This window comes from Alistipes putredinis DSM 17216, assembly GCF_000154465.1.
GTDB lineage: Bacteria > Bacteroidota > Bacteroidia > Bacteroidales > Rikenellaceae > Alistipes > Alistipes putredinis.
The window spans coordinates 641055-697912 of sequence record NZ_DS499577.1 but is presented as its reverse complement, the minus strand read 5'-3'; the positions used below and the strand labels follow the sequence as shown (position 1 = coordinate 697912).

General features: G+C 55.7%; 57 protein-coding genes (2 of these 57 cut by a window edge). 38 read left to right on the top strand and 19 right to left on the bottom strand.

Annotated elements, in window-relative coordinates; genetic code table 11:
- The 13 genes from ALIPUT_RS03305 to ALIPUT_RS03250 form a co-directional block, all read left to right on the top strand.
- Window positions 1-265: the 3' portion of a hypothetical protein gene (locus tag ALIPUT_RS03305; RefSeq protein ID WP_040293155.1), read on the top strand. Its footprint begins 212 nt before the window's first position; only the last 265 of its 477 coding nucleotides appear in the window; its start codon lies beyond the left edge, outside the window; its stop codon occupies window positions 263-265.
- Entirely contained in the window at window positions 252-1934 is a 1683-nt protein-coding gene (locus ALIPUT_RS03300; protein WP_004328270.1) for a S41 family peptidase, read from the top strand. Before ALIPUT_RS03305 ends, ALIPUT_RS03300 begins: the two co-directional genes overlap by 14 nt.
- 6 nt (window positions 1935-1940) lie before the next feature.
- Window positions 1941-3107 carry a sensor histidine kinase gene (locus ALIPUT_RS03295; RefSeq protein ID WP_004328269.1) on the top strand — a complete coding sequence of 389 codons (1167 nt, stop codon included), beginning with the start codon at window positions 1941-1943 and terminating at the stop codon, window positions 3105-3107.
- A complete protein-coding gene (locus tag ALIPUT_RS03290; RefSeq protein WP_004328268.1) occupies window positions 3107-3991 on the top strand; it encodes a DUF4271 domain-containing protein in 885 nt (294 codons plus the stop codon). Before ALIPUT_RS03295 ends, ALIPUT_RS03290 begins: the two co-directional genes overlap by 1 nt.
- Before the next feature lie 24 nt (window positions 3992-4015).
- Window positions 4016-4879, top strand: a complete 864-nt coding sequence (locus tag ALIPUT_RS03285; RefSeq protein ID WP_040293154.1) for a uroporphyrinogen-III synthase — start codon at window positions 4016-4018, stop codon at window positions 4877-4879.
- 153 nt (window positions 4880-5032) lie between these two features.
- Window positions 5033-5404 (top strand): ribonuclease P protein component, encoded by a 372-nt coding sequence (locus tag ALIPUT_RS03280; protein WP_004328263.1) that lies wholly within the window; start codon window positions 5033-5035, stop codon window positions 5402-5404.
- A complete protein-coding gene (yidD, locus tag ALIPUT_RS12340) occupies window positions 5361-5621 on the top strand; it encodes a membrane protein insertion efficiency factor YidD (RefSeq protein ID WP_022460152.1) in 261 nt (86 codons plus the stop codon). Before ALIPUT_RS03280 ends, yidD begins: the two co-directional genes overlap by 44 nt.
- A 177-nt stretch (window positions 5622-5798) precedes the next feature.
- Window positions 5799-7121, top strand: coding sequence for a TolC family protein (locus ALIPUT_RS03275; RefSeq protein WP_004328259.1), 1323 nt, complete (start codon window positions 5799-5801; stop codon window positions 7119-7121).
- Between the two features lie 58 nt (window positions 7122-7179).
- Window positions 7180-8370, top strand: coding sequence for an efflux RND transporter periplasmic adaptor subunit (locus tag ALIPUT_RS03270; RefSeq protein WP_004328258.1), 1191 nt, complete (start codon window positions 7180-7182; stop codon window positions 8368-8370).
- 9 nt (window positions 8371-8379) lie between these two features.
- On the top strand, window positions 8380-9120 hold the full coding sequence (locus tag ALIPUT_RS03265; protein ID WP_004328257.1) for an ABC transporter ATP-binding protein: 741 nt from the start codon (window positions 8380-8382) through the stop codon (window positions 9118-9120).
- Between the two features lie 45 nt (window positions 9121-9165).
- Window positions 9166-10386 carry an ABC transporter permease gene (locus ALIPUT_RS03260; protein ID WP_004328256.1) on the top strand — a complete coding sequence of 407 codons (1221 nt, stop codon included), beginning with the start codon at window positions 9166-9168 and terminating at the stop codon, window positions 10384-10386.
- A gap of 121 nt (window positions 10387-10507) precedes the next feature.
- The gene (locus ALIPUT_RS03255) at window positions 10508-11554 is read left to right on the top strand and encodes a sensor histidine kinase (protein WP_050751471.1); all 1047 of its coding nucleotides are present in this window, start codon (window positions 10508-10510) and stop codon (window positions 11552-11554) included.
- Window positions 11551-12294, top strand: coding sequence for a LytR/AlgR family response regulator transcription factor (locus ALIPUT_RS03250; RefSeq protein ID WP_004328254.1), 744 nt, complete (start codon window positions 11551-11553; stop codon window positions 12292-12294). The genes ALIPUT_RS03255 and ALIPUT_RS03250 overlap by 4 nt, the downstream gene beginning before the upstream one ends.
- A gap of 68 nt (window positions 12295-12362) precedes the next feature.
- Here ALIPUT_RS03250 and ALIPUT_RS03245 read toward each other — a convergent pair whose 3' ends face one another.
- The 4 genes from ALIPUT_RS03245 to ALIPUT_RS03230 all read right to left on the bottom strand — a co-directional run bounded on the left by ALIPUT_RS03245 (window position 12363) and on the right by ALIPUT_RS03230 (window position 16923).
- Window positions 12363-14225, bottom strand: coding sequence for an LTA synthase family protein (locus tag ALIPUT_RS03245; protein ID WP_147554513.1), 1863 nt, complete (start codon window positions 14223-14225; stop codon window positions 12363-12365).
- Window positions 14209-14862, bottom strand: a complete 654-nt coding sequence (gene upp, locus ALIPUT_RS03240) for a uracil phosphoribosyltransferase (RefSeq protein WP_004328252.1) — start codon at window positions 14860-14862, stop codon at window positions 14209-14211. The genes ALIPUT_RS03245 and upp overlap by 17 nt, the downstream gene beginning before the upstream one ends.
- 31 nt (window positions 14863-14893) lie before the next feature.
- A complete protein-coding gene (hflX, locus tag ALIPUT_RS03235; RefSeq protein WP_040293151.1) occupies window positions 14894-16123 on the bottom strand; it encodes a GTPase HflX in 1230 nt (409 codons plus the stop codon).
- Between the two features lie 119 nt (window positions 16124-16242).
- Window positions 16243-16923: an energy transducer TonB gene (locus tag ALIPUT_RS03230; RefSeq protein WP_004328250.1), complete on the bottom strand. Its 681-nt coding sequence runs from the start codon at window positions 16921-16923 to the stop codon at window positions 16243-16245.
- Window positions 16924-17079: 156 nt separating this feature from the next.
- On the opposite strand from ALIPUT_RS03230, the gene rlmN reads away from it, so the two are divergent.
- Together rlmN and ALIPUT_RS03220 are read left to right on the top strand one after the other, a co-directional pair.
- Window positions 17080-18114 carry a dual-specificity RNA methyltransferase RlmN gene (gene rlmN, locus ALIPUT_RS03225; RefSeq protein WP_004328249.1) on the top strand — a complete coding sequence of 345 codons (1035 nt, stop codon included), beginning with the start codon at window positions 17080-17082 and terminating at the stop codon, window positions 18112-18114.
- Window positions 18115-18150: 36 nt separating this feature from the next.
- Window positions 18151-18570 carry a thioredoxin family protein gene (locus tag ALIPUT_RS03220; protein ID WP_004328248.1) on the top strand — a complete coding sequence of 140 codons (420 nt, stop codon included), beginning with the start codon at window positions 18151-18153 and terminating at the stop codon, window positions 18568-18570.
- Window positions 18571-18852: 282 nt separating this feature from the next.
- On the opposite strand, the gene ALIPUT_RS03215 is transcribed toward ALIPUT_RS03220, so the two are convergent.
- From ALIPUT_RS03215 to ALIPUT_RS03195, 6 genes are all read right to left on the bottom strand, one after another.
- The gene (locus tag ALIPUT_RS03215) at window positions 18853-19587 is read right to left on the bottom strand and encodes a hypothetical protein (protein ID WP_004328247.1); all 735 of its coding nucleotides are present in this window, start codon (window positions 19585-19587) and stop codon (window positions 18853-18855) included.
- A 41-nt stretch (window positions 19588-19628) separates the two neighbouring features.
- The gene (locus ALIPUT_RS03210; RefSeq protein WP_147554512.1) at window positions 19629-20303 is read right to left on the bottom strand and encodes a hypothetical protein; all 675 of its coding nucleotides are present in this window, start codon (window positions 20301-20303) and stop codon (window positions 19629-19631) included.
- Between the two features lie 13 nt (window positions 20304-20316).
- The gene (locus ALIPUT_RS12695; protein WP_004328245.1) at window positions 20317-20487 is read right to left on the bottom strand and encodes a hypothetical protein; all 171 of its coding nucleotides are present in this window, start codon (window positions 20485-20487) and stop codon (window positions 20317-20319) included.
- Window positions 20488-20589: 102 nt separating this feature from the next.
- Window positions 20590-21345, bottom strand: coding sequence for a hypothetical protein (locus tag ALIPUT_RS03205; protein WP_147554510.1), 756 nt, complete (start codon window positions 21343-21345; stop codon window positions 20590-20592).
- The gene (locus ALIPUT_RS03200) at window positions 21342-22625 is read right to left on the bottom strand and encodes a C10 family peptidase (protein WP_004328243.1); all 1284 of its coding nucleotides are present in this window, start codon (window positions 22623-22625) and stop codon (window positions 21342-21344) included. The genes ALIPUT_RS03205 and ALIPUT_RS03200 overlap by 4 nt, the downstream gene beginning before the upstream one ends.
- Window positions 22626-22903: 278 nt before the next feature.
- The gene (locus ALIPUT_RS03195; RefSeq protein WP_004328241.1) at window positions 22904-23317 is read right to left on the bottom strand and encodes an OsmC family protein; all 414 of its coding nucleotides are present in this window, start codon (window positions 23315-23317) and stop codon (window positions 22904-22906) included.
- A 497-nt stretch (window positions 23318-23814) separates the two neighbouring features.
- On the opposite strand from ALIPUT_RS03195, the gene ALIPUT_RS03185 reads away from it, so the two are divergent.
- The 11 genes from ALIPUT_RS03185 (at window position 23815) to ALIPUT_RS03140 (ending at window position 34290) form a co-directional block, all read left to right on the top strand.
- On the top strand, window positions 23815-25290 hold the full coding sequence (locus ALIPUT_RS03185; RefSeq protein ID WP_004328239.1) for a lipopolysaccharide biosynthesis protein: 1476 nt from the start codon (window positions 23815-23817) through the stop codon (window positions 25288-25290).
- Window positions 25291-25299: 9 nt separating this feature from the next.
- A complete protein-coding gene (locus tag ALIPUT_RS12690) occupies window positions 25300-25476 on the top strand; it encodes a hypothetical protein (protein WP_004328238.1) in 177 nt (58 codons plus the stop codon).
- A gap of 1 nt (window position 25477) precedes the next feature.
- Window positions 25478-26623 carry a DNA polymerase III subunit gene (locus tag ALIPUT_RS03180; RefSeq protein WP_004328237.1) on the top strand — a complete coding sequence of 382 codons (1146 nt, stop codon included), beginning with the start codon at window positions 25478-25480 and terminating at the stop codon, window positions 26621-26623.
- Between the two features lie 2 nt (window positions 26624-26625).
- Window positions 26626-27138, top strand: coding sequence for a 2-amino-4-hydroxy-6-hydroxymethyldihydropteridine diphosphokinase (gene folK / locus ALIPUT_RS03175; RefSeq protein ID WP_004328236.1), 513 nt, complete (start codon window positions 26626-26628; stop codon window positions 27136-27138).
- Window positions 27116-27907: a hypothetical protein gene (locus ALIPUT_RS12965; RefSeq protein ID WP_231290533.1), complete on the top strand. Its 792-nt coding sequence runs from the start codon at window positions 27116-27118 to the stop codon at window positions 27905-27907. Before folK ends, ALIPUT_RS12965 begins: the two co-directional genes overlap by 23 nt.
- Window positions 27908-27919: 12 nt before the next feature.
- The gene (locus ALIPUT_RS03165) at window positions 27920-29956 is read left to right on the top strand and encodes an Ig-like domain-containing domain (RefSeq protein WP_004328234.1); all 2037 of its coding nucleotides are present in this window, start codon (window positions 27920-27922) and stop codon (window positions 29954-29956) included.
- Complete coding sequence (locus ALIPUT_RS03160; protein WP_004328233.1) at window positions 29953-30777, top strand: porin family protein; 825 nt, start codon at window positions 29953-29955, stop codon at window positions 30775-30777. Before ALIPUT_RS03165 ends, ALIPUT_RS03160 begins: the two co-directional genes overlap by 4 nt.
- Window positions 30778-30784: 7 nt before the next feature.
- A complete protein-coding gene (gene rbfA / locus ALIPUT_RS03155) occupies window positions 30785-31129 on the top strand; it encodes a 30S ribosome-binding factor RbfA (RefSeq protein ID WP_004328232.1) in 345 nt (114 codons plus the stop codon).
- Between the two features lie 75 nt (window positions 31130-31204).
- Complete coding sequence (locus ALIPUT_RS03150; RefSeq protein ID WP_227088933.1) at window positions 31205-32359, top strand: ABC transporter permease; 1155 nt, start codon at window positions 31205-31207, stop codon at window positions 32357-32359.
- Window position 32360: 1 nt separating this feature from the next.
- Complete coding sequence (locus ALIPUT_RS03145) at window positions 32361-33215, top strand: DUF4296 domain-containing protein (protein WP_004328230.1); 855 nt, start codon at window positions 32361-32363, stop codon at window positions 33213-33215.
- Window positions 33148-34290 carry an amidohydrolase family protein gene (locus ALIPUT_RS03140; RefSeq protein ID WP_040293141.1) on the top strand — a complete coding sequence of 381 codons (1143 nt, stop codon included), beginning with the start codon at window positions 33148-33150 and terminating at the stop codon, window positions 34288-34290. Before ALIPUT_RS03145 ends, ALIPUT_RS03140 begins: the two co-directional genes overlap by 68 nt.
- Window positions 34291-34424: 134 nt before the next feature.
- Here the strand turns inward: ALIPUT_RS03140 and xerA are convergent, their stop codons facing one another.
- Window positions 34425-35321, bottom strand: a complete 897-nt coding sequence (gene xerA / locus ALIPUT_RS03135) for a site-specific tyrosine recombinase/integron integrase (protein WP_004328228.1) — start codon at window positions 35319-35321, stop codon at window positions 34425-34427.
- A 368-nt stretch (window positions 35322-35689) separates the two neighbouring features.
- Here xerA and prmA point away from each other — a divergent pair, with 368 nt between their 5' ends.
- The 5 genes from prmA to ALIPUT_RS03115 all read left to right on the top strand — a co-directional run bounded on the left by prmA (window position 35690) and on the right by ALIPUT_RS03115 (window position 39256).
- Window positions 35690-36520: a 50S ribosomal protein L11 methyltransferase gene (gene prmA / locus ALIPUT_RS03130; RefSeq protein ID WP_040293397.1), complete on the top strand. Its 831-nt coding sequence runs from the start codon at window positions 35690-35692 to the stop codon at window positions 36518-36520.
- A 1-nt stretch (window position 36521) separates the two neighbouring features.
- Window positions 36522-37259, top strand: coding sequence for a DNA repair protein RecO (recO, locus tag ALIPUT_RS03125; RefSeq protein ID WP_004328225.1), 738 nt, complete (start codon window positions 36522-36524; stop codon window positions 37257-37259).
- A 142-nt stretch (window positions 37260-37401) separates the two neighbouring features.
- Entirely contained in the window at window positions 37402-37551 is a 150-nt protein-coding gene (locus ALIPUT_RS12680) for a hypothetical protein (RefSeq protein ID WP_004328224.1), read from the top strand.
- Window positions 37552-37602: 51 nt separating this feature from the next.
- Window positions 37603-37794 carry a hypothetical protein gene (locus tag ALIPUT_RS03120; protein WP_004328223.1) on the top strand — a complete coding sequence of 64 codons (192 nt, stop codon included), beginning with the start codon at window positions 37603-37605 and terminating at the stop codon, window positions 37792-37794.
- A 196-nt stretch (window positions 37795-37990) separates the two neighbouring features.
- A complete protein-coding gene (locus ALIPUT_RS03115) occupies window positions 37991-39256 on the top strand; it encodes a YeiH family protein (RefSeq protein WP_004328221.1) in 1266 nt (421 codons plus the stop codon).
- Between the two features lie 64 nt (window positions 39257-39320).
- Here ALIPUT_RS03115 and ALIPUT_RS03110 read toward each other — a convergent pair whose 3' ends face one another.
- The 6 genes from ALIPUT_RS03110 to tgt form a co-directional block, all read right to left on the bottom strand.
- The gene (locus ALIPUT_RS03110; protein ID WP_004328220.1) at window positions 39321-41027 is read right to left on the bottom strand and encodes a YgiQ family radical SAM protein; all 1707 of its coding nucleotides are present in this window, start codon (window positions 41025-41027) and stop codon (window positions 39321-39323) included.
- Between the two features lie 14 nt (window positions 41028-41041).
- Window positions 41042-42112 carry an RluA family pseudouridine synthase gene (locus tag ALIPUT_RS03105; RefSeq protein WP_004328219.1) on the bottom strand — a complete coding sequence of 357 codons (1071 nt, stop codon included), beginning with the start codon at window positions 42110-42112 and terminating at the stop codon, window positions 41042-41044.
- 12 nt (window positions 42113-42124) lie between these two features.
- Complete coding sequence (locus ALIPUT_RS03100; protein ID WP_004328218.1) at window positions 42125-43111, bottom strand: PASTA domain-containing protein; 987 nt, start codon at window positions 43109-43111, stop codon at window positions 42125-42127.
- Between the two features lie 87 nt (window positions 43112-43198).
- Window positions 43199-44278 carry a radical SAM protein gene (locus ALIPUT_RS03095; RefSeq protein WP_004328216.1) on the bottom strand — a complete coding sequence of 360 codons (1080 nt, stop codon included), beginning with the start codon at window positions 44276-44278 and terminating at the stop codon, window positions 43199-43201.
- On the bottom strand, window positions 44278-45396 hold the full coding sequence (locus ALIPUT_RS03090) for an LptF/LptG family permease (protein WP_004328215.1): 1119 nt from the start codon (window positions 45394-45396) through the stop codon (window positions 44278-44280). Before ALIPUT_RS03090 ends, ALIPUT_RS03095 begins: the two co-directional genes overlap by 1 nt.
- A gap of 13 nt (window positions 45397-45409) precedes the next feature.
- Window positions 45410-46540, bottom strand: a complete 1131-nt coding sequence (gene tgt, locus ALIPUT_RS03085; protein WP_004328212.1) for a tRNA guanosine(34) transglycosylase Tgt — start codon at window positions 46538-46540, stop codon at window positions 45410-45412.
- Window positions 46541-46913: 373 nt separating this feature from the next.
- On the opposite strand from tgt, the gene ALIPUT_RS03075 reads away from it, so the two are divergent.
- The 4 genes from ALIPUT_RS03075 (at window position 46914) to ALIPUT_RS03060 (ending at window position 51636) form a co-directional block, all read left to right on the top strand.
- On the top strand, window positions 46914-48329 hold the full coding sequence (locus ALIPUT_RS03075) for a C10 family peptidase (protein WP_004328210.1): 1416 nt from the start codon (window positions 46914-46916) through the stop codon (window positions 48327-48329).
- Window positions 48330-48340: 11 nt separating this feature from the next.
- Window positions 48341-49093, top strand: coding sequence for a hypothetical protein (locus tag ALIPUT_RS12675; RefSeq protein WP_004328209.1), 753 nt, complete (start codon window positions 48341-48343; stop codon window positions 49091-49093).
- Window positions 49094-49513: 420 nt separating this feature from the next.
- Window positions 49514-50917, top strand: coding sequence for a C10 family peptidase (locus ALIPUT_RS03065; protein WP_004328208.1), 1404 nt, complete (start codon window positions 49514-49516; stop codon window positions 50915-50917).
- Entirely contained in the window at window positions 50914-51636 is a 723-nt protein-coding gene (locus ALIPUT_RS03060; RefSeq protein WP_004328207.1) for a hypothetical protein, read from the top strand. Before ALIPUT_RS03065 ends, ALIPUT_RS03060 begins: the two co-directional genes overlap by 4 nt.
- A gap of 168 nt (window positions 51637-51804) precedes the next feature.
- Here the strand turns inward: ALIPUT_RS03060 and corA are convergent, their stop codons facing one another.
- Together corA and ALIPUT_RS03050 are read right to left on the bottom strand one after the other, a co-directional pair.
- On the bottom strand, window positions 51805-52758 hold the full coding sequence (gene corA / locus ALIPUT_RS03055; RefSeq protein ID WP_004328206.1) for a magnesium/cobalt transporter CorA: 954 nt from the start codon (window positions 52756-52758) through the stop codon (window positions 51805-51807).
- Between the two features lie 96 nt (window positions 52759-52854).
- On the bottom strand, window positions 52855-53628 hold the full coding sequence (locus ALIPUT_RS03050; RefSeq protein WP_004328205.1) for a menaquinone biosynthetic enzyme MqnA/MqnD family protein: 774 nt from the start codon (window positions 53626-53628) through the stop codon (window positions 52855-52857).
- Window positions 53629-54049: 421 nt separating this feature from the next.
- Between ALIPUT_RS03050 and ALIPUT_RS03045 the strand changes: the two genes are divergently transcribed.
- From ALIPUT_RS03045 to ALIPUT_RS03035, 3 genes are all read left to right on the top strand, one after another.
- Complete coding sequence (locus ALIPUT_RS03045) at window positions 54050-54454, top strand: hypothetical protein (RefSeq protein WP_004328204.1); 405 nt, start codon at window positions 54050-54052, stop codon at window positions 54452-54454.
- A gap of 159 nt (window positions 54455-54613) precedes the next feature.
- Window positions 54614-55573 (top strand): hypothetical protein, encoded by a 960-nt coding sequence (locus ALIPUT_RS03040; RefSeq protein WP_004328203.1) that lies wholly within the window; start codon window positions 54614-54616, stop codon window positions 55571-55573.
- Window positions 55570-56858, top strand: partial view of a hypothetical protein gene (locus tag ALIPUT_RS03035; RefSeq protein ID WP_004328202.1) — the 5' portion only. It continues 1087 nt past the right edge of the window; the window shows 1289 of its 2376 coding nt (coding positions 1-1289); the start codon lies at window positions 55570-55572; its stop codon lies off the right edge, out of view. The genes ALIPUT_RS03040 and ALIPUT_RS03035 overlap by 4 nt, the downstream gene beginning before the upstream one ends.

The window sequence follows — 56858 nt, the reverse complement described above, 5'->3', positions numbered from 1 at the left end:
GGAGATCGGCAGCCTGCGCAAGAACCGCGAACAGATCCTCAATGCCTTCGTTTCGGAGGGCTTCAAGCCGGTCCGGGAATCCGAACACGAAATGGTGTTCCGGGCAGACTCCCTCTTCAAGCGGCTCACGCTCCTTTTCGAAGATGAAATCCGAGTCACCCAGACCGGGGAATGGATCACGATCGAAGGTATTCGCCGGGGTGTAGCCCGGGTTTATTACCGCCTGCAGTCCTATCTCGAAAGAACACGCAATGAAAATGAATAAGAAACGTCCCATACTTCGCCGCGCGGCGATTCCTGCGGTCCTCGCCCTGCTTTGCACGCTCTTCTGGTTCGGCAAGCCCAACGATTTCGGGCTGGGCCGAAACATGGAGCTACTGGTCAATATGATGCGGGAGCTTTCGCTCTTCTACGTCGATGAAGTCGATCCCGACCAACTAATGCAGGATGCCGCCGAAGGCATGACCCGCAACCTCGACCCCTACACCGAATTTCTGCCCGAAGAGCAGATGTCGAACTTCGACCTGCTCACCACGGGCAAGTACGGAGGCATCGGTTCGATGATCCGCAAGAAAGGCGATTACGTAATTTTCGCACAGCCCTACGAAGGCTCCCCGGCCGACCGGGCCGGCATCCGCATCGGCGACAAGATCCTCTCGATCGAAGGCGAGGACACCAAGGGTTGGGACCCCGCACAGATAAGTTCCGCCCTGAAAGGCACGCCCAACACCACCGTCCGAATCGTCATCGAACGGCTGATCGGCGGCGAGCACGACACTCTCACTCTGACGCGCGAACGGGTAGCCATTCCCAGCGTCCCCTACGCCGGGTTCGTCGCAAAAGGGATCGGATATATCCAGCACAGCGACTTCACCGAAGGATCGTACGAAGAGATGCGCACCGCGATCGAGAAACTCCGCACACAGGATACCCTGCGGGGATTGATCCTCGACTACCGGGGCAACGGAGGCGGCATTCTGCAGGAAGCCGTCAAGATCGTTTCTATGTTCGTTCCCAAAGGTACGGAGGTGGTCCGCACCAAGGGACGGGCCGCTACGCAGGAGAATGTCTTCCGCACCGCGAACGATCCGATCCTGCCCGATCTGCCGTTGGCCGTGCTGATCAACGGCAATTCGGCTTCGGCGGCCGAGATCGTCGCCGGCTCGCTCCAGGATCTCGACCGGGCCGTACTGATCGGACAGAAGAGCTTCGGAAAGGGCCTCGTGCAGACGACCCGTCCGCTGGGATACAATACCCTGCTGAAACTCACGACCGCCAAATACTACATTCCCTCGGGGCGCTGCATCCAGGCTATCGATTACTCCTCGCGCAAGCAGGACGGCACGGTCGGCAAGGTAGCCGATTCGCTCGTACGGGAATTTACGACCCGCGGCGGCCGCAAAGTCTATGACGGCGGCGGCATTTCGCCCGACATAGCCACCGAGCCTCAGTACATCAGCCGTTTCGCCGTTACTCTGCTGGCTATGGGATTCATCGAGGATTTCGTGGACGAATACATGCAGGAACACCACACCGACACGATCGACAACCGCACGTTCTCGATCACCGATGCGGACTACGACGCCTTCGTCAAATTTATGGAAGGCAAGGAAGTCCCCTACGAATCGGAAACCCGCCGGGTGCTCAAGGTCCTGAAGGAAGCGGCCGAAAACGACCTTTACAGCGACCTGGCCCAGGAAATCACAGCGATCGAGGGCGACCTGAAAGACGACACGCAGACCAATCTGCATACCTATCGGAAAGAGATCGCCGAAACGATCAACAACGACATCGTTCTGCGTCACAGCTATCAGGCCGGCGTGATCGAACATAACCTGGGTGACGACACCGAGGTTCTCCGGGCTACCGAAGTGTTGGAAAATCCGACGGAATACCAAGAAATCACGACCATGCAGACGTCCGAAAAGAAATAACCGGCTATGCTCAAACTGGGGCGCAAAATACTCTCGTTCCGCAAGCGGATCGTAGCCATCGTCGTCGGAGTGACGATGGTGACGCTGTCCCTGCTGTTCACCAACGACATGGCCCGCCGCCTGCGGGAGAAGGAACAGCACGAAGTGGCCCTCTGGGTACACGCCATGGAGCGCGTGATGAGCGACTCGAGTAACGACCCCTTCGTCCAAGACATCCTGAGTCAGCGCAACAACATCCCCTTCATCATCACCAATCAGAACCTGAAGGTATTGCACTCGCATCTCATTCCCGAAGAGATCATCAACCATCCCGACCGCCTGCGCAAGAAGATCAACCAGCTCACCGAAGAGAACACCCCGATCACGATCCAATACTACTGGGGCAAAGACCACAAACACATCATATTCTTCGGCCAGTCCCGGCTGCTCAAGACCCTCTACTGGTTCCCCTACATCCAGCTCTCCGTCATTGCGATCTTCATCCTGCTGGGTTTCATCGCTTTCCGCTCGACCAAGCAGGACGAGCAGAACCGCGTATGGATCGGACTGGCCAAAGAAACGGCGCACCAACTGGGCACCCCCACCTCCTCGCTGCTGGGATGGATCGAATACCTGCGCACGCAGCCCGTCGATCAGGGTGCCGTCGAAGAGATGAACAAGGACTTGAGCCACCTGATGAAGATCGTGGACCGCTTCTCGAAAATCGGTTCCGAAACTCCGCTCACCCCCGAGAATATCAACGAAATAGTAAGCGGATCGGTGATGTATTTCCGCACGCGGGCACCCCGCAACGTAGTGATCGACTATAACGGGCTGGCTATCGCGCCGGTCAAAGCCCAGATCAACACCGCGTTGTTCGAATGGGTCGTGGAGAACCTCATCAAAAACTCGCTCGACGCCTTGCAGGGTCACGGCCGGATCGACGTAGAGATCTCCTCCGACGACAAACACGTGATGATCGACATCAAAGATACGGGCAAAGGAATCCCCAAAAGCAACTGGAAACGGATCTTCGAACCGGGCTTCACGACCAAAACCCGGGGATGGGGCCTCGGACTCTCCCTTTCCCGCCGCGTGATCGAAGAGTATCACCAGGGCCGGATCGGCGTCGTTTACTCCGAACTGGGCAAAGGCACCGATATCCGCATTACCCTTAAACGCTACTTCGACTGATGGCCCTGCAACCCGAAATACGCACGGATTCGCTGGCAGGGCAACTGTCCGACAGCCTGCCGACAACCGAAACGGCCCTTCGGGAATCCATCTTCCGGCTGCGGGATTCGCTGGCGACGATTCCCCCCGACACCCTGCAGGCGACACCCCCCGTCACGGCCGAAGAGCTGTTCGGAGCCGGTTCGACACTCGCGATCGAACCGTTTCCGACGCAATCCGTCCGTCCCATATACGAATCGGCCCCTTTCCAAGGGATCGTACTGGCCCTGGTTTTCGCTTATCTGGTCATCATCTACCATAACCTGCGGGAAGTTTATATCCTCTGTCGGAAATTGAGTCTCGACCGGTCGAAGCCGGGACGCATGACCGACACGCAGGGCAGCACCTACACCCGGTTCCTGTGGGCGGCCATCGGAATAGGACTTCCCATGCTGGCTCTACTGACCTTGAGACTGACGGACCGTTGGTTCCCCATCCCCGAGGTCGTCCCCGAAGCCTGGATCCCGGTACTGGGACTGCTCGCTACGGTCGGCCTGGCCGTTCTCCTGCTTTTCCAGGTAGGACTGCTCCGGATCACGGGTTACGTCACCCTCTCCCGACCGATCACAGATCAGCTTGTAGCGCTAAAATTCAACTATTTAGCACTTTCTGTCGTCTTTCTGTGCCCGTTGATCCTACTCTTCCTGCTGGCTTCGCCCGACACCGGGCATATCCTCTCTTTCGGCATCCTCATCCTCGGCGGAGCACTGCTGTTGCTCTACCTGAAAGAGTCGCTCATGCTCTTTCTCTCGAAAAAAATTTCGATTTTGCATTGGTTTTTGTACCTTTGTGCCGTCGAAATTTTTCCCGTGAGCTTCGTGTGGCTCTCGCTGACAAGAATTTGATAACCCGATAAAACCGTTCTGAATTTGAAAGCCCATAGAGTATTGGTTTCACAGCCCCGTCCGGCCGTGGTCGAAAAATCTCCTTTCTACGAATTATCCCAGAAACACAAGGCTGAAATCGAATATATGCCGTTCATCCGCGTAGTAGGGGTATCGCTCAAGGAATTCCGAAGCCAGCGTGTTGAAATACTGGCTCATACGGCCGTCATCTTCACTTCGCGCACGACAGTCGATAGTTTTTTCCACATTTGCGAAGAGGCCCGGATTACGGTTCCCGAAACCATGAAATACATCTGCCAGACGGAAGCCGTAGCGCTCTACCTGCAAAAATACATCGTATATCGCAAACGCAAAATTTCTTTCGCCGACGGCAGTTTCACCAACTTCATCGAGCTGATAATAAAGCACAAGGAAGAAAAATTCATGCTGGCATTGAGCGAACCCCATAAACCCGAACTGCCGGAAACGCTCGCCAAGTTGAAATTACAGTTCTCTCCGGTGATTCTGGCCCGCACAGTCGCCGCCGACCTGAACGATTTGGACATCAAGAAATTCGATCTGCTGGCCCTCTATTCGCCATCGGACGTCAAGGCCATTCTCGAACGCTTCCCCGCCGAGGAGCTGCCCGCAGTCGCCACTTTCGGCGAAGGCACGCTGCGTGCTGCGGTCGATGTCGGCATCAAGGTCAAAGCCATGGCTCCGACCCCTACGGTCCCTTCGATGGCCAAAGCCGTCGATATTTACCTCACGAAACTGGCGAAAGGCGAACAGATCGAAGATGTCGCCGTCACGCACGACGCCGACAAAGAGGAGTTCATCCGAACCCAACAGCATAAGTTAGCCAAGAAAAGCCGTACCCGGCGCACGACTCCGGCGGAGAAGAAATAACGGAACGGCTCCGTGCGACCATCACCGGTTCAAAGTGCGATTCCGAAGGATTCCATCCGGCAAACAAGAAGCGGACGACGCTATTTCCGTCGCGATTTCGCCGACACCGACCGAAAACGGCATTAAAACCGCATACAGTTACCTGTTTCAGCTATGACAGACCGTTCGCTTCCCCGTCAGGAAAGGCTTCGTTCGTTCGGGGCCATCCGCCGCCTGTTCGAAAGCGGGGAGAGCGGATTCGTCTATCCGCTGCGCTACGTCTGGATCGCCGAAGCGGACGAAATTCCTTCGGTCGAAGTACTCTTTTCGGTTCCCAAGAAGTTTCAGAAACGGGCCAACAAGCGCAATCTGCAGCGTCGTCGTATGAAGGAGGCTTACCGGCTCAACAAAGAGATCTTCGACCGGGAGGGAAATCCCGTCGCACTGGATCTCGCCCTGATCTATTCATCCAAAGAGCTCACCCCCTACCGGGTCATAGAACATGCCGTACAGAAAATCATGGAACAAATTATGGCGAGGCTTTAGGCGGGTCTGCACGCTGCCGCTGATCGTGCTGGTAAAGTTCTATCAACGCTGCATATCGCCCTTCACTCCCGCTTCGTGCCGCTACACGCCGACCTGTTCCCAATACGCGCTCGAAGCGCTGCGCAAGTACGGTCCCCTGAAAGGAACGTGGCTTACGCTCAAAAGACTCTCGCGCTGTCATCCCTGGGGCGGCAGCGGATACGACCCCGTACCCTAATAAAGGTCGGCGGACTTTTTCGTATCCGACCCTGCATCCCGAAATCCGAGCGGATCGCAGGGTTCGTTATTCCGGTTATTTCCCGAAACCGGCCGTTCGTCGATAAAATTCCCCTCTTCGTCTATTTCAATTGCACGCACGGAAAGCCGTCGTTAGTTTTGCGTCAAAACCAAAACCATGAAACGACTCCTGCCGATACTGCTTTGCTCCCTTCTTCTGTCGGGGCTACGGAATGCAACCGCACAGGAAGCGTCCAAAACATGGACCTTGCAGGAGTGTCTGGACTACGCTTACCAGAACAACATCCAGGTACGGCAAAGCCGCAACAACCAACTTTCGGGCATCGAGGATACCAAACAGGCGAAAGCCGCCCTCTTTCCGTCGCTGGTGGCATCGACCACGCAAAGTTACACGAACTACCCTTCGTCCGAAGTCACGGACAACAACAGTTATACGGGGACCTACGGCATAACGGCGGGAATGACGATCTTCGAAGGTGGCAAGCTCCGTACGGAAGTCAAGAGGCAGAAAGTCCAGAATCAAATGGATGCTCTCTCGGTCGAGGAATCCGTGAACGACATCCGCATCGCCATCGTACAGGCTTACATGCAGTGCCTTTACGCCGCCGACGCCGTGCGAATCAACCGCAGCACGGCCGAAGCCTCGAAGGCCCAGCGCGACCGGGCCGAAGAGATGCTGCGCACGGGCTCGATCAGCCGCGTGGATTTCGCCCAGCTCCAAAGCCAATATTCGAGCGACGAATACCAGATAGTCGTAGCCGGCTCGACACTGGACAACTATAAACTGCAACTCAAGCAACTGCTTGAATTAGATATTATGGAAGAGATGAATCCGGCCGTGCCGGGGGTTAAAGAAGAGAACGTGCTGAAGGCTTTGCCGCCCAAAAACGAAGTGTATGAAACGGCTCTGAAAGTCATGCCTCAGATCCGTAGGGGAGAGTTGGGCATCGAGGCGGCGAAGCTGGAAGAAAAAAGCGCACGTGCCGGATTCTTCCCTTCCATATCCCTATCCGCCAGCGTGGGAACGGGACATATGTCGAACAACGACTTCGAAAGCGGCAGCCAGATATGGAACCGCTTCAACGAAAACGTAGGGCTCACGCTCAACATCCCGATTTTCTCGAACCGTAAGAACCGCACGGCCGTCAATAAGGCGAAAATCGCCCTCAACGACAGCTATCTGGAGTGGACATCGCTGCAAAAAGAGCTGTTACGGAACGTGGAATCGGCCTACCTGGACGCCGTATCGGCCCAGGCCCAGTATCTCTCGGCCCGCGAAAAGGAGAAATACGCCCGGGAGAGTTACGAGCTGACCAGCGAACAGTTCCGCGTCGGAGTGAAAAACACCGTCGAGCTGATCACGGCCCAAAACGAATATTCGGCAGCACAGCAACAGGTCCTGCAAGCCAAATATCTCACCCTGCTGAGTATCGAACTGCTCAACATCTATCAGGGGCTTCCTGCGAGCGACATTTACTAATCCGCACAAGCGGGTTCCGCCAAGCGGGGCCGCACCGGATAAATCGATAATCGAAGATATGAAAAAACGGAATCTGCTCATAGCGGCGGGCGTAGTAGCCGCAGGCGTCTGCATCTGGCTGATCGCACGCCCCTCGAAAGGGCCGAAAGTCCTGCTCGAAACCGCCCCCATAAGCCATATCACCATCCGCAACTCGGTGACGGCGACCGGAACGGTCGAGCCGGTTACGCAGGTCGAGGTCGGCACGCAGGTATCGGGCATCATCGACAAGCTCTATGCCGACTACAACGACCAGGTGAAAGCCGGACAACTGATCGCCGAAATGGACAAGGTGACCCTACAGGCCGAACTCGAATCGGCTCAGGCACAACTCGCCAGCAGCAAAACCGAATACGAATACCAGACCAAGAACTACGCCCGCACCAAGACCCTGCATGAAAAACAACTGGTGAGCGATGCAGAGTACGACCAGGCTTTTTACCTCTACGAAACGGCCCGCAACGCCTACGAGCAGAGCCAGGCGGCAATGGTCAAGGTAAAGCGCAACCTGGGTTATGCGACCATCACCTCGCCGATCGACGGCGTGGTCATCAGCCGTGCCGTCGAAGAGGGCCAGACGGTGGCTGCCGGATTCGAAACCCCGACGCTCTTCACCATCGCCAACGACTTGACACAGATGCAGGTCGTGGCCGATGTGGACGAAGCCGACATCGGCCAGGTCGCCGACGGCCAGCGGGTACAGTTCTCCGTAGATGCCTATCCGGACGACACGTTCGAGGGGACGGTCCTCCAGGTACGGCTCGAAGCCACGACCGAATCGAACGTGGTCACCTACGAAGTGGTCATCGACGCTCCGAATCCCGACCTGAAACTCAAACCGGGACTTACGGCCAACGTGACGATCTTCACGCTCGAAAAAGACGACGCAACAGCCGTCCCGACCAAAGCCCTGCGCTTCGTTCCCAATGCGGAACTGTTGGGAGAGATCGGATTGACCGCAGTCGAAACGGACAGTCAGGCGGCTCCGGGAAGCAGGGAACTGTGGGTGAAGGAGGGAACGACGCTCCGCCCCCGCCGGGTATATGCAGGCGCTGCCAGCGGCGACATGACCGAAATCACCGAAGGGCTCACGGGCAGCGAGGAGATCGTTACCGGACTGGTAACGGCCAAGCCCCGCGAGGAGACTGCCGCCATCGAGCGCAGCCCCTTCATGCCGGGACCTCCGGGAAGCAACGACAAGAAAAAATAGCGAACGACGATGAAAGAGGTCATCCGATTGGACAACATACGACGGGATTTCGTCGTCGGCGACGAGGTGGTGCACGCACTGCGCGGAATTTCGCTGACGATCACCGAAGGAGAGTTCGTGACGATCATGGGCACCTCGGGATCGGGAAAATCGACGCTGCTGAACACGCTCGGCTGCCTCGACACGCCTACCTCGGGCGAATACTACCTGGACGGAATCGCCGTGCGCTCGATGGACAAGAACGCCCGTGCCACACTGCGCAACCGCAAGATCGGTTTCGTCTTCCAGAACTACAATCTGCTGGCCAAAACTACGGCGCTGGAGAACGTCGAACTGCCGCTCATGTACAACTCGACCTACTCGGCCGCGCAGCGACGGGAACGAGCCGAACAGGCGCTTCGCAACGTCGGTCTGGGCGACCGCATGCTGCATAAGAGCAACCAGATGTCGGGCGGCCAGATGCAACGCGTGGCGATCGCGCGGGCACTGGTCAACGACCCCGCCGTCATCCTCGCGGACGAAGCGACGGGCAACCTCGACACCCGCACCAGCTTCGAAGTGCTGGTGCTCTTCCAGCAGCTCCACGCCCAGGGCCGCACGATCATCTTCGTAACGCACAACCCCGAAATCGCCCGTTACAGCAGCCGCAACGTAACCCTGCGCGACGGACACATCATAAGCGACGTCCGCAACGAAGAGATCCTGAGCGCTGCCGAAGCTCTGGCGAAACTGCCCGCAACCGACGACTAAAACAAACCATCCATCCGAACCCGAGCACGGAAACACGAGCAGACCATGAACCTCACGAATCTTTTCAAAATAGCCTTCAAAGCACTCAGCAACAACAAACTGCGCGGATTCCTCACCATGCTGGGCATCATCATCGGCGTGGGGTCGGTAATCACGATGCTGGCGATCGGACAGGGATCCAAACGGAGCATTCAGGCCCAGATCAGCGAAATGGGATCGAACATGATCATGATCCATCCCGGCGGCGACCGGCGGGGCGGTGTGCGGCTCGACGCGGCGGACATGGAGTCGCTCAAGCTCAAGGACTTGGAAGACATTCAGGCGCAGGCGCGCTATATCAGCTACATTTCGCCTTCGGTCAACAGTTCCGGGCAGGCCATCTTCGGTGCCAACAACACGCCGACGACCGTTTACGGTATCAGCCCCGAATACCTGGACATTCGGCGCTACAAAGTCGAGGACGGGGACATCTTCTCGGAACAGGACGTCAAGACCGCCGCCAAGGTATGTCTGGTGGGCAAATCGGTCGTGGACGAGCTTTTTCCGGACGGAGAAAGTCCTGTGGGCAAAGTGATCCGTTTCGGAAAGATTCCGCTACGCATCGTCGGCGTACTCGAGAGCAAGGGTTATAACAGTATGGGTATGGACCAGGACGACCTGATTCTGGCCCCCTACACCACAGTTCAGAAGCGAATCCTCGCCATCACCCACCTGCAATCGATCACCTGCTCGGCATTGAGCGAAGAATATACCGACCAGGCCATCGAGGAGATCACGCAAATCCTGCGGACCAACCACAAGCTCAAGGCGACCGACGAAGACGACTTCACGATCCGCTCCCAGCAGGAGCTTTCGTCGATGCTCACTTCGACGACCGACATGATGACCCTGCTGCTGGCGGCCGTGGCGGGCATTTCGCTGCTCGTGGGCGGCATCGGCATCATGAACATCATGTATGTCTCGGTGACCGAACGCACCCGGGAAATCGGCCTGCGCATGAGTATCGGAGCCAAAGGGCGCGATATTCTGGCGCAGTTCCTGATCGAATCGATCCTGATCAGCGTCACGGGCGGCGTGATCGGCATCCTCGTCGGCGTGGGCGCCGCCGTACTCGTCAATATCTTCGCGGCATTCCCGATCTATATCCAGCCCTGGAGCGTTTTCCTTTCGTTCGCCGTCTGCACCCTTACAGGCATCTTCTTCGGATGGTACCCGGCCCAGAAAGCCGCGATGCTCAACCCCATCGACGCACTGCGCTACGAATAACCGCTTTTCAGGATAAGATACCGACCCTATTTTTTCGGAAAACCGGCCGAATCCGAAACAGCCGTCGCCATACAGAAAAAGAAGCATGAAATACCCGGATAATTCCTATATTTGCAACAGGATGACATCCCTGCAATCCAGACATACGGGCTTCTGGCTCCACCTGGCGGCCTGGAGCGTGGTTTTCGGCCTTCCCCTCTTCGTACCGGGCGGCCGCGAACCCGTTATGAACATGCAGGAATACGTGCGGTTTCTGGTGGTTCCCCTCTCCTTCATGGCAGTATTTTACGTGAACTACCTCCTGCTGATCGACCGCTACCTTTTCACGCGGCATGTGGGGCGATTCCTGCTCGCTAATGCGCTGCTCGTGGCCGGAGTCATGCTACTCGTACACCTTTTCTTCCGCTTCGGAATACCGCCGCGCCCCCACCATCCGCCGATGGAGCGTCCGTGGCAGGATACGATGTTCTTCTTCCTGCGCAATGCCATGCTCTACCTGCTGGTAGTCGGAGTGAGCGTCGCCATCCGGATGACGGGACAGTGGTACCGGGCCGAAAACATCCGCAAGGACTTGGAGCGCAGCCGCTCCGAAGCGGAGCTGCAAAACCTCAAGAGCCAGCTCAACCCCCATTTCCTATTCAACACGCTCAACAACATCTATTCGCTCATCCAGCTCGATCCCGACCGGGCCCAGCAAACGGTGCACGACCTGAGCCGCCTGCTGCGGTACGTACTCTACGACAGCAGCCGGCCGACGGTACCTCTCAAGGCCGAAATGGACTTCCTGGGCAATTACATCGAGCTGATGCGCATCCGCCTGCCGCGCCATGTGCGGCTCGATGTTTCGCTGCCCGAAAATCCGTCGCATACCCTCGTGGCGCCGCTGCTCTTCATCTCGCTGGTCGAAAACGCTTTCAAGCACGGCGTAAGCAACGACCGCCCTTCGTTCATCGACATCGACATCCGGGAAGAGGAAGGAGTACTCGCCTGCCGGATCGAGAACAGCTTCTTCCCCAAATCGGAGGCCGACCGCAGCGGCTCGGGCATCGGGCTTGCGAACCTTTGCCGGCGGCTCGAAATGATCTATCCCGGGCGTTACGAAATGAAATACGGACAACACGGCGACACGTACGAAACCCTGCTCCGCATTAACCTGACCGACCGATGAAACTGACCTGCGCCATTATCGACGACGAGCCGCTGGCGGTCGAACTGCTCGAAAGCTACGTGCGGAAAACCCCCTTTCTGGAATTGAAGGGAGCTTACAACGGAGGCATCACGGCACTCGAGGCCCTGAAAACCGAACCGGTGGACCTGCTTTTCTGCGATATCCAGATGCCGGAACTCAGCGGCATGGAGCTCTCGCGGATGCTCCCGACCCGGACCCGGGTCGTCTTCACGACGGCTTTCGACCGATACGCCGTCGAAGGATTCCGCGTGGGTGCGGTGGACTACCTGCTCAAGCCGATCAGCTATGCCGACTTCCTGACGGCCGCCAACAAAGCCTTCGAATGGTTCGAACTCAAGCGCCGCAGCGTCGGCAAACCATCGCCTGCAGAAGCTGGGCCCGGAAGCATCTTCGTCAAGACCGAATACCGGCTTCGGCAGATCGAATTAGATAAAATCCTCTACATCGAAGGACTCAAGGACTACGTAAAGATTTACGTCGAAGACGAACCCCGCCCCGTGCTGTCGCTCATAAGCCTCAAGACGTTGGAAGAACAACTACCCGCCGAACGTTTCGTCCGGGTACACCGCTCCTACATCGTCCAACCCTCCAAAATCCGAATCATCGAGCGGGGCCGGATCGTCTTCGGCAAAACGTACATCCCCGTTTCAGACGGCTACAAGGAGGCTTTTTACGCATTTCTGGAAGCCCGCTCCCTAATGCCCAAAAGCGATAAATAAGCCTACCTCCACCCACGAAAAAAGGTCATCGTTTCCGCGATGACCTTTTCCGTACCGATCCCTTCGGATCAGCGCCGCCCGATATCTTCGTAAGTGGTCTGCAACATCGCCTTGCCCCACTCCAACCTTTCGGACTGCGGGCCGGTTTGAGAAAGCACCGTTTCGCCCGTATTGTCATAGACCGTTTCGCCGTCGGCGTCGATCACGCCGAACCCGTCGCTGAAACAGTAGTAACCAAACTTATGGGGCGGAGTCGCTCCGAAAATATTCTTGCTGTAATCGAATTCGTCGTGCGGAAGGCCCATCTGCGCCAGAAGCGTAGCGCAAATGTCGATTTGCGAGGCATACGTATCTACTGTTCGGGAGGCGGTCGCAAGTGCGCCTCCGAGCCAAATCATCGGAATCCGGTGTCGCAGCGGAGCGTTGTAGGCCAGATCGTACGGATAGGGGTAGCCGTGATCGGCGACCAGCACCACTAATAAATTGTCCCACACGGGCGACTCCCGCAGCCGGTCGATCAGACGTCCGATCTGTGCATCGGAGAAGGCCATGGCATTCAACAGCTTGTCATCGAATTTTGCGAACGGCACCTCGAACGGCTCATGGCTCGAAAGGGTCAGCAGACCCGCCAGAAACGGTTGTTCCTCTCTGCCCAGCGCTTCCACCTCGTCCCCGAAAAGATCGACCACCACGTCGTCGGCATAGCCCCATTTCGAAGTCGGGGCGTCGAGCTGCATATCCTTCTGCCAGATCAGCTCCTCCCAGCCGGTCGAATACATGAACGAAGCCTGGTTGGTGAAGTTCAGGTCGCCGCCGTACATGAATACCGAACGATAACCTTCCCGGCCGAGAGAACGGGCCAGCGAAGGCAGCGTGGCGCTTTTTCGCGGCAGCTTCATGATCGACATGGTCGTTTGGGCCGGAAATCCGCACAGGACGGCCACCTGTCCCCGGTCGGTACGGAACGAATTGGCGAAGAAGTTTTCGAACCAGACACCCTCCCGCTTGAAACGCTGCATGTTGGGCATCACAGGCTCGCCGTTCACCGTTTCGTCCATGATCGTTCGGCCGAAGCTCTCCAGCAGGATCAGTACGACGTTCGGCCGGTCGCTGCGCAGCAGTCGGGGCGTACCGGCATCGGCCCCGGGACGGTTGCCCCGCAACTCTTCGAAAAGAGTCTTCCGCCGCTCCTCTTCGAAGAACGGATAAGCCTCGGCATAGTTCTCATTGTCCCCGACCGAGGAGAGAAACGAAAAAACGGGGTTCGTCGCAGCGTGGTTCAGGAACATGTTCGAGCTGAAATAGACCTTGCTGACATTCGCCGTGGCGACCGTCACGCCACCCCGGATCGCCAGAAAAGTCAAGCCGCCGATCAGCAGCGCCGCAACCGTCGGGACGACCCGGCCCCGCAGGGGAACGGGTTCGACCCGGAAAAGCCGTAAAATCCACCGGTAACTCCAGATCATCGCCCCGGCATAGACCAGCATGATTAAAATCTGCCGCAGAACTTCGCCCCAACTGGCACTCGCAAGCGCCTCCCCAGGATCGGAAAGGTAGATCAGCACCGAACCGTCGAGCCGAAAGCCCCAATAGCCGTACAGGTTGAGATCGACGGCGAAGATCGCGGCCGTCACCAGTGCGATCAGCGAAAAATAGACCGTCAGAACGATCCGCCACACCCGCTGCGAAAGGGGAATCCAGAACGATGCCAGCACGACAAGTACCGGAAAAGCGGTGACGTAACCCGCCACCGTGCAATCGAGCGAGAGTCCGTGCCAAAGAACTCCGAGCCACTCCCCGAAAGAGGCCTCTGCTGCCCGGGCATGGTAGAAAAGCAGGAAAGCCGGCTTCTGCAACAGCATCCAACCTACTGTCGTACAGAAAACGGCCCCCAGAAACAACAGGCGTCGCACGTCAGATCTTCTCACCATAAGCCAGATCGCCCGCATCGCCGATACCCGGCACGATATAAGCCCGCGAAGTCAATTCCTCGTCCACCGCAGCACACCAGATCGTGGTCGTGCGCTTGGGCATATTCTTCTCCACATATTCGACCCCCTGTTCGCTGGCGATAACCGCCGCGACATGGGTATGCGCGGGCTGCCCGCCCCGTTCGCACAGCGCATTGTAGGCCAGCACGAGGGAAGAACCGGTAGCCAGCATGGGATCGACCAGCAGCAAAGTCTTGCCCTCCAGCTCGCCACACGAGATGTATTCGACCTTGACGGTAAACTTGCCGTCCTTGGTACTCTTGCGATAAGCCGAAACGAAAGCGTTCTGCGCGTCGTCGAAGTAGTTCAGGAATCCCTGATGGAAAGGAAGTCCCGCACGAAGGATCGTAGCGATCACGACCTGGTCGGAGATCATCGCTACCGAAGCCTCGCCCAGCGGAGTTTCGACCACTTTCACCGCATACTCGAACGTTTTCGATATTTCATAGGCCATGACCTCTCCGATACGCTCCAGATTACGGCGGAAACGCATCGAATCCTTCTGAATCGACTTGTCGCGGATTTCGGCGACAAACTTGTTGAGAATGGTGTTCTGACTGTTGAGAATGTGCAACATAAGGTTGTATTTATTTAACTTTTGTTTCAGGTCAATAGAGGAAGTTGTTGAATGGATAGCGGCCCGAATGGATTTCACGGACCATGCCGTACAGATCCGAACGCAGCTTCTCGATATTGATCTTCTCGACTGCCGAAATAAAGATGCAGGGCGTATTGGCCCGGGCGATCCAGCTCTGTTTCAGGTCTTCGAGCGAACGATTTTCACGTGTGGAAGGCGTCAGGTCGTCAGGCTCCTTCTCCACATAAGTATAAGCGTCCACCTTGTTGAAAACCAGATAAACCGGTTTATCCCCGGCACCGATATCCTGTAACGTCTGCTTCACCACGGCGATCTGGTCCTCGAACTGCGGATGCGAAATATCGACCACGTGCAGCAACAGGTCGGCTTCACGCACCTCGTCGAGGGTCGATTTGAACGACTCGATCAGTTCGGTCGGCAATTTGCGGATGAAACCCACGGTATCCGACAGCAGGAAAGGCAGGTTGTCGAAAACCACCTTTCGCACCGTCGTATCGAGCGTGGCGAAGAGTTTGTTTTCGGCGAACACCTCGCTTTTCGAAATCAGGTTCATCAGGGTCGATTTGCCGACGTTGGTATAACCCACCAACGCCACACGCACCATCGAACCCCGGTTCGATCGCTGGACAGCCATCTGACGGTCGATCTTTTGCAGATCCTCCTTGAGTTTGCTGATCCGGTTGCGGATGATTCGACGGTCCGTTTCGATCTCGCGCTCGCCGGCACCGCCGCGCGTTCCCGTGCCGCCCCGCTGCCGCTCCAGGTGCGTCCACATACCCGACAGACGCGGGAGCATATACTGGTAATTGGCCAACTGCACCTGGGTCTTGGCATAGGCCGTCTGCGCCCGCGACATGAAAATATCGAGAATCAGACGCGTGCGGTCGAGAATCCGGCAGGGCATGGCCGCCTCGATGTTGCGCGTCTGCGACGGAGAGAGTTCGTCGTCGAAAATCGCCACGTCGATCTCCTCCTCCTTGCAATAGGCAGCGATCTCCTCCAGTTTCCCCGGACCGACATAAATACGGGCCGACGGCTGCGGAAGGCGCTGCGTAAAACGACGGACACCTACGATACCGGCCGTTTCAGCCAAAAATTCCAATTCGGCGAGGTACTCTTCCGCCTGACGCGGATCCTGTTGATCCCGGATGACCGCGACCAGTACGGCCCGTTCGAACCCGGCCCCGGAAGCGGGTCGATCGTTCTTCGTTACAATCTCTTTATTCTTATTCTGTTCCAATCTGCCATACGATTTCTGCACGACTATGCGCCTTCGGAAAGACACATCTTCCTGCACGGTGAAAATAAGGGTATCCCGGCTTCACGCAGGATACCCTTATCAAATGTTTCAAACAAACCTTAATCCGAAATACGGAAATCGATCGGAATGACGAACTTCTGACGAACCGACTTGTTACGCTGCTTGGCGGCGGTCCATTTCGGAGAAGATTTGATAATACGTACCGCCTCGTCCGACAAGGTCCTGTCGGGGGTTCTCAACACCTCGATATTGGATACGGAACCGTCCGTATTCACCACGAACGAGATGGTTACCTTACCCTGGATGCCGTTTTCCTGAGCGATCGCGGGGTATTTCACACGCTGCTGCACCCAGTTGCGGAAAGTACCTTCGTCGCCGCCCATGAAAGACGCTTTCTCCTCCACGACGATGAAAATCTCCTCTTCGAAGACCTCCTCGGTCTGAACGGGAGCCACCTCGATCGCCTGGTTCACATCAAACTCCGCAAAATCGATCTCCGTTTCGATCTTGGTATCGTTGGTTACGACTTCCAGCATGTCGCTCACGACGGCCATATCGACTTTCTTGGGAGCTTCGGGCGGCTTCTGGTCCTCGCGGGTAACCTCGACAATTTCCACTTCGACGGGAGCATAGCCAAGATCGACTTTCTCGATACGATGTTCCTTCGGAGTCACGGCGAATGCACCAATAACAAGTACCAACGCCACGACCAAACCGATTTCAAGGAAAAGACCCCGTTTGTTCTCCAGGTCGGCTTTCGGTGATTTCTTAATTTCCATTATTGTTCCTGTTTATTGTTATCCTTTCAAGTGACCCGAAGGCACACTAACTACCGACAAATATAGGGATAAAAAATCAAAAACAGCGCTTTCGGTCTGAAAAATCTTTATTTTTGACTAATTTTGTTCCCGAAAACTCCCTCACGACCGCTTTCCATGCCCCGACACGAATATCTTTACGGACAAACCCTGCCCCAATTGGAAGCTCTCTGCAACCGGTTGGAGATGCCCCGTTTCGCGGCGAAACAGATCGCACGCTGGCTTTACGACAAGCACGCGACAACGATCGAGGCGATGAGCGATCTATCCGCCCGGCACCGGGCCCTGCTCGCCGAAACGTACGAAGTCGGACTCACCGCTCCCGAAAAAGTCAGCATTTCGACCGACGGCACGAAAAAATACCTCTATCGTACCTCGCAGAACCATTTCATCGAATCGGCCTACATCCCCGACGGTGACCGGGCGACGCTCTGCATCTCGTCGCAGGCGGGCTGCCGTATGGGCTGCCGTTTCTGCGCAACTGGACGACAGGGGCTCCAGCACTCCCTTTCGACGAACGAAATCCTCAACCAGATCGAGTCGCTGCCCGAACGGGAACGGCTCACCAACGTCGTTTTCATGGGCATGGGCGAACCGCTCGACAACCTGGACAGTCTGCTGCCGGCGCTCGAAGTCCTCACTTCGGCGTGGGGATTCGGCTGGTCGCCCACACGAATCACGGTTTCGACCGCCGGTGTAGCCTCCCGGCTCGAACGATTTCTGGAGGCGACCCAGGTGCATCTGGCCGTGAGCCTGCACAACCCCTTTCCGCACGAACGGGCCGAAATCATGCCCATAGAGAAGGCATGGCCGATCCGCGAAGTCGTGGAAATCCTGCGCCGATACGATTTCACGCACCAGCGGCGGGTATCGTTCGAATACATCGTCATGAGCGGCCTGAACGACTCTCCGCGTCACATCCGCGAGCTATGCCGCCTGCTGGACGGCATCAAGTGCCGGATCAACCTGATCCGTTTCCATAAAATTCCCGGATCGCCTTATTTCTCCCCCGACGACCGGGCCATGATCGCGTTCCGTGATGCTCTGACCGCCAAAGGCATACACACGACCATCCGCACCTCTCGCGGCGAAGATATCCAAGCGGCCTGCGGCCTGTTGAGTACGGCGCAGAACGAGGCGGCACAATTTTAGCAGCACCCGTTTCGTTATTCTTAATAAAATACGAAAATGAAAAAAATTCTTTTTACCCTTTTACTCGTGCTGGGCATCAGCGCCGCAGCCGACGCGCAGGTACGGTTCCTGGACTCTTCGACCGATGCGGTCCGCAAAGAGGCCATCGCTCAAGACAAATTGGTTTTCATCGATTTATACGCCACCTGGTGCGGCCCCTGCAAGGCGATGGAGCGCGACGTCTTCTCGAAAAAGGAGGTGGGCGACTTTATGGACGAATATTTCGTCGCGGCCAAGTACGACATCGACAAACCGACCGGGAAAGCCCTGGCAGGCAAACACGGCATACGGTCGATCCCGACCTACCTCGTATTCAATACCGAGGGCGACCTGCTGGGCAAGATAACAGGATCCATGCCGGCCGAAGAGTTTACCGCCGCCCTTCGGAAGATCATCGCCGAAACCGGGAAGAAATAGCGACCGGCGGATGTAATAAAGAACGGAAACGATTCCTGTATGAGGATCGTTTCCGTTCTCCTTTTCCTTCGTGCTCTGAATACGACTTGACATCAGATTATTCTGTTTCATGTCCCGAAATTTTGCTTGCAACGGACGTTGCGCCGCTGTTCCCGGCGACAGGTACAGTCAAGTTTCCTCGGAGATAATTTCCCCATACAGACAACCCCCGGCAGCAATTAATATTACCTGAAGTTACCTGTTCCCGCCGGTCCGATTGATCGGGCTACAGTATAAGGTCGGCTATAGTCCCGTTTTCGGCGGATAGTCGATCGAAGTCGATTTTGTACGTCCGTCGGTGGTGGTCATCGTGAGCGTCAATCGGTGATGTTGCTCCGACGCAGGCTCGGCAAGCGGTTCGATTTCGATCGGCCGCAAATTCTTCCGGCCGTCCCACGGATTCTTCGGATTGAAAGGGATCATCTGCAAATGTTCCGGCCCGATCCGATCCATCCTCTCGCGGCAAAGAAGCGGGGCCCCGTATTCATCCCTCTGTTTCCAACTCCGCACCGATACCCGGAACAGGTCGTCGAGCGGTTTGCCGGCCGGATGCTCCTCATCCCAGTCGGCATCGCTCGTGATATGCATCGAAGTGAAATTATCGGCAAGGGCAATCTGATCGCCGAAATACAGACCGGGAGGCGTGCCGCCCTCGTACGCACCGATTTCATCCCCGTTTCTTTTTGCGATTTCGAGATATTTCGCCTTGTTTTCGGGAGTCCAGAACTCTTGCCGGCCAAGATTGTATTTCTCCATATCCGGATTATAATACTCTTCGGTGTCGGCCCAGTCTATGTAAAGCGTATTCGATTTGCCGTCCGTCGCAGCGGTCCGGGGAATATAGTCCAGCTTCATATCTCCTTCCACGTAACGGGCTATCAAATAAGTAGGTCCGATGACAGGTCCTCCGATCGGCTCTTCCTTTTCCGAACATCCGCATAAAAACGGCAGCAACAATAGCAATAAACTCTTTTTCATGGCTCTTCTATCTTGTTAAATCGTACGTGACTGCACGCAGGTTATTCTTTCGCATTGACCTGCGGCCGGCAAGTGAGCGAGGCGGTCTTGACCTCCCCCTCGACGGTGGTCCATTCGACAGTGAGCGTGTGAATGGGATCAATGGTCGGGGTCTTTGTGAAATAGATAATCACATAGTCACGTATCATCTGCATATCGTCGGCTTTCAAATCCTCGACGAGCATCTGTACATTGTTGCCGCCCCCTGTTTCGTATCCGCTACGGATATAATCGGCGTAGGACCAAAATTCGGCCCACAGGATATCGTCCAGCAATGTCCCCGCCGGATGCTCTTCATCCCAGTCGGCATTGCTGGTAATATGCATTGTCTGAAAATTATCGGCAAAAGCAGAGGGGTACTCCCAAAACTCGAGCCAGCGGTTATAACCGACGTCCCCGTTGCGAATCGCCAGGCGTTCGAACTCCTGAGGGTCGCTTTCGGGGGAAATCCACTCGCAATCGGTCAATTCTATCCAAAAATTGCGTATGGGGGTTTGCGGGTCTGCCGGGATTTGCGGGGGGGGGCGGTCCGGACTTCGGGACAGCAATACCAAATCCCCCTGACAATAGTTTTGGATGTAGTTCTCGCAAAACCTCAACTCCGGACCTTCATGTTTGTTGCAGGAGTTCAGTGTCAGGAGTGAGAACAACAATAATATCAAGTTTTTTCGTGTCATAATCATACGTTTTTTAAGGACAATTGGTGTAAGTGACTATCAATTCCATATCGTAATACTTGTCGCTGGACGAACTCGTGTCCTCACCGTCATAACCGGCCTCCGGTCCGTTGCGCAGATCGAAAGCTCCGTAGTAATAATACCCGTTGGCTGTCCCTCCCCATCCGAAATTGCAATGGATCAAACGTTTGTCTAGAGCGTCTTTCTTGCGAAACAGGACTGGAGCGGCAAGAATTTTAGCCCGTATTGAAGTTCGACCTTATATTATGCTGTTCCTGTCGGCTATTTATTGCAACGCAGGATCGACCTCCGGCGTGCAGGTGACCGAGGCAGTCTTGACATCGCCCTCGACGGTCGTCCAGCGAAGTGTCAATGTATGCTCTTTTTCGAGCGTCGGGGCGCTGGTGAAAACAATCACGGGATATAATGTATCAGTGGAAAAATCGTTGACTTCACAACAGTAAATCATTTCCATATCCGCAGGCGTCAGCTCCGACATTAACTTTTTAATTACAGACAAATACTTCCTTTTGGATAGAAACGTATTGTCGTTTTTCCCGGGATATCCTTCGTGAATAAAATTGGCATAGGAATAAAGTCGCACAAGTAGAATATCATCCAGCAGACTACCGGCAGGATGCTCTTCGTCCCAATCGGCATTACTCACAACATGCAGCTCTCGGAAGTTATTAGCAAAAGCAGGGGTGCGAAGACAGAGATGGTCCGGAACCCATTGATTGAATGACGTATCATCGTTGCGTGTTGCTAATCGCAGAAACTCTTCCGGATCGGAGAACGAATCACACATGTTATTGTGTGAGTAATTCGGAGTTATGACAAATCCTGTTTGTAAATTTTGTGGCGGAACGGTAGGTTGTGTTCCAAAATACCCGGTTTGGAGCATTGGTAATTCTAAACCTCCGCTGTAATAAACTTCGATAAAGCATTGTCGAAATGAAGGGGCAGAAGATGTTTCGTGTTCGTTACATCCGCAGCACAACGGGATTATCAATAACAGGCAGATTATTTTTCCAATATTCATAATACTAACGTATAAGTAAATATACTTAAATCTTTGTAATATCTAGAAGCTGGAGTACCGGCATCCGAATCTTCCGGCATAACCGGACCTTTGCTCAAATCGAATATTCCATCGTAATAATATCCGTCTGCAACTCCTTCCCACCCGAAATTGCAATGGACAAGAGTTTGTCCGAAAGGTCCTCTTTGAGAAACAGTACCATTACGGTAATATGTTTTTATGTATCTTGTACGATAGAGCCATCCATCCAAATTCCAAAAATGTGCCTTTTTTTCGCCATTCTCTATATGAACTCCCCTCATAATGGTTGCTTTTTGTTGGTCATGTAACATATTTCGCACACAACTGTTCTTATATGTTTCGTAAGTGACATTTTTGGAGGGCATACGGATTAAAAAACCTTGTAAATCATAAGCATATGCCATGCTCTCTTCCAAGCCATATTCAGTGTCAATATCTATTCCCACAGCAGCGATTAGCATAGCCACTGCGTAACCTTCAGGACTTGGCATTCCATTTATTCCTGAAGATACAAGTTTTGGACTCAATATGGTTCGTCTTATCAAAGTCCAATCGATCGCAGTTTTTCCTATTGATTTCGGAGCGTATCCATAATTCCAATAATTCGATACCATTACTTGTGCGGCAGCAATGGCTCCGCAACCAGCAACAGGAGATTGTCCATGGACCAAAGGACAACAAACATTATACGGTGCCCCCTGCCCCCATTTTACCGGAATCAGCGGTCCTATCCTTTCTTGAACAACGAACGGAGTGTATTCCTCTCTTAAAACATTGCCTCCTAAATCCCCCGTGTGACGCCCGTCGTCGCTCATAGGTGCGACTCCTCCATCAGCATCTATATCGGCATTTTCGATTCCAATGATCGCGGCCTGTGCAACCATTTGCAGGGGGAATACCAATTCACCGTCCGCTTCGGCCTGCTCGGGAGTAACCGTTACGGCATACCGGAAATCTTCGGTCGTGAGGCTTCCTTCATCGACAACCGCATAGACCGGCTCCAACCGGTCGTCGGCCCCCAGAATGGCATAGCCCGCCTCGTTCTCGAAATTGACGATGTAGAGCAGATCCTCCACGTCGGCCGTGGCTTCGCTGCGGGTGACAGCGCCATCTTCCGCGGGAGTATCGATCTCTTCGAGGACGGATTGCAACTCTTCGAGAGCCTGTTCGACAGGGACTGCATGCGGATTTTCAGCAGTCGGAGGGTTTTCACCGAAAGGCCCCGGCTCCGCGCCCGGATCGGCCGTACAGCCAGCCACAGTCAGAACCCGAAAAATAGCGAAAAAAGTCCGAAATGTTTCATAACGGATTAATTTCAGGGTTTTCGGTCGAACCCTGTTCCGAGAGTTCTGAAAATTCCCGGAACAGGGCCGGAAGAAGTTTTCCTCCTGATCCGAAATTAAACATTTCTTTGTTGATTACCAAATAAAATACAATTTTATTTGCAATCAAATAAAACAAACCGCATTCGGGCTTCGTCGCGCACGTCGCGGTGGAAGATGCCCTTGACAGTCGCCGCCGTATCTTCCCGGCCCCGTTATTTCGCACTGCCGTAATGCCAGGTGACCGCCTGCCGGATGTCGGGATGGAGCGATTTGCCGACGGGACAGGTTTCGGCCGCGCCTTGCAGGATTTTCTTGTCTTTGTCGCTGTAATCGCCCGGCAGGTAGAAATCGAGCCGGATCTCGGCGATGCGGCGCGGTTCGGCGGCCATGACTTTCTGGATCTCCACACGCGTTCCCTTCAGGTCGATTTCGAGCCGACGAGCGGCTATCCCCATCAGGGTCAGCATACAACTTCCCAGAGCTGCAGCAACCATGTCCGTCGGAGAGATGTATTCGCCTTTGCCGTTGTTGTCGGTCGGAGCGTCAGTGATAACCCGGTTACCGGACTGGACGTGCGTGATTTCGGTCCGCAGATCGCCCAGATACAAAGTTTGAATCGTAGCCATTTCCTAAAATTTTTAAGTGAATGTTTCCTGATAAAGATAGTGAAATGTGAGGGCAATCGTGCGGACTTGCACCCAAAAGATTGCCAAACCGAATCCTATCTTCTGCAAAGATAGGGAAAGCCGAGAGAAAAATGGAAACTTGGGCCCAGTTTTCCGAGGCGCATCCTATCTAAGACTATGTCAAAGATGGGGAAAAGTGAGTGACAAGCCAAACTTGATCAGCATTTCTCCTCCTTGCGCGGCGAAATCCACGAGAGCCTTCTGCATCCGCTCCGATCGTCGGTCGGTCGAGCCAGCCCGAGCCGCATCTTGTAAAACCATCGTTTTTCGGAAAGTCCGGAAGACAGGTCCGCCATACCTGAAATTCCGTTCCGCCCGTTCCGCGTCCTCTCCGATCCGGGCAGCGACGGACAGCGGCACGCCCGGACCGGATATTTGCCCGGACCGGGAGACCGAAAGCGAAATAAATTTCGTACATTTGTCCTCCATAAGGACTTATGCTCGAAAAACTCGCAAAACAGACCGCCATATACGGCATCAGTACGATCGTCGTACGATTCCTGAACTACCTGCTGACACCCTATTTCACCCGGGTGTTCGACCCGGGCATTTACGGGATCACCGTGGACGTATATGCCCTGATTCCATTCGCTCTCGTGATCCTGACGATGGGAATGGAGTCGGGATACTTCCGTTTTGCAGCCAAAGCCGACGAAGCGGGCGGCGACGTGACGGCCGCCAAACGGCGATTGTTCGCTACCACATGGGGCATCACTTCCCTGGCAGCCCTGCTTTTTTTCGGGCTGGTAACCCTCTTCCGCACGACGGTTTCCGAGTGGATGGGAGCGGATTACGCCGCAAACCCCGACTTCGTAGTATGGGTCGCGGCGATCATTTTCCTCGACGTTTGCACGGCGATTCCCTTTGCACGCCTGCGGGAACAGGGACGGGCCCTGACCTATGTCGGGTTCAAGGCCTTCAGCGTCGTAATTACGGTAGTTTTGGCAGTGGCCTTCGGTCTTGCCGGCTTTTACGAAACATCGTTCGGCGTAGGCTGGGTCTTCGTGGGCAACCTGATCGCCAGCCTGCTCACCCTATTGGCAATTCTCACCACGACGAACCGCACTCTGCCCCGTATCGACGGCAAGTTGCTGCGGCGGGTGCTCGTCTATTCACTGCCGCTGATGGTCAGCGGCATCGCAGGCACGGCCAACGAATTCATATACCCCCAGATGATCAAGTACCTCGTACCGGAAGGTGCGATGGGCGAAGTGGGTATTTACGGAGCGATCGTCAAAATCGGTATGGTGCTCATGCTTTTCGTGCAGATGTACCGGTTGGCCGCCGAACCCTTCTTCCTGGCCGATTATAAAAAATCGGACTTTTTGCAGATGAATGCCGCAGCACTTAAATACTACGTACTGGTGTCGATGTTCATATTCCTGGGAATCGCTTTTTTCCGGGATCTTTTCGGACTCATCGTCGGCAAGGATTTCCGCGAAGGAATCGGCATTTTACCGGTGGTGTTGGGTGCGAACGTCCTCAACGGCGTATGGCTCAATCTGTCGTTCTGGTACAAACGGGAGGAGCGAACCTCGCTGGCTATCGTGGTTACCTTTGTGGGCCTGATATTTACGATCGGATGCAGCCTTTCATTTATTCCCCGCTGGGGATACTACGGAGCAGCCTGGGCCCGTTTAGTCAGCGAAGCGGCGATGGTTGCGGTAAGTTTTTGGCTCAACCGCCGTTTTTATCCCATGCCTTACCAGACCGGACGGATTTTGGGATATGTGGCGTTGGCGCTGGTTCTATACGGCGTGAGTGTCGTCGTGGATGACCAAGTCGCTCCGGCTGTACCCAGATATGCTTGCTACGCGGCCTTGTTGCTGCTCTACTTTTACTATGCCGTGCGGCGGGAGAAGATCGACCTTCGGGCACTGGTCCGTTCCGCAATGCACCGGGGGCACAAATAGCAACGAAAGATGAGTGAAAAATTGATTATATTGCTGCTCAGCGGCACGCTGCTCATGACCGGAGTCATGGCCCTTTCGTGGGAACCCGGCCGCGATCGCACGCTGACGCTGGGACTGGTTCTGGTGGCGATGCTATGCATCGCGGTCCGGCAGCGGCTCCGGCGGATGCAGCGGAACAGGGAGTAAAATGCGGTTTTCGGAGGTCATCGGTCAGCGGGAGCTGAAACGTCATCTGGTGCGCGGGGTCGATGCCGGACGGGTGAGCCATGCCCAGCTCTTCACGGGACGTCCCGGAGCCGGGGCTCTTCCGCTGGCATTGGCTTATGTACAGTACCTCAACTGTACGAACCGCCGCGACGGTGATTCGTGCGGCGAATGTCCCAACTGCCGGCAGATCGCCGGTCTGGCGCACCCCGACCTGCACTTCGTCTTCCCGGTCAATAAACAGGGCAAAAAATCGGGAGAAGCGGTTTTGAGCGATGACTTCATGCCGCTCTGGCGGCAGGTCGTCAGCGAGCGAAACGGTTATTTCTCGCCGCAGGAGTGGTACGACCGCCTCGACCTGGGCCGGACTCTCAAAGGGGCGATTTCGGCCCGCGAAGCCGACGGTATCATCCGCAAGCTCTCGTTCAAGAGCTTTGCCGCCAAGTACAAGTGCGTGATCGTATGGCTTCCGGAAACGATGAACGAGGAGGCGGCCAACAAGATTCTGAAAATTCTCGAAGAGCCGTGGGAAAAGACGCTCTTCGTGCTGGTGAGCGAGCGTCCCGACTTGTTGCTGCCCACGATTCTGTCACGAACGCAGGAGGTGGTCGTACCCCGGCTGACCGATGAAGAGGTTCGTGCGGAGCTCGAACGCCGTGGGGAGCGCGATCCGGAGAAAATTCGTACCTTTACCCGGCTGGCTGCGGGCGACCTGATCGAACTGGAGCATCTGCTGCGCGGCGAAGGGGACGAACTCCGCAAAGACGATTTCGAATTTTTCTGTTCGCTCATGCGGTTGAGCTACAACGACAAGCACCTCGAATTGATGGCCTGGGCCGAAGAGGTCGCCCAACTTTCGCGGGAGCAGCAGCGGGCTTTCCTGACCAATGCGGTGCGTCTTTTGCGGGAGAGCTACCTGCTGCATGCGGGACTGGGCGAAATCTCCTGCCTGTGGGGTGAGGAGGCGAAGTTCTGCCGCAATTTCGCGCCGTTCATCGGAAACCAGAACATCGAATCGCTGGTCGCGGAGGCCGAATCGGCGATGGCCCAGATCCGGCAAAACGGGAACCCGACCATCGTGTTCACCCATTTCGCATTGAGCGTGAGTAAGATGATTAAAAAATTGTAGTTATGGCAAGAGCGATCATACTGACCGGAGGAAACGTGGGCGACGTAAAGACCCGCCTGCAAAACGCACAGCGGCTGATCAACCAGCACGCCGGACCCGTCATGCGCTGTTCGCACCGTTACAAGAGCCGAGCATGGGGTTTCGATGCCGAAGAGGAGTTTTCCAACCAGGTCCTCGAGGTGGATACCGACCTGATGCCCGAACAGTTGCTCGACGCTTTACAGGCGATCGAGCGGGAACTGGGGCGCGACCGCGAGGCAGAACAGTCGCTCAAACAAAGGACCGGAGCCCGATATACGTCGCGCCCGATCGACATCGACATACTCTTCTACGACGACCGCGTGATTCGCACCGAGCGGCTGACCGTTCCCCATCCGTTGATCCAGGAGCGCGAATTCGTGCTCGTCCCCCTGTGCGAATGGATGCGCGACTACCGCCATCCGGTGTTGGGGAAAACGGTCGGAGAGCTGCTCGAAGAGCTGAAAAATCGGAATGAAACCCATGAAAAAGCATAAGTTCAAGATACTGACTTTCGTCGCGGTGGCCGCAGCCCTGGCGGGGACGGGATGTTTCAAGTCGATCGGTTACGAAACATTCTACGTGCTCCGGCCCTGGGCGCAGGAAGGTACCGTCAAGACCCCCATCCCCCGGGAAGATATGCTGGCCTATGCCTTCGACGCGGACACAACCGAATGGAGCGTGCTCTCTTACGAGGACGCCGTGGCCGGAATAATCACCTCCCGGAGAACCGGCGAGAAGTTGCGGCCGATCGCCCAGGGCGAGCCATACGAGATCGACGGCAACGAAAACTGGCTGGCGATGCAGCTCAACGGCCCCCGGTTTCTCATCCTGGCCGTGGACCAGTCGAATCGGCTTTACGGATTCACCGAGCAGGCCATCGGGGAGAATCTTCCGCAGATGCACGTGAGCGTAACCTTTTACCCGAAAGAAAAAGGCAGACGTTTCCTGAAGGGCAAGTGGATCATGTGCAACGACTTTTATACGGAACCCGAGCCGGAACCGGATCCTGATCCTGAAAATCCCGACACGCCCGATAACCCGGACAATCCGGGAACGGAAGACCCGAATCCCGACGATCCCGGTACGCCTGACGACCCGGATACCCCTGAAAATCCGGATACCCCGGACACACCAGCTCCGGACGATCCCGATACGCCCGAAAATCCCGACACCCCGGAAAACCCGGATGTGCCCGATAATCCGAATCCGGACACTCCCGACGAACCGGCAGTTTCCGGCGCCCGCTCGTCCTTGTTTCGATAACAGAAAAACGATATGAAACGACAAAACCATAAAGTGATCGTCTGGCTTCGGGTCTGCGTCCTTGCGATGTTCTGCCCGGCGTTCCTGTGGCGCTGCGCGACCGTCATGAACCTCGAAGGCGGTCCGATCGACACCCTTCCCCCGGTGATCGTGTCGATGTTGCCGGACAACTTCACGACCAACTTCACCGCCAGCAAGATTTACGTTACTTTCGACGAATTCGTACAGCTCAAGGACCAGCAAAAAGAGTTTTTCACGTCGCCCCAAATGAAGAAAAAACCCCAGCTTTCGATCCGGGGCCGGGGCATCCTGATCCAGATCAAGGATACGCTCAAGGAGAACACGACCTACGCGCTGAATTTCGGCAGTGCCGTGCGCGACAACAACGAGGGTAATCCGCTCTACTCGATGCGTTACGTCTTCTCGACCGGCCCGGAGGTGGATTCAATGGTCGTTTCGGGATATACGGCCGACAGCTACACGGCCGACAGCGTAGCCAAGAGCTTCATTTATTTCTTTCCGGCCGATTCGGTGGAGGATATTCCCGAATACGACTCGACGATGTTCAAATACCAGCCTGCGGTGATCGCCCGTGCGGAAACCAACGGTATTTTCATCGCCCAGAACCTCAAGCCGATTCCCTACCGGGTCTATGCCTTCGAAGATAAGAACAACAACCAGATTTACGAACCTTCGGTCGATCAGGTAGGCTTTCTCACGGGAACGTATAACCCCGCCGAGCTGCCCGACTTCGGCATCTGGTACGACTCGATCCGCCGCTACGTGACGGCCGACCCGCAGCTTTACTTCCGAATGTTTACCGACGAGGCTTTCGGTCGGCAATACCTGCGTGAATCGGAACGTCCGGTGCAGCACAAGGCGCTCCTCTATTTCAATGCGGGCCATCCCCGGATCGACAGCATCGTGTTCGACAGCATCCCTGCCGACCGCGTAATCATTGAGCCTCAATCACGCAACCGCGATACGATCGCGTTGTGGTTCGACGTTCCTTCGGCCAGTCTGCCCGATACCATCCGGGGAGAAATTACCTACATGAAGCACGACTCCCTCGACCGGCTGCTTCCCTCGACCGAGAAGTTGAAACTGGCCTGGCGGTATATCGAATCGAAAGAGGAGGCTAAAGAGCGCGAGCAGCTCGAAAAGGAGAAAGAGAAGACACTGGCTGCCGGCGAAGAGTGGGTCGAACCGGAGAAGCCGAGTACGTTTACCTACAAGTTTTCCACGACCGGTTCCGTTACCCCCGAAACCAAGCTGTACGTCGAATTCGACTACCCGCTGGTCCGGTTCGACTCGGCTGCCGTCGTGCTGACAGAACAGATGGAGAAGGAGGAACCGCGTCCGATCCGGATCCGATGGCAGCAGGATACGGCCAACATGCGGCGCTGGTGGCTGGATGTTCCCTGGCAATTGAAAAACAATTATGCCCTGACCATCCCCAAAGGAGCGTTGGCAGATGTGGCGGAGCAGCAAAACGATTCGATCGCAGTCAATTACACGGGTGTCGATCCCGAGAAATTCGCTACGTTCATCGTCAATGTGGTCGGTAAAAGCGACGAGGCGAGCTACATCGTGCAGTTGCTGAACGAATCGGGAAAACTCCTTCAGGAAAAAACCGGCGTGCACAGCGGAGTATGCCGTTTCAATTACGTACCGGCCGGCAACGTGAAGTTCCGCATCATCGAGGACATGAACGATAACGGTCGCTGGGACACGGGCAATCTGGTGGAACGGCGGCAGCCCGAGCGGGCCGAATACTATATGGACGATAAAAACATCGATACCTTCGCGGCGAAGGAGAACTGGGAAGTGGAGCTTACTATCGATATGAACAAGGTATTCGCGCCGGTAACGATGCAATCCCTCGCCGAGCTGCTCGAAAAACGCGAAGCCCTGCGCTTGCAAAAGGTGCTGGAAGAGCGGGCCAAGAATCCCAGGCGGAACACCAACAGCAATACCTCGAACACGACGAGCACCATGGGCGGAGGATTCAACAGCGGTATGAACACGATGATGAACGGATTGAGATGATGAGGCGTTTAGGAATGATATGCCTGTTCCTCGGAGCGGTGCTGTGCGGCGGCACAGCGGCGGCACAGCATACGCTGGGCGTAACGGGCGGTTACGGCTACGGCAATGCCCGGTTTTATCCCGACCAGGAAACCCGGGCGGTCTGGGGATGCTACACGGCGGGCGTAACGTGGCGCTATTACGGACCCCAGCGTTTCGTAGGCGGTTTCGGCATCGATTTCGAATATCTGCAACGGGGATTCTCGTTTCTTCAGAATCCGACCGAAGAGGACCCGGCCAAATACCAATGGTACACGCGCCGCGTCAAGTCGCTGATGCTGCCGATCGTCTGGCAGCCGCACATCTACCTGTTCAAAAACCGGATGCGCGTCTATCTCGATGCGGCGGTCTTTTTCTCCTACAACATCTCCTCGACATTCATCAACGAACAAGGTTCGACGGTATCTCCGGAGCAGTCCAAAGGTCCTTGGCGGGGAGAATATGATTTCAAAGTGGTCCGCGACAACCGGTGGGGGTACGGTCTGGCGGGCGGCGGCGGTGTCGCCGTACTGGTGAAGCAACTGGAGTTCAGCGTTCGGGTGCGTTACTACTTCGGCTATTCGGACCTGCTGCGCAATCACAACAAGTATGCGGGAAATACGACGGACGGCTACGAAAATCCATTCTATACTACCCCCCAGCGATCCCCGCTCGATAACCTGACCTTCAGCATCGGCGTCAGCTACCGTTTCAACAAGTCCGGTTTCACGGAGTGGAACAACCGTCCGCCCAAGCGGGACAAGAACAAGGAGGTTTTCAATTACAAAGGAGTCACAAAATAACCGAAATATGGAAACTACACGCCAGCAAAAGATCGCCAAACAGATTCAGCGCGACATGGCCGAAATCTTCCAGAAGGAGGGGGCCGAAATCGTACGGGGAGTGCTCGTGACGGTAACCGCCGTGCGGGTTTCGCCCGATTTTTCATACGCCAAGATCTACGTCAGCGTCTTTCCCTTCGAACAGAATGCCGCTGTCATGGCCACGCTGGAGCAGCACAATTGGTTCCTGCGCCGGGCATTGGGTCAGCGGATTCGGAACCAGCTCAAGACGGTCCCCGAAATCCAGTTCTTCCTGGACGATTCGCTGGAGTACATCGAGCAGATCGACCGGGCGATGCACCGCGAGGAGTAACCTGCGATCCGCCGAAGGCCGATGCTCACCCGATTCTTTGCCCGCCGCTATCTATTTTCACCGAAATCCCGTTCGGTGATCAACGTTATTGCGGGTGTGAGCGTTCTTTCGTTCGCCATGCCCGTTGCGGCGATGATCGTGCTGCTGTCCGTGCTGAACGGTTTCGGAGATTTCGCCAAGTCCATGTCTTCGGCCTTCGATGCCGATCTGACCGTTGCCCCCCGTGAAGGGCAGACCTTCGCATCTGCGGAAATCGACAGTCTGGCGCTGACCCGCGTGAAAGGGGTCGGGGTCGTTTCGTACCTGCTCGAACAGCAGGTTTTGCTCGAACGGGACGGTTTGCAGACGATGGCCACGTTGCGAGGCGTGGACGACCGTTATACAGAAGTGTTCCCGATCGAGGAAACGATCCCGCTGGGCAGTTGGAGCGTTCGCACGGGCGATCTCGACCGACTGGTGCTGGGACGCGACATGGCCCGCACGCTCGGAATCCGGTCTTTGGTCCGTGCCGAAGTCGCCGTCTATGCCCTGCGGCGCGGCAGTTTCTCGTCGTTGCTTCCCGTCGATGGATATTCGGTGCGGCGGCTCGACGTCGGAGGACTCTTCTTTCTCGATTTGGAAAGCGAGAATGAATACGCACTTACCTCCCTGCGTGCAGCCCAGGAACTTTTCGATCGTCCGGGACGCATATCGGCGATCTCGGTGCGCGTAGCCGACGGTGCGGACGCGGAAAAGGTCCGGCGTGAAATCGCCGGAATCGTCGGCGACGATTTCACGGTGCGCACCCGCGACGAGATGAACGCCCTCTTCTTCCGACTGGTTGCCTACGAGAAATGGGGCGTTTTCTTCATTTCGCTGCTGGTCCTGGTGCTCGCCTCGTTCTCGGTAGTCGGGACCCTCGTGATGCTGATGATCGAGAAACGGGACGATGTGGCCACGCTGCGTGCCCTGGGCGCCGATACGAAGCTCATTCGTTCGATCTTCGTCGGCGAAGGACTCCTGATCGGCGGTCTGGGGGCGTCGATAGGAGCCGTGCTGGGCGTAGGCTTCTGCCTGGCACAGCAACATTTCGGAATGATTCGCATCCCGGTCGATACGTTGTTGTTATACAGCTATCCCGTAGAGATGCGCTGGAGCGATTTGCTGATCGTTGCGGCGGCTTTCGGGGCGGTAATTCTGGCGATTTCGGAGCTGACCGTGCGGAGTGTGATGAAAAACAACAAACTATGATATGAAACGATTGATCCGTCTGTTTTGTCTGATCGCGGCGGCAACCGCCCTCGGTTCCTGCGCCCGGGACAAGGTGATCCCCGACGAGGAGCTGGCCCGGATTTTCCGGGATGCCTACCTCATCAACGCCTACGTTTCGGACCGGGGAGTGAAGCTCGACTCGCTCGAACTTTACGAACCGGTTTTCAGCCGTTACGGTTACACGGCCGAAGATGTCCGCTATACTATCGGCAACTTCTCACGGCGCAAAAGCGCCAAGCTGAGCGACGTGGTCGAACAATCCATCCGGCTGCTCGAAGAGGAGAGCGCCTACTACAAGTACGAAGTCGGCGTACTCGATACGATCGACAACGTGGCCCGTCGCCGTTTCACCCGCACGGTCTATTCCGACTCGCTGATCCGGGTCACCCGGATCAAGGACACCGCACGGCTTCGGGTTCGGATTCCCGACACACGTCCCGGCGAATACCGTGTGTCGTTCGACTACCTGATCGACTCGCTCGATGAGAACCTCGCGCCCCGTATGCGGGTATGGCTGGTGGAGGCCGACAGTTCCCGCAAGGGCGAATCCTCCTCGATCCTGCGGAAGTCGAGCCGGGAGCGTGTTTCCCGGATACTCCAGGCGGACAGTTCGGCCCGTTCGCTCGTACTCTCCCTGTACGGGACCCGCGAAAAGTTCAGGCGTCCCGACGTGACGATATACGACCTGAAAGTATCCTATACGCCCGAAACCGCAGAGGCCGTGGACAGCCTCTACATCGACCAGTTGGGTCTTAAAATCTTCGCCGATGAATTCTTCTCCGTCTTTTCGCCGGATAGCCTCCAACTACCTCTTCACGGGGAGGCATCTCGTTAAACACCCGCTGGTGACGGTTCGGGCCGACGGACGCATCGAATCCGTCGAAACGTGCGCCGCGCCGGACGGCAGACCCGGTGTCGAATTTTACGCGGGAGTCTTGGTTCCGGGACTTATCAATGTCCATTGCCACCTGGAACTCTCCTACCTGCGGGGCGCTATTGCCCAGGACGGCGGCTTCGCCGCTTTCGCCCGGTCGATGGGCCGGGTGCGGGGACAGTTCAGCGAACAGGAGCGGGCTGCGGCCATCGCTGCGGCCGACGCCCGGATGTGGGCGGAGGGGATGCAGGCCGTAGGCGATGTAGCCAACGGAGATTCGGCCTTTGCCGTAAAAGCCCGCAGCCGCCTGTCGTACCGTACTTTCGCCGAAGTCTTCGGGCTGCATACCGACTCGACGGACGAACAGCGGCGTCTGCTCCGCTATCCCGAAACTTCGCTGACCCCTCACTCGATCTACTCCGTGCAGGATGCCCTTTTCCGGGAGATCTGCGCGGAGGGCGACGAACCGCTTTCGATCCATTTCATGGAAACGCCGGCTGAAGCCGAACTCTTCGAACAGCGCGGCGAGTTGTGGGAGTGGTACCGAAAGGCGGGTTTTACGTGCGATTTCCTGCATTACGGCTCTCCGGCAAGGCGGATCGTGGAGAGCGTTCCGGCCGACCGGAGCGTTATTCTGATTCACAACTGCTGCGTGAATCAGCAAGATATCGATTTGATAATGAATCATTTCACGGCTCCGGTCTGGTGGTGCCTGTGTCCCGGCTCGAATCGTTACATTTCGCGGCTGGTTCCCCCGGTGGAATTGTTGCGCCGCAACGGGCTGAATATCTGCCTCGGAACCGATTCGCTGGCGTCCAATACGGCGCTTTCGCTGCTCGGCGAGATGCAGCATCTCGGGAAGATACCTCTTGCGGAACTCCTGACCTGGGCCGCACCGAACGGAGCGCGTGCACTGGGTTTTTCCGAGCTGGGCGAGGTCGCTGCGGGCAAACGGCCAGGGCTGGCGGTGCTGTCCGGACTGGATTACGACTCGATGACGCTCACGCCCGCATCGTGCATCGCACGGATTCTCTGATCGGGCGAATGCAGGCCTCTATTTCCGTCGGCAAACGCTCCGAATCAGACCGGGAAAAGGAGCGACTCCCGAAAAAAGACAATAACGATAAGGGACGGAATTCCTCCGTCCCTTATCGTTACTGTTCCCGTCGATTACAGCGGCAGGTACTTTTCGACCGTATCGCGCAGGTGATCGCCCTCGAGATGGGTGTAGATTTCGGTGGTCAGGATGCTCTCGTGCCCCAGCATCTCCTGCACCTGACGGATCGAAGCGCCCCCTTCGAGCAGATGCGTAGCGAACGAATGACGGAAGGTGTGGGGACTGATGTGCTTGTCGATTCCGGCCCGGTGAACGGCTTCGCGCAGGATCGTGAAGACCATCACACGGGTAAGCTGCGTCCCCCGGTTGTTGAGGAACACGACGTCCGATGCGGACGTTTTAGTCGCCCGATCGTCGAGGTAACGCTGAATCTTTTCACGAGCCGCCCCGCTGACCGGTACGAGGCGCTGTTTGTCGCCCTTGCCCGTCACGCGGATATACCCTTCTCCGAAGAAAAGGTCGCCCAACCGCAGCGAGGTGAGCTCCGAAACGCGCAGCCCGCACGAATAGAGGACTTCGAGCATCGCGCTGTCCCGCCGTCCCTTGACCGTAGAGGTATCTACGGCGGCAACGATGCGATCGATCTCTTCGACCGTAAGAATATCCGGAAGGTGACGGCCGAATTTGGGCGTATCGATGAACTGGGTCGGGGTAGAATCGATCACGTCGGTCAGCATCAGGTAATTGTAAAAGCTGCGGATACCGCTCAACGCCCGTGCCTGCGAGGTTTTCTCCCGTCCTTGATCGTACAAGAGGGCCAGGTAGCGCTCGATCATCGGAGCTTCGACCTTGCGGGGCGGCACGTCGTAGAACCGGAGGATGAAGTGGGCGAACTGACGCAGATCGCGCATGTAGGATTCGACGGTATTCTCCGAGAGCCGTTTTTCCAGTTTGATATAAACGCGGTAACTACGGCTGATTTCTTCCCATTTTTTGAGAGTTTCTGCCATTTTTATTTATCTTTGTAGAAGATAGGATACGCCTCGGAAAACTGCGAGCAAGCTCCCGTTTTCTTCTCGGCTTTCAAAGATAAGACGCAGCTCGGACAAGCTCGAACGACCGACGCCCGAAGCATACGCAGAGGACACTTGTGAACTCTGCCTGCAAGGAGGAGGGAAACAGAAAGTTAAGTTTGGCTTGCCGCTTGCCTATCATTATCTTTGCAGAAGATAAACTTCGCCCCGGCAAAGTCCGCATAAATTCGGCACTGCGCCCGGCCCAATTGTCTTCTCAGAGGCGAAGATACAAAAAAATTTTACATAATATTATTTCGAAAGACTTTTTGCCGGTTCTTTCGACCGAAAAACGATATACCGATATGGATTATGTGGAGTTGAACGTCCGGGTCACGGATCCCGAGTTGGCCGAAATTCTGACGGCCGAATTAGCCGAGCTGCCCTATGAGAGCTTCCAGACGGAGGGCGAGGTGCTGAAAGCCTACATCCCCCGCGAGCGGCTGGCGGACTGCATGCAGCAAACCGACGACCTGCTGGCCCGCTACGGCATCGCCGACCGGCGTTATATCGCCATCGAGTCCCAGAACTGGAACGCCTTGTGGGAACAGAATTTCACGCCGGTCGATGTCGATGGACGCATCCTGATCCGGGCGCCGTTCCACGCATCGCAACCCGGATACGAACTGGAAGTGGTCGTCATGCCCCGCATGGCTTTCGGCTCGGGACACCACGCAACGACCTGCCTGGTCGCGTCGGCGCTCTGCGATCTTTCGCTGACAGGAAAACGCGGACTCGACATGGGCTGCGGTACGGGCGTACTGGCCATCGTGGCCGCCAAACGGGGTGCCGCGACGGTCGATGCCGTCGATATCGACGAGTGGGCCGAGGCCAACTGCCGCGAAAACGCGGCGGCGAACGGACTGGCGGAGCGGATCGCTCCGATGCTGGGCGATGTAAGCCGCATCGCGGGCCGGAAGTACGATTTCATCGCGGCCAACATCAACCGCAATATCCTCACGATGGACATGCCGGCCTATGCCGAGGCGCTCGATACGGGCGGCGATCTGCTGATGAGCGGATTCCTGGAGGAGGATGTACCGGTCATCGAGGCTCGGGCTCGGGCCTGCGGGCTGGAGCCGGTCGAAGTGCGTAGGCGCGACGGCTGGGCGATGGTGCACGTAAAGAAAGCGTGAGGTGCCGGGAACGCTCAAGACATACAAGGCGCGGGGAATCGTGCTCAATTCGCTCAAGTACGGCGACAGCGCGATGGTCGTGCACCTGCTGACCGACGCGTTGGGGCGTCAGAGTTACATGGTGCAGGGTGTCCGCAGCAGTCGGGGACGGGGTTCGAAACTGGCGTTGTTCCAGCCGATGTTCGCCCTCGAATTCGAAGGGCTGACCTCTTCGCGGCAGCAGATGCACCGTTTTCGGGAGGTGCAGAGCGGAATCGTCCTGCAACGAATGCCTTTCGACGTGAGGCGCTCGACGATCGCCCTGTTCATGGCAGAGGTTTTGTACCGTCTTGTCAAGGAGAGCGAGCCTGACAGCCAGTTGTTCGATTTCGTGTGGGAGAGTATCGGGGCGCTGGACAGTATGGAAGAGGGCGTGGCCAATTTCCACCTCTGGTTTCTGGTGAATCTGAGCCGTTTCCTGGGATTTTATCCGGGAAACGAATATATGCCCGGCGCCTGGTTCGATGCCTGCGAAGGATCGTACACCGTGCAAAAGCCGCCGCATGCGACGGTAATGACCCCGGAGAACGCTCGTCTAATGAACGACTTCGTGGAGTGCGACGTACGTTGCCTGGCCGAAATAGGACTCAACCGTACACAGCGGAGCGCTTTTCTGGAGGCTTTGCTGGCCTACTACGGTTACCACCTGGACGCGATCCACGCCGTGCAGTCGGTCCGTATTCTGCAAGAGGTGTTCTGACCGGGAAACCGACATCAGAGGACAACGGACTTTTCCGGCAGGCGACGACGCAGAGCGCTTCTCCGGTGTACCGGGTGCGGAAGCAAAGGCGAACCGGAAGTTTTGCCGGGTACTGAAAAACGAAAGAAAACAGTTCAATGTTATGAAACGAATTTTCTACAGCCTGCTTTTCGCAGGCACCGTATGGACGGCTGCAAGTCAGAATCCGCCCGAAATCAAAACTCCGGACCGGAAAGCGGCCGAACGGATCGAGGAGTATTATCTGTCGAAGATGCTTCCGGATTCGATGTAGCTCAAAGCACCCTCCCTCTATCCGGCGGACTATTTCAGCCCTTCGACCACCATGACGCCGGTGATTTCGATGAGTTCGCTCATGGAGATCCGGACCAAATACGCGTTGCGCCGCATAGATATCGTTCCCTATAAAGTGCGCAGCGGCTGGTTCTCGATTTCCAACGGCCAGGCCCAGAACTGGAGTCCCTATCTGGACGGGCATCTCGACGCCCGGACCCTCTCGTTTCCCGTACCACGGTAACGACCCCGATCTTGCGTTGTGCGGCTGGTCATCGAGGACGACCGTACCGATTTTCAAACCGACATTCCGTTTCCCGGAGCGAATCTGCTCCGGGAAATTTTCGTTTCCAACTCCCGCATCCGCAAATTTGGGTATTTATGCGTAACGGATTCCGGCAAAAAAATCGCTTCTTTGCACACTTGTTAATGTGTAGTTTATGAAGAAAAGTTTGATTCGACAACTTAAAAGCGAAGACTGGGTGATCGTCGGGGCCGGCGCAGCGATTCTCCTGCTCGCCCTGCTGTTTCCCCGCTGGATGCCTGCGATGCCCAAAGACCTCTCCTCCGCCGGAAATTGGATGAGCGCCGGAGCGATGTTCCTCTTCCTGCTGGTTTTGACGGGTGTCTGTCAGCGGATATTGGGCCGTCCGCTGCGTCGTTTCGCCGTTTCGCTGCTCGCCATTTTCGGCGTGGCTCTGCTGTCGCAAGCCGTGGCTTCGATCCCCGCAATTAAACGACTGGGCTTCGAGGCGGTTTTCTTTTCGGTGATCTTCGGCCTGGTCATCAGTAACTTTTTCCGGGTGCCCGAGTGGTTGAAACCGGCGATCCAGAGCGAGTTTTACATCAAGATCGGTATCGTCTGCCTGGGTGCGACGATCCTCTTCGGCGAAGTGCTCCAATCGGGCGTTTACGCGCTGATCCAGGCTTTCATCGTCGTCTTTACGGTGTGGTACTTCGCCTTCTGGCTGGCCCGGCGGATGCGTGTGGACGAGGAAACCTCGACGATGCTCGCCAGCTCGGTCAGCATCTGCGGCGTTTCGGCCGCCATCGCCACCTGCGGCGTAATCCGGGGCGACAACAAGAAACTCTCCTACATCATTTCGCTGGTGCTGGTCTGCGCCGTGCCGATGATGTACGTGATGCCCTGGCTGGCCGGTCTGCTGCTGCCGACTGTGGTGGCGAACCCCGAAACCGTGCAGGAAGTCGCAGGCGCCTGGATGGGCGGAACGATCGATACGACGGGTGCGGTCGTAGCGTCGGGTGCTCTGCTGGGTGAAACGGCCGAACAGACGGCCATCATCGTCAAGTCGTCGCAGAACGTCCTGCTGGGTATCGCGGCGTTCGTCATTTCGCTGTATTGGTCTTACAAGGGACAGAAGAAACGTCAGCGCCCCAGCGTGCGGGTGATCTGGGAGCGCTTCCCGAAATTCGTGGTGGGTTTCGTCGCGGTATCGCTCCTCTTCAGCCTCTTCTTCGCCGGCAACGAAGCCGCGCCGGCCCGCACTTCGGCCAAGATGTTCAGCAATACGCTCTTCAACATCGCGTTCGTCTGCATCGGCCTCGAAACCCGTTTCCGGGATATTTTCTCGAAGGAAAACCGCCGCACGTTCTGGGCTTTCATGACGGCCCAGATGTTCAACATCGTAGTCACGCTGATCGTGGCCTACCTGTTGTTCGGCGTACTGAAACCCTATCTGAATTAGGATCGGGGAATCCGAAAGGTACAGCAATCGGCACTCTTTTGGGAGTGCCGATTTCGTTGCCGGGCTATCGTTTGCGGCGGAAGAAGTAGCTTTTCTGCCTGCGTTTCTCCTCCTGCGAGCGGGCGACATAGACCTTTTCGCCCGTATAGGGGTTTTCGCCCGTGTAGAACATCACCGACGAAAAGGTCATCGGTGTAGGGGTCAGATCCTGCACCTGCTCCAGGTCGAAGTGGAGTTTGCCCAACACCTTGTCCGCCAGCGAGCGCATGTCGCGCTCCGTGCATCCCGGGTGCGAGGAGATGAAATAGGGAATCAGCTGGTACGGCAGCCCTTCGCGGCGGCAGATCCGGTTGAAATCGGCGTTGAGCCGTTCGAACATCACGAACGGCGGCTTGCGCATCAGTTTCAGCACGGCATCCTCGGTATGTTCCGGCGCCACTTTGAGGCGGCCCGACGTATGATGACGGATGACCGTATCGAGGTAATCGCTGCCGTCGAACAGGTCGTAGCGGATACCGCTGCCGATAAAAGCCTTCTTGACCCCCTTGACCGCCCGCACTTTGGCATAGAGATCGAGCAACGGACGATGGTCGTTATCGAGGTTGGGGCACATCTTCGGATGCAGGCACGACGGACGGCGGCATTTGCTGCACAGCTCCCGGTCGCGGCCGCCCATGCGGTACATGTTGGCCGAAGGCGCTCCGATGTCCGAAAGGTAACCCCGGAAATCGGGCATGCGGGTCACCCGCTCTACTTCGCGAAGGATGGATTTTTCGCTGCGCGAAGTGATGAACTTGCCCTGGTGGGCCGATATGGTGCAGAAGGAGCAGCCGCCGAAACAACCCCGATGGATATTGACCGAGTGCTTGATCATCTCCCAGGCCGGAATGTCGCCACGACCCCGGTAGCGGGGGTGCGGCGCCCGCTCGTACGGCAGATCGAACGAATGATCCAGCTCCTCGGTCGTAAGCGTCGCGTTGGGCGGCGTGATGACCGCATAGCGGTCGCCGACACCTTCGACGAGCGTTTCGTCCGGTTCCATCAGGTTGCTCAAGGTTTCGATGCGGGTGAAGTTCTTCCCAAAGGCCCGCTTGTCGGCCACGCACTCCTCGTAGGAGTGCAGGCGGATCGTTCGGGTGGGATCGAGCCGCTCCACATAGCTGCGGTCGGCCATGAATCCCACCTGTCGGATATTTCGCAACAACTTGGCGTTGAATCCGTTGTTCATCGCCCGCGCCACCTGTTGAATCACCCGCTCGCCCATGCCGTAGATCAAAAGGTCGGCCCCGCTGTCGGCGAGGATCGAGGGATGGAGCGAATCGCTCCAGTAGTCGTAGTGGGTCAGGCGGCGCAATGAAGCCTCGATACCGCCGATGACCACCGGCGTACGCGGAAAGAGCCGCTTGAGAATCTGCGTATAGGTTTTGACCGCATAGTCGGGGCGGAATCCTGCTTTCCCGCCGGGCGTGTAGGCATCGTTGCTGCGCAACCGGATGTTGGCGGTATAGTGGTTCACCATCGAATCCATCGCCCCGGCCGTCACGCCGAAGAAGAGGCGCGGAGTGCCGAGCTTGGTGAAATCCCGCAGGTCGTCCCGCCAGTTGGGCTGGGGCACAATCGCCACACGATACCCTTCGGCTTCGAGCAGACGGCCCACGACGGCCGCGCCGAACGACGGGTGGTCGATGTAGGCATCGCCCGTGAAGAGGATCACGTCGAGTTGATCCCAGCCGCGTGCGCGGACTTCCTTGAGGGTAGTGGGCAGAAACATTTCAATCTCGATTTTTATTCTTCCGCAAGCCCCGCAGCGGCATAGGCGTCCCACTTAGCCAACACGGTACGGAAATCTTCCGGCAGTTCGCTTTCGAAATAGACCTGTTCGCCCGTAGTAGGATGCTGGAAGCCGAGGCTTTTGGCATGGAGTGCCTGCCGGGGCATCGCGGCGAAACAATTTTCGATAAACTGTTTGTATTTGTTGAAGGTCGTACCTTTGAGGATACGGTCGCCGCCGTACCGTTCGTCGCCGAACAGGGGGTGTCCCTTCCACTGCATGTGGACGCGGATCTGGTGTGTGCGGCCCGTTTCGAGGCGACATTCAATGAGGGTTACGTAACCGTAGCGCTTCAGCACCCGGTAGTGGGTCACGGCGTGCTTGCCGTCCGAGCCGTCTTCGAAGACCCACATCTTCTGCCGGTCTTTGGGGCTGCGGCCGATGTTGCCGGTAATGGTGCCTTCGTCCTCCTCGAAATTTCCCCACACCAGCGCCACATACCGCCGCGTGATCGTATGGTCGAAGAACTGTTTGGCGAGCCGAGCGTGCGCCCGCTCGTTTTTGGCGATCACCAGCAGCCCCGAGGTGTTCTTGTCGATGCGGTGCACCAGTCCGGCCCGCATATCGCCCTCCTGGAACAGGGGCAGATTCTGCAAATAGTATGTAAGGGCGTTCACGAGCGTTGCGGAGTAGTTGCCGTGACCGGGATGGACGACCATGCCCGCAGGCTTGTTGACCAGCAGCAGGTCGTCGTCCTCGTAGGGAATTTCGAGCGGGATGTTTTCGGGAATGATCTCGATTTCGCGCTTGGGATAGGGCATCACCAGCGAGATACGGTCGCCGGGTTTGACCTTGTAGCTCGACTTCGCGGGTTTGCCATTGACCAGGATATTGCCTGCGTCGGCAGCCGTCTGGATGCGGTTGCGCGAACAACGCTCCATGTGGATCGTCAGGAACTTGTCCAACCGCAGCGGGCTTTGCCCCCGGTCGGCCGTGATGCTGTAATGTTCGTACAGCTCGTCCTGCTCGCCGGCAGCGTCGTCCTCGAGTTCGTCCGGATCGGGTATGTATTGCGATTCGCTCATCGGACGTGTGCGTTATTGGAAAAATTCGTCTTCCGCTGTCTCTTCGTCCGGGAAAAGCCCGTCGTCGATGACCGGCTCCGCTTCGACGGGACGGTTGGCCAGACTGTCCAGACGAACACGGGCCAGCGAATCGGCCGTTTCAGCGTCGAGGCGGCGCAGCTCTTCGGCGGCTTTTATCATCTCCTTATCGGCCGCAGCGCTCTGGGCGGTGACTTTGGCAGCATCGAGGGTCAGCTTCAGATCGACCTTCGCACCCAGCCGGGCACGGCTGCCGGCCGAAGGCGTCTGCAGATAAACCCGGGCTTCCCGCTGGTTCAGCAGGTTGATTCCCTCGTCGAAGGAGATCTTGCCGATGTTGAGCCCCAGCTCCCACAAACGGCTTTTGGCCTGTTGGAGGTGAAGCCCCACGGTCTTCGGCACGAGTGTCGAAACGGAACCGCTCTCCCCGACGTAAAGGGTGACGCCGCTGCCCGCTTCGAGCTGTACGCGGCTTTTCTCCGAGACTCGCTTGCCGTCGGCGTACTCTTCGAGCACGTAATTGGTCGCCAGATCGGGACGATAGACGATCTGTTCGATCCCCAGGCCGGCCACTTCGAGCATATTCTTGGCCTGGCGCAGCGAACGGCCGGCGACATAGGGCACCGTCACCATCTTCTGCCGATAGGAGTTGATCGTGACATAGACCTTCCGGCCGGGTTTCACCCCGACGCCCTTTTCCGGGAGTTGGTCCAGCACCACGCCCCCGTCGTAGGCAGGCACATACAGCGAGTCGTTGACGATGATTTCCAACCCCTGACGGCGGGCCTCCCCGAGAGCCTCCTCGAGCGGAATGCCTGTCAGGTCGGGCACCGTACGGTGCGCACTGTGGCGCGTGCCCAGCAACAGCAGCAAGTGAGTTGCGACGCCCAGCACGAGCAGCACGCAGACGATGATGAAAAGGTGTTTCAGAAAAGGATGCTCACCGACTTTCGCCCAATATTTTTTCAGTTGTTCCAGCATGGTATTGTTCTGTCGTTTTTGTTCGGGGATCGGAACTGCCTGGCAACGGTACGTACCGATCCGTTTCGTCTGTTTCAGGGTATCTCGTTATCCGATCTCGCGGTAAAAGGTGTCGCGTTCGACGGCCCGGTAGCCGGCTGCCGCGACGATGCGGCGCATCTCCTCCGTGGTCATCGCCGGACGCTGATCGTCGGCTCCGGCCATCGAGTAGATTTTGGTCGTATCGTCGATCGTGCCGTCGATGTCGTCCGCACCGAAAGCCAGAGCCAGCTCCGTAGTCGCTTTGCCGTACATCACCCAGTAAGCCTTGATGTGGGGAATGTTGTCCAGGTAGATGCGGCTCATGGCCAGCATCCGCAGGTCCTCGGTCACGGAAACCTCGCCGATTTCCGACATGCGGTTGCCGAAATTGCGGTATTTGAGCGGGATGAAGGCGTTGAAGCCGCCCGTCTGGTCCTGCTGGCGGCGCAGCCGGTCGAGGTGGTCGATGCGGTGTTCGACACACTCGATATGGCCGTAGAGGATCGTGGCGTTGGTCGGGATCCCCAGCCGGTGTGCAGCAGCATGCACCTCGAACCACTCTACGGTCGAACCTTTATCGGGACAGATTCGGGCACGCAGCTCCTCGTCGAAAATTTCGGCACCCCCGCCCGGTATCGCCTCCATCCCGGCGCTGCGGAGCAGACGCAACCCTTCGTCGATAGTCAGCCCCGCTTTGCGGATCATGTAGGAGAGCTCGATGGCAGTGAAGGCCTTGACGGTCGCTTCGGGCAGGATCGCCTTCACGCGGCGGATCATCTCGACGTAATAGTACAAATCGTGCTCGGGATGCACGCCTCCGACGATATGCACTTCGGTTACGCCCTGTCCGGCGTGGTCGCGGGCGATCCGTTCGACCTCTTCCAGGGAGTAATCCCACGCCTCGGGACTTCCCTTCGGACGGCGGTAGGAACAAAAATTACAGTTGAACACGCACAGGTTCGTGGGTTCGATGTGGAAATTGCGGTTGAAATAGACCTTGTCGCCGCTCACGCGCTCCTTGCTCCGGGCGGCCAGCTCGCCCAACAGCCAAAGCGGAGCTTCGTGCCAGAGCACGAGGGCTTCGGCAGGGGCGATCCGCTCGTCGGAGCGGACCTTGCGGACGATATCTTCGAGTTGCGGGGACATTATTTCGGTGCTTTGCGATAAAGATAAACAGCGATACAGAGGTAAAGTATGTTCGGTATCCAGACAGCGATCCAGGGCGGCAGCGTACCGCTCTTGGCAAACTCCTCGAAGAAGCGGATGAAGAGGATATACGAGAAGCAAAGGGCAATGCCGATGCCGATGTGGAGTCCCGTGCCGCCCCGCACCTTGCGCGAGGAGAGCGAAACACCGATGAGTGTCAGAATGAACGTACCGACAGGATAGGCGTAACGGGCGTGTTGTTCGACCTGAATGATGTTGATCGAGTCGGAACCCTTGCTTCGCTGCTGTTCGAGGAACTGGTTCAGTTCCACTATATTCATTGTTTTTATCAACTGGTCAGTGCGTCCCAATTCATTGACATCCAGATTAATGAGTGTGTCCAGATTGCGGTGTTGCGTGAAAGTTTCCACACCGAGCGAATCGAACGTGCGGGTGGTATATCGTCGGGCCGACCACCGCTTGGTTTCGGGATTGAACCTCACCTCTGCGGCTTCGAGCGATGCGGTCATCGCTCCCGATTCGTACTCTTCCAGGCTGAAGAACGAAGCCTGGTTCGATTCCTTGGAGTAGTTGCGGATATAGGCGAACGTACCGGGTTCGATCTGACGGTAGATATTTTTATCGTATTGGAAACGCGCCTTGCGCGGGATGTATTGGTTCTCGAAAGCCACGCAGCTGCGCTGCGACACCGGAATCAACCAGAGGTTCAACCCCAGAGAGAGCGAAGCGATGATGAGCGCCCCCAGGAAATAGGGCCACATCAGCCGCCGGAAACTCATGCCGCCCGAAAGCATAGCCACGATCTCGGTCTGATAGGCCATTTTCGAGGTGAAGAAAATGACGGCGATGAAGGTGAACAGTCCGCTGAACTGGTTGATGAAGAACGGGATGAAATTCAGGTAATAGTCGAAAATGATCGCCTTGAGCGGCGCTTTCGTTTCCGTAAAGTTGTCGATCTTCTCCACGTAGTCGAAGATCACCACGACCACGATGATCATCGCGATAGCGAAGAAGTAGGTGCTCAAGAACTTGCCGAGGATATACCGGTCGAGGATCTTGAATCCGGGGAAGCGGAAATGCGGGAGCTTTCGTTTCATCGTGGTTCGAGTGTTACAGCCTGCGGCCGAGTTTGGCGACCATCTGCTCCTTCCAGGGTGTGAAATCCCCGGCCCCGATGTGTCGGCGGGCCTCGGTGACCAGCCGCAGGTAGAATGCGATGTTGTGCAGCGAAGCGATCTGCGCACCGAGCATCTCCTGGCAGATCGTCAGATGATGCAGGTAGGCTTTCGTATAGACGTGATCGACGAAGGCGGTGCCTTCGGGATCGATCGGGGAGAAGTCGTCCTCCCATTTCTTGTTGCGGATATTGATCGTGCCTTCCGAAGTGAAAATCTGTCCGTTGCGTCCGTTGCGCGTGGGCATCACGCAGTCGAACATATCGACACCCCGGGCGATGCCTTCGAGGATGTTGATCGGCGTGCCGACCCCCATCAGGTAGCGGGGGCGGTCTTCGGGCAGGATGGCATTCACCACCTCGATCATCTCGTACATCACGTCGGTCGGCTCGCCTACGGCAAGACCGCCGATGGCATAGCCGTCCGCGTCGTACTGTTTGACATTTTCGGCCGCCCGCGCCCGCAAGTCGGGATAGGTACAGCCCTGTACGATGGGGAACAGCGCCTGGTAATGGCCGTATTTGGGCGAGGTCTGGCGGTAACGGTTGAAACAGCGGTCGAGCCAGCGCTCGGTCAGGGCGAGCGACTTGGCGGCATAATCACGCGGCGAGTCGCCCGGCGGACACTCGTCGAAGGCCATCATGATATCGGCGCCGATCGTACGCTCCGTGTCGATCACGCTTTCGGGCGTGAACAGATGGCGCGAACCGTCGATGTGGGACTGGAAATGGCATCCTTCCTCCTTGAGCTTGCGGCAGCCCGCTAGCGAGAAGACCTGAAAGCCGCCGCTGTCGGTGAGCATCGGCCCGTCCCAGGTCGAGAAGCGGTGCACGCCGCCCGCCCGCTCGAGAATATCCATACCGGGACGCAGATAAAGGTGATAGGTGTTGGCCAGGATGATCTGGGCCCGGGCTTCGTCGCGCACGTCGCGGTGAAAAATGCCCTTGACGGTCGCCGCCGTACCTACGGGCATAAAGATCGGGGTCTTCACCACGCCGTGATCGGTCTGCAATTCGCCCGCCCGCGCCTGCGAAGAGGGGTCTTTATGTTGGAGCGTAAATTTCATAGATGTCTATATAACGTACAAAAGTACGTAAAACTATTTATAATTCATAAAAAATGGTCGCAACAGTGTGCATCGCGGTCATGTCGCGGCCGGTCGGTGCGGCGGGAGGGAAGGATGGTGAAAAGTCGGCGCGAAATAACGGGGCCGGGAATATACGGCGGCGACTGTCAAGGGCATCTTTCACCGCGACGTGCGCGACGAAGCCCGAATGCGGTTTGTTTTATTTGATTGCAAATAAAATGTATTTTATTTGGTAATCAACAAAGAAATGTTTAATTTCGGATCAGGAGGAAAACTTCTTCCGGTCCTGTTCCGGGAATTTTCAGCAACTCCCGGAACAGGGTTCGACCGAAAACCCTGAAATTAATCCGTTATGAAACATTTCAGACTTTTTTCACTGTTCTTCGGTTGCTGGCTATTAGCTAGTTGTACGGCCGATCCGGGCACGGAGCCGGGGCCTTTCGGTGAAAACCCTCCGACTGCTGAAAAGCCGCATGCGGTCCCTGTCGAACAGGCTCTCGAAGAGTTGCAATCCGTCCTCGAAGAGATCGATATTCCCGCGGAAGATGGCGCTGTCACCCGCAGCGGCGGCATACGGCGTGTGAAAAACGTGACGACGGTTTCTCCCGAAGTGTTGAATCCCGACGGCACCCGCAGCGAAGCTACGGCCGACGTGGAGGATCTGCTCTACATCGTCAATTTCGAGAACGAGGCCGGCTATGCCATTCTGGGGGCCGACGACCGGTTGGAGCCGGTCTATGCGGTCGTCGATGAAGGAAGCCTCACGACCGAAGAGTTCCGGTATGCCGTAACCATAACCGATGAACAGGCACAAGCCGACGGAAAATTCGTTTTCCCGCTGCAATTGGTTGCACAGGCTGCGATCATCGGAATCGAAAACGCCGATACAGATGCTGATGGAGGAGTCGCACCTATGAGCGACGACGGACGTCACACGGGGGATTTAGGCGGCGATGTTTTAAGACGAGAATATGTTTATGTCACTCAAGAAAAAGTCGGACCACTGATCCCGGTGAAATGGGGACAAGGGTATCCTTTTAATGCAAGTGTCACACAAATCAATGGAAAATGTTGTTGGGCAGGATGTTCGGCTATTGCTGTGGCACAGGTTTTAGTATCAAATTATTGGCATTATGGTTCTGTAGTCGGGTCGATCAAAGGAACTCCGATCGATTGGACATTGATCAGACGTGCGATTCAGAATCCTAATCTTCTTATAGCCACAGAAGGAAAACCGTCCACTCTTACTCCTGAAGCCAAAGCTGTGTCTATGTTAATATACGCAATCGGCGTTGTCCTGAATATGGATTATGGTTTGGATGGAAGTTCTGCGAGTCTAAAAGATTCTCGAGATGGTTTGACTTATGTCCTTTATAAGGGAGTAAATGATCACACTTACCGTGATAGTTATGTACGTACGATGATGTTGGATCGAAAAAAAACAACTATAGTAAGAGGACATTCTAGTACTGGCAGAAAACTTAATCATCAGTGGAATATAGATGGTTGGTTATATCGAATGCGTTATATAAAAACTTATTATCGTAACGGTACTACATCAATCTCTTCAAAGGAGCAGGTTCCACAAACGCTTATTCATTGTAATTTCGGATGGAATGGACTATGTAACGGTTATTATTTTAGCGGTAGTTTTAACACGACGACAAAGCCTGTTGATCAGGAAAGTGGGATAGATAATGTAGAAGGTACCCAAGATGGAAATTACACTGACGATTTGCGAATGATTACTTATACGGAAATACCTTAAAATCTCCTATTATGAAACGAATCAAATATTTGGGCGTGCTGTTGTCGATCGTTACATTATGTGTCGCCTGCGAAAAATCGGAAAAGGATGGACTAGGTGGGTTCCATAAAAATTTTGTCGAATTGTATGTCGATGGGCAGATCATGTTGACTGAATTTCAAAACGAATGTTCGGGGGATGCACATAGGTTATCGAAAAAACAGATTGCGGGATTTGTCATATGCATACCATCTCCCAAAATGTATTTTTTTTACGGACCAGACATCGAAAAATTCAACCGATGGGCTGCAAGAAACAACGATATTGATTTTAATCAGGTATTAGCTAACGGTGCTTTACCTATGGTCGCCACTTTTGCCGATAATTTCAGTAAAATGGTCGTTACAAGCAATGCCGACTGGGATGAAGCACATCCCGCCGGGACATCGCTCGACGATGTTTTGCAGGTGCGCATCAACTCTTCCTCCGATTTCGTACACGACGGTTACGATATGGGAGAATATAAGTATGAATTTCTGCAAAATTACGATTATCTCAAAACCATCGAAAAGCGTCCGTCGGAGTTGACTGCTGCCGACATGAAAATGGTTTACTATTCATTGACAGATTTCAGTTCACAGACAAAATCCCCTGTAATCGTCTTCACCAGTGCCCCGACGCTCGAAAAAGAGCATACGCTGACGCTTCGCTGGACGACCGTCGAGGGCGATGTCAAGACTGCCTCGGTCACCTGCACGCCGGAGGTCGATCCTGCGTTGCAATAAATAGCCGACAGGAACAGCATAATATAAGGTCGAACTTCAATACGGGCTAAAATTCTTGCCGCTCCAGTCCTGTTTCGCAAGAAAGACGCTCTAGACAAACGTTTGATCCATTGCAATTTCGGATGGGGAGGGACAGCCAACGGGTATTATTACTACGGAGCTTTCGATCTGCGCAACGGACCGGAGGCCGGTCGGTGCGGCGGGAGGGAAGGATGGTGAAAAGTCGGCGCGAAAATGCGACGGAAGGCGGGACGCCCTTGCCCGGTCGGTTTTGTCGTATATATCCAAACCGACAAAAGATTTTTCGCTCGATTTCACATTGCAAAAGTTTGAATATTCAAAAATAATTGCACGATTTTTGTTTTTTTAATAAAAACATCTCTGAATTTGTCATTTTATTCGCTTTAACCCTAATTTGATATGAAAAACATGAAGTATTTGTCGCTACTGGCAATTTTAGGGTTGCTTGTCGGCTGTACCAGTGACTTGACCACAGAGGAAGTCCCCCAACCTCCGTCCGTCCCCGAGCAGAAAATCTCGCACGTCGTCCCCGTCGAACAAGCCCTTGAGGATTTGCAAGGCCTTCTCGAGGCGATCGACGCTCCGGCGGAAGACGGCGCTGTCACCCGCAGCGGCGGCATACGGCGTGTGAAAAACGTGACGACGGTTTCTCCCGAAGCGTTAAGTCCCGGCGGTACCCGCAGCGAAGCCACGGCCGACGTGGAGGATCTGCTCTACATCGTCAATTTCGAGAACGAGGCGGGCTATGCCATTCTGGGGGCCGACGACCGGTTGGAGCCGGTCTATGCGGTCGTCGATGAAGGAAGCCTCACGACCGAAGAGTTCCGGTATGCCGTAACGGTTACTCCCGAACAGGCCGAAGCGGACGGTGAGTTGGTATTCCCCCTGCAAATGGTTGCACAGGCCGCGATCGGAGGTGTCGATACCGGCGGTGGCGGAAACGGCATCGTCGGAGGCCCTATTACCGATATAGAACATTGGTGGCCGGAAGGACAACAACCTGTCGGTATTGACTATGAACCTTGGGAAACCAAAGAACAATCAGGCATTCTCCTCAAAACCCGATGGAACCAAACCAAACCATATAATTATTTATGCCCAATTGAAAATGGCAAAAACTGTTTTGCCGGATGTGTCCCGGTAGCAGTTGCACAAATTTTAGTTTTCAACGCTTTAAATTATAATAAAAAATTTTATCAAATAGGAGATCAGCTTTTGAATGAAGCCATGTGGCTTAATATCGAAGAAGCGGTAACACATCCCCAGTTAGTGAAACCTGTTGTAAGTGGGGAATCCATGAATGCCCAAACATGGGCTGTAGCCTATTTCATCAATAAAATGGGAGAGGCAGTTGGTGTGAAATACCACAGTGACGACGGAGGTTCTCCCGCCCCAACGAAAAACGTAGTGAAGTTACTCCAATATTTGGGTGACATAGGATTAGGCTATTCAAATATAGCTTTATCGCCTATAACTACCGACAAAGTTCGGGATATGATTTTCGTGAAAAAACTTCCATTTTATTATTCCGGGAAGAGCAGTACTAATAGTCACGCATGGGTATTGGACGGTTGGTTGCTCCGTGAAAGACGCGTGATAACCAGATATGCTTTTTTGCCTACTCAATACCACACAGAGTCGAAAGAATTTGTGCATGCCAATTTCGGCTGGGGAGGACAAAAAGACGGATACTATACATTCAATGCGTTCTATACAGACAGGGGACCTGTCAGCCCGCAGTCAATAGAAGACAGAGATTACGATCATGATTTTTCGGCCGTCACTTATAATTTGAGCAAATGAAAAAGTTATTGATTTATATTTTTTTGAGTAGTCTGGTTGGTTGCAACGAACCGGAGGAGTGGATTGGAAATGGATCCGGCTATTCGAAATATCTCGTTCAAAATTATGTGGACGGGAGCTATGTTTTATACGGCATGCTGGCTGAAAAACCATCGACGCTCTATTCCATGTCCGGATTTCAGGTACTTCTGGAGGATCCGGTGTACTATCAGACACCGGAACAGGAGGGGGCGCAGCATACCGACGATTTTCTTCGAATCGCAGAGCGCAATCACGATACGGAATACAACAATCTGAAGTCGCTTCCATGGTCGGATTTGACCGCATTCGCAGACAATTTCACCGGCATAAAAGTTACCAGCGACAAAGATTGGAGCGCCAAATACCCGGCAGGATCGCCGTTGAACGATAAAATGGGAGTTCGGTATGTAAGCTATGCCGAATACATAGAGAACGATTATCATTCTTATTCCGATCTTGGGAAAGAAATTCTATTTCTATACAACAAACCGTTGTCGGCTTTGCAACCCGACGATCTGCGGGTGGTCGAATACACTCTTTCCTCCTTGTCGATTTACTCGTTTATACTTTATTTTACGTCGGTTCCCGACAATCCGGGCGAAGTGCATACTTTTACGGTGGAGTTCACCACTTCGGATGGCACGGTCAAGACCGCCTCGATAACCTGCACGCCGGAGGTCGATCCTGCGTTGCAATAGCCGGCAGCACAAATTCGGGTAATTGTAAAATAGCCGATCCGCAGTGGATCGGCTATTTGTCTTGTCATATCCGTACTTTATTTCTCCCCGGTTTCGGGAACGACTTTCTGAAAAGGTAAAAAACACCCCGACCGACGAAAATGAAGCCGAAGTCGAAGCGGACTGTCTTTATAACCACTTCTTGAATCGGAAGAACCAGATCGTAAGCCCCGAACAGAGCAACATCAAGCCGATGGCAAACAGGTAGCCGTATTTCCAGTGCAGCTCGGGCATGATCGAAAAGTTCATGCCATAAATACTTGCGATCAACGTCGCGGGCATGAAAACCACAGCAGCCACCGAGAAGATCTTTACGATCTCGTTCTGCTCGATATTGATAAGACCCAGTGCCGCATCCTGGATATAGTCCAGACGCTGAAAACTGAAATCGGCATGGTTGATGAGCGAATTCACGTCCTTGATCATCAACTGCAAACGCGGGTAGATATCGTTCGGGAACCGTTCGCTGCGCAGAATGCCCGACAGCACGCGCTGGCGGTCGAAGATGTTCTCCCGCAGCAACATCGTACTCTCCTGCAAGGTATTGATGCGACGCAGCACCTCCTTGTCGATTGAATCCTCGCCATTGATATTGCGGCTCAACGACGACACCTGACGGGCGATCAGCTCGACCATGTCGGCATCGTAGTCGATCCGCACTTCGAGCAACGTGATAAAAATATGATAGCCCGTTGGATAGTTGCGGTAGTTGATCTGGAGCCGCTTCTCCGTCTCCTGAAACGTCCGCGACTCGGCCTGGCGCACCGAAACCAGCACACCTTCGTTCGAAATGATGAACGACACGGGTTCGATGACGAAACTCTCGCCCGTCGGCACGAAAAAGTTGGCGTTCGAAATGATCGCATTCTCGGTTTCGGAATATTTCGAGGTCGATTCGATCTCTTCGACCTGCTGCTTGGTCTGGAGGTTGATCTCCATGAAATTCTCGACCGCTTTCTGCTCCTTGATCGTGGGTTGCAGCATATCGATCCACAAGATATCGTCGTAACCCAACTCCTCGAAGAGCCCGGTATCGGCGTTTCGGATGATCTTGTTGTATTGCTTGAGGTAAATCGTAATCATAAAGCACCCTGTATTAATCCGGTTCCCCGGGTTGCTTTCTGCGTGAACTGGTCAAGACAGGGGGCCGCCCGGCGGCATGAGCCCTGCCTACTCCCTTCAGCCGGGATTTACACGGGGCGACACCTTGAGTCCCGAATCCCAGAACTTCTGAAGGGCCCGGCGCTTTTGATTATCGAAGATATAGTCGATATTACGCGTCAAATATTCATAGGCATCGTACGGCTTTTTGTCGAATCCCGCTTCGAGGATCGCTTCGTAGGTATGTTCCAAACCGAACGTGAGGGCATGCTGCAACGATTCGATGACTTCGTAGGGCGTTCCCTTGCGAGCCACCCAGACAGCAAAGGCGAAGGGCAGTTTGGTCGCGGCCTGCCATTCGGCAGCCAAATCGTATTTATAGCGGAACTTCTCCTCGTGATCGAACACCTTGTCCCCGATCAACAGGAAAGCGTCCCCCTCCTGCGCATGACGAAGCTGTTCGTAGTCATCCAGAGAGTACCATTCGGGAGCGATTTTCCAACGATGGGCGGCCAGATAACCGACCAGTTGCACGGAGGTCTGGGAGTGGGGATCGAGAAAGACGCGCCGAACCTCGGAAACCGGGCCGTCGCTCAACAGCACGACGGTTCGCACGGGGCCGACGGCTCCGATGCAATATTCGGTAATCACATCCGTCGATTTGAGCGAGGGAACGGCGGCAGCCGGAAGCAGCGCCAGATCGGCACGCCCTTCGACGTAGTTTTTCGTACACTCGGAAGGAGGGGACAACAACAGATCGGCACGAAAGTTACCTTCGTGGCGGATACCGTAGATGAATGGTATCGTATTGAGATACGACACTGCCGCTATGCTTGGAACCGACACCATCATCCATATCGTTGAATTTTTCGTTGAACTTCGCTCTTCGCCGCCGTGGAAGATACGGATATTTTCCACTTTTCGGCCGGAAGACTCCGGCTTCACGAAGATATTACGGAGCAAAAGTAGCTATTATATTTCAAATATCCAATTTTCAAGGCCAAATTAGACCGCTGCGACCGTCACCGCAACAGATTGAACCCCAGTCCGAACAAATTATCCACCGACTTTATTTGCCGCAGATCGAAATTATTCCGGGTCGAATCTCTTGACAAGGGGTATTCGGATTGTTTATATTTGTCCCGACAAATCCGCTTTTCAACAGACGGCCTCAGGATATTTCCGACCTTTTCAACAATCGCAACAATTCTGTTGTCAGGAAATTATCCAGACTTTTCAATATCTGTAAACATTTTATCAAAACTTTTTCAACATGAACCGCACCTATCTCACCCGTGCGATCCGGGAGCTCGCAGGCGTGTATGGCTACACGATCCACACCGATACCGACGACCGCACCCCGCGCGAGATCGTCCTGCTGCCCGCAGCCTGGCTTCCACCCATCCGGCTCAAGGAGGTCGAAGGCCGTCTGCACGGACGTGCGACCTACAGCGTCGAACTGCGGCTGCTGCACCCCGGGGCAAAGCTCTCGTCCGAACGGCGCAACGAGGTATGGAGCCAAACGGAACTGCAACTCTTCGATCTCTTCACCCAGTTAAGCACCGACCCGAAGGTCATAGCCGTCGAAAACCTCACCGTCCAACCCGGATCGGGAGCCTACACCCCGCACGGAGAAATCTCCCAAACGGCCAAAGCCGACGTCATCATCTGTTTTTAGGCACCCGGACACCCCGCACAGCAGCCATCGGCCTTTCCGATGCCGCCTCCGCATCTTTCGAAAAAAACGAAGGGCACGACTCCGCCCACAGCCCCGACACCGGCGACCGCACGGTATCTCGGACCGCACACAATCATCCACTTCCAAACCCGTTTTCACATGACATTCACCTCTCTGCCGGAGATGTTTTCCTCCGTATTCGGCCCGCTCGCCTACACGTTCTCCAACGCGGCGGAAACGGAACTGTTTCTGGAAATACTCAGCACCAGGGACGGCTCCAGGATCGGCTCCAAACGGTTTTACAACACCCCGACCGGCACCCTGAACATCGCCCCGATGGTCCGGAAAAACATTCGCTTCGTCCCCTCGTCCGGCATGACCGGATTCTGCAATTCGGAAAGCCGGAGCGCTTCGGTGCAACTGGCCGTCGGAACGACCTACTCCGAAGTCCGGACCTTCGTCGCGGCACACGACTCCGTGAAACCGTCCCGGATTCTGACGACGATGCCTTCGCACCGCATCATCGCCTACGGCGAAAGCGACGAAATCACCTGCTGCATCCCGGGCCAGCACACCGTAACGGTCACGAGCGACATTACGGCAGAAGCTCTTACGTACAATGCGATCGGAGGGGAGGAGCTGACCCTCTTCCGGCTCAACACCCGAAGTTTTCTGCCCTCGGTCGGCACGATCACCGTCCGGATCGCCACCGCCGGGCAGACCGTAGCGGAAATCGGCTACACGGTCGTTCCGAAATGCGACGAAGGATGCCGTATCGCCTGGCGAAGCCGTGCAGGTTCGATCGAACACTACACTTTTCCGGTGGTGAAAAGCGTCGTCCAGAAAATCCGCAAGGAACAGGTACTCACCGACGACGCGGGCTACGAAGATATCAGTATCCGCGACGAACGGACGACGACCCTCGCCTCGGCCTTCGAACCCGCCGCCGTTATCGAAGCGCTGGCCGAAATCGCCGCATCGCCCCAAGTCTGGAAGATCGACGGCGACAAATACGAAGAGGTGGACATCCTGACCCGGGAGCAGACGATCGGCCGGCACGGCTCCCTGGGCTGTATCGAAATCAGCCTGCGTCCCCGACAAGAAACCCGCTGCCTATGAAACTCACTATCGACCAAATTCCCTGCGACCTCGACCCGTCGCAGCGCATCGCCCTCGACTACGATGCCCAGGATCTCGCCGACGTGCGAAGCGGAAACAAAGGGCACGCCCTCCGACTGCGGCTGCCGGCAACCCGGACCAACGACCGCATTTTCGGATTCGCCGCCGAGCCTTACACGGGCCAGCGCTTCAATGCCGCGCAGCACACGGCCGTTTTGAGCGACGGAGAGGCCAAACTGCTGCAAGGCTCCGTCCGGCTGCTCTCGGCAGCGTACGACTCCGACCCGGAGGGGTATCTGATAGAGATCCGCAGCGGCACCTCCGAATGGGCCCGGCAAGCCGCTGCGGAGATGTTCAACACCCTCGGCATCTCCTTCTCGGGACGGCTCACGCCCACGATGATCCGCCAGACCTGGACCAACAACACCCCGGTCAAATTCTTCCCGGTATGCCGCGACGAATACACCCCCGAACTGTCGTCGGTCGAACTGATTCCCGTAGAACGATTCCTCTCCGTGGACGACTACCACCCGTTCATTTCGGCTGCAACCGTCGTGCAGACACTCTTTTCCGAAGCGGGCTACACCCTTGAAAGCGATTTTCTGAACGGCGAATTTTTCCGCTCGCTCTACCTGAGCGGCGCCTATTCCTCGCGCGACACGAACGCCCTGCGGAACCACATGGATTTCCTGGCCCGGCGTACGACGACGGCGGCGACGACGGCGAACAGCGACGGCCGTGTGTACGCCAACCCCTACAAGTCGATCAACTCGGTAGGCAATTTCGTCGAAACGGTCAATCCGAACGACCAAAACGATCTGGGAGAAACCCTCACCGATGTCTTTTCGAACAACCACTGCTTCACCGTCGAAGACGGGGAGATCGTCTTCAGGCCCATGACCTCGGTGACGGTAGCCTTCGAATACCACATCCGCTACATCACCGACCACCGCATCCTCGACCGCAACCGCCTCAAAGGAATCGACTCCTTCTACCTGGGCGACGGCACCGAGGTACAGGGCGCCCTCGCAAACCGCTACGCCGACCGCAGAAACTCGACCAAACCCGCCTTCCAGTACCGTGCCATCGTGTTCAACCACACCGAAGGAAACTCCTACCGCCTCACCTGCACCGTCAACGGCACGGCCGGGCACGCAATCGGAGAGTTCGATTCGCGGTCGGCTCTGGTCACGACCCCTTCCGGCTCGACCGTCACGGCCCCGGTACTGCTCTGCAAAGCCGCCGGAAGCACGACCTACACGACCTACACCGGAGATTGGGCACT

Excerpts from the sequence above, each read along its gene's own strand:
- folK (WP_004328236.1), top strand. The coding sequence starts at position 26,626 with ATGGCAAGAGCGATCATACTGACCGGAGGAAACGTGGGCGACGTAAAG.
- ALIPUT_RS03045 (WP_004328204.1), top strand. The coding sequence starts at position 54,050 with ATGAACCGCACCTATCTCACCCGTGCGATCCGGGAGCTCGCAGGCGTG.
- ALIPUT_RS03275 (WP_004328259.1), top strand. The coding sequence starts at position 5,799 with ATGAAACGACTCCTGCCGATACTGCTTTGCTCCCTTCTTCTGTCGGGG.
- ALIPUT_RS03185 (WP_004328239.1), top strand. The coding sequence starts at position 23,815 with ATGCTCGAAAAACTCGCAAAACAGACCGCCATATACGGCATCAGTACG.
- ALIPUT_RS03180 (WP_004328237.1), top strand. The coding sequence starts at position 25,478 with ATGCGGTTTTCGGAGGTCATCGGTCAGCGGGAGCTGAAACGTCATCTG.
- ALIPUT_RS03205 (WP_147554510.1), bottom strand. The coding sequence starts at position 21,345 with ATGAATATTGGAAAAATAATCTGCCTGTTATTGATAATCCCGTTGTGC.
- ALIPUT_RS03145 (WP_004328230.1), top strand. The coding sequence starts at position 32,361 with ATGAAACGATTGATCCGTCTGTTTTGTCTGATCGCGGCGGCAACCGCC.
- ALIPUT_RS03040 (WP_004328203.1), top strand. The coding sequence starts at position 54,614 with ATGACATTCACCTCTCTGCCGGAGATGTTTTCCTCCGTATTCGGCCCG.
- ALIPUT_RS12690 (WP_004328238.1), top strand. The coding sequence starts at position 25,300 with ATGAGTGAAAAATTGATTATATTGCTGCTCAGCGGCACGCTGCTCATG.
- ALIPUT_RS03260 (WP_004328256.1), top strand. The coding sequence starts at position 9,166 with ATGAACCTCACGAATCTTTTCAAAATAGCCTTCAAAGCACTCAGCAAC.
- ALIPUT_RS03245 (WP_147554513.1), bottom strand. The coding sequence starts at position 14,225 with ATGGTGAGAAGATCTGACGTGCGACGCCTGTTGTTTCTGGGGGCCGTT.
- ALIPUT_RS03230 (WP_004328250.1), bottom strand. The coding sequence starts at position 16,923 with ATGGAAATTAAGAAATCACCGAAAGCCGACCTGGAGAACAAACGGGGT.
- rlmN (WP_004328249.1), top strand. The coding sequence starts at position 17,080 with ATGCCCCGACACGAATATCTTTACGGACAAACCCTGCCCCAATTGGAA.
- ALIPUT_RS03215 (WP_004328247.1), bottom strand. The coding sequence starts at position 19,587 with ATGAAAAAGAGTTTATTGCTATTGTTGCTGCCGTTTTTATGCGGATGT.
- ALIPUT_RS03290 (WP_004328268.1), top strand. The coding sequence starts at position 3,107 with ATGGCCCTGCAACCCGAAATACGCACGGATTCGCTGGCAGGGCAACTG.
- ALIPUT_RS03165 (WP_004328234.1), top strand. The coding sequence starts at position 27,920 with ATGAAACGACAAAACCATAAAGTGATCGTCTGGCTTCGGGTCTGCGTC.
- upp (WP_004328252.1), bottom strand. The coding sequence starts at position 14,862 with ATGTTGCACATTCTCAACAGTCAGAACACCATTCTCAACAAGTTTGTC.
- ALIPUT_RS03265 (WP_004328257.1), top strand. The coding sequence starts at position 8,380 with ATGAAAGAGGTCATCCGATTGGACAACATACGACGGGATTTCGTCGTC.
- ALIPUT_RS03220 (WP_004328248.1), top strand. The coding sequence starts at position 18,151 with ATGAAAAAAATTCTTTTTACCCTTTTACTCGTGCTGGGCATCAGCGCC.
- ALIPUT_RS03090 (WP_004328215.1), bottom strand. The coding sequence starts at position 45,396 with ATGAAACGAAAGCTCCCGCATTTCCGCTTCCCCGGATTCAAGATCCTC.
- ALIPUT_RS03270 (WP_004328258.1), top strand. The coding sequence starts at position 7,180 with ATGAAAAAACGGAATCTGCTCATAGCGGCGGGCGTAGTAGCCGCAGGC.
- ALIPUT_RS03095 (WP_004328216.1), bottom strand. The coding sequence starts at position 44,278 with ATGTCCCCGCAACTCGAAGATATCGTCCGCAAGGTCCGCTCCGACGAG.
- ALIPUT_RS03195 (WP_004328241.1), bottom strand. The coding sequence starts at position 23,317 with ATGGCTACGATTCAAACTTTGTATCTGGGCGATCTGCGGACCGAAATC.
- ALIPUT_RS03110 (WP_004328220.1), bottom strand. The coding sequence starts at position 41,027 with ATGTTTCTGCCCACTACCCTCAAGGAAGTCCGCGCACGCGGCTGGGAT.
- ALIPUT_RS03105 (WP_004328219.1), bottom strand. The coding sequence starts at position 42,112 with ATGAGCGAATCGCAATACATACCCGATCCGGACGAACTCGAGGACGAC.
- ALIPUT_RS03255 (WP_050751471.1), top strand. The coding sequence starts at position 10,508 with ATGACATCCCTGCAATCCAGACATACGGGCTTCTGGCTCCACCTGGCG.
- ALIPUT_RS12965 (WP_231290533.1), top strand. The coding sequence starts at position 27,116 with ATGAAACCCATGAAAAAGCATAAGTTCAAGATACTGACTTTCGTCGCG.
- xerA (WP_004328228.1), bottom strand. The coding sequence starts at position 35,321 with ATGGCAGAAACTCTCAAAAAATGGGAAGAAATCAGCCGTAGTTACCGC.
- ALIPUT_RS03075 (WP_004328210.1), top strand. The coding sequence starts at position 46,914 with ATGAAACATTTCAGACTTTTTTCACTGTTCTTCGGTTGCTGGCTATTA.
- ALIPUT_RS03065 (WP_004328208.1), top strand. The coding sequence starts at position 49,514 with ATGAAAAACATGAAGTATTTGTCGCTACTGGCAATTTTAGGGTTGCTT.
- corA (WP_004328206.1), bottom strand. The coding sequence starts at position 52,758 with ATGATTACGATTTACCTCAAGCAATACAACAAGATCATCCGAAACGCC.
- ALIPUT_RS03210 (WP_147554512.1), bottom strand. The coding sequence starts at position 20,303 with ATGACACGAAAAAACTTGATATTATTGTTGTTCTCACTCCTGACACTG.
- prmA (WP_040293397.1), top strand. The coding sequence starts at position 35,690 with ATGGATTATGTGGAGTTGAACGTCCGGGTCACGGATCCCGAGTTGGCC.
- ALIPUT_RS03140 (WP_040293141.1), top strand. The coding sequence starts at position 33,148 with ATGAATTCTTCTCCGTCTTTTCGCCGGATAGCCTCCAACTACCTCTTC.
- yidD (WP_022460152.1), top strand. The coding sequence starts at position 5,361 with ATGCCGTACAGAAAATCATGGAACAAATTATGGCGAGGCTTTAGGCGG.
- ALIPUT_RS03050 (WP_004328205.1), bottom strand. The coding sequence starts at position 53,628 with ATGATGGTGTCGGTTCCAAGCATAGCGGCAGTGTCGTATCTCAATACG.
- ALIPUT_RS03120 (WP_004328223.1), top strand. The coding sequence starts at position 37,603 with ATGACGCCGGTGATTTCGATGAGTTCGCTCATGGAGATCCGGACCAAA.
- rbfA (WP_004328232.1), top strand. The coding sequence starts at position 30,785 with ATGGAAACTACACGCCAGCAAAAGATCGCCAAACAGATTCAGCGCGAC.
- tgt (WP_004328212.1), bottom strand. The coding sequence starts at position 46,540 with ATGAAATTTACGCTCCAACATAAAGACCCCTCTTCGCAGGCGCGGGCG.
- ALIPUT_RS03160 (WP_004328233.1), top strand. The coding sequence starts at position 29,953 with ATGATGAGGCGTTTAGGAATGATATGCCTGTTCCTCGGAGCGGTGCTG.
- ALIPUT_RS03295 (WP_004328269.1), top strand. The coding sequence starts at position 1,941 with ATGCTCAAACTGGGGCGCAAAATACTCTCGTTCCGCAAGCGGATCGTA.
- ALIPUT_RS03100 (WP_004328218.1), bottom strand. The coding sequence starts at position 43,111 with ATGCTGGAACAACTGAAAAAATATTGGGCGAAAGTCGGTGAGCATCCT.
- ALIPUT_RS12680 (WP_004328224.1), top strand. The coding sequence starts at position 37,402 with ATGAAACGAATTTTCTACAGCCTGCTTTTCGCAGGCACCGTATGGACG.
- ALIPUT_RS03115 (WP_004328221.1), top strand. The coding sequence starts at position 37,991 with ATGAAGAAAAGTTTGATTCGACAACTTAAAAGCGAAGACTGGGTGATC.
- ALIPUT_RS03300 (WP_004328270.1), top strand. The coding sequence starts at position 252 with ATGAAAATGAATAAGAAACGTCCCATACTTCGCCGCGCGGCGATTCCT.
- ALIPUT_RS12675 (WP_004328209.1), top strand. The coding sequence starts at position 48,341 with ATGAAACGAATCAAATATTTGGGCGTGCTGTTGTCGATCGTTACATTA.
- ALIPUT_RS03280 (WP_004328263.1), top strand. The coding sequence starts at position 5,033 with ATGACAGACCGTTCGCTTCCCCGTCAGGAAAGGCTTCGTTCGTTCGGG.
- ALIPUT_RS03060 (WP_004328207.1), top strand. The coding sequence starts at position 50,914 with ATGAAAAAGTTATTGATTTATATTTTTTTGAGTAGTCTGGTTGGTTGC.
- ALIPUT_RS03250 (WP_004328254.1), top strand. The coding sequence starts at position 11,551 with ATGAAACTGACCTGCGCCATTATCGACGACGAGCCGCTGGCGGTCGAA.